Origin of the sequence: Microbacterium sp. CGR1 (genome assembly GCF_051062835.1) — a bacterium.
Classification (GTDB): domain Bacteria; phylum Actinomycetota; class Actinomycetes; order Actinomycetales; family Microbacteriaceae; genus Microbacterium.
The window spans coordinates 1-57,671 of record NZ_JAOTPG010000002.1 but is presented as its reverse complement, the minus strand read 5'-3'; the positions used below and the strand labels follow the sequence as shown (position 1 = coordinate 57,671).

The 57,671-nt window shown below is 67.9% G+C and carries 46 protein-coding genes and 1 riboswitch (1 of these 47 running past the window's edge); of the genes, 18 read left to right on the top strand and 28 right to left on the bottom strand.

Annotation, left to right across the window (positions count from 1 at the left end):
• From OD997_RS15240 to OD997_RS15210, 7 genes are all read left to right on the top strand, one after another.
• Positions 1-605, top strand: partial view of a thiamine pyrophosphate-dependent enzyme gene (locus tag OD997_RS15240; RefSeq protein ID WP_434332430.1) — the 3' end only. It extends 1,063 nt beyond the left edge of the window; only the last 605 of its 1,668 coding nucleotides appear in the window; its start codon lies off the left edge, out of view; the stop codon is at positions 603-605.
• 1 nt (position 606) lies between these two features.
• The gene (locus OD997_RS15235) at positions 607-2,046 is read left to right on the top strand and encodes an aldehyde dehydrogenase family protein (protein ID WP_434332429.1); all 1,440 of its coding nucleotides are present in this window, start codon (positions 607-609) and stop codon (positions 2,044-2,046) included.
• A 104-nt stretch (positions 2,047-2,150) separates the two neighbouring features.
• Entirely contained in the window at positions 2,151-3,725 is a 1,575-nt protein-coding gene (locus OD997_RS15230; RefSeq protein WP_210097355.1) for an ABC transporter substrate-binding protein, read from the top strand.
• A gap of 4 nt (positions 3,726-3,729) precedes the next feature.
• A complete protein-coding gene (locus OD997_RS15225) occupies positions 3,730-4,752 on the top strand; it encodes an ABC transporter permease (protein WP_434332428.1) in 1,023 nt (340 codons plus the stop codon).
• On the top strand, positions 4,749-6,680 hold the full coding sequence (locus tag OD997_RS15220) for a dipeptide/oligopeptide/nickel ABC transporter permease/ATP-binding protein (protein ID WP_434332427.1): 1,932 nt from the start codon (positions 4,749-4,751) through the stop codon (positions 6,678-6,680). Before OD997_RS15225 ends, OD997_RS15220 begins: the two co-directional genes overlap by 4 nt.
• Positions 6,677-7,480, top strand: coding sequence for an ABC transporter ATP-binding protein (locus OD997_RS15215; protein WP_210097358.1), 804 nt, complete (start codon positions 6,677-6,679; stop codon positions 7,478-7,480). Before OD997_RS15220 ends, OD997_RS15215 begins: the two co-directional genes overlap by 4 nt.
• Positions 7,481-8,665, top strand: a complete 1,185-nt coding sequence (locus tag OD997_RS15210; RefSeq protein ID WP_434332426.1) for a M20 metallopeptidase family protein — start codon at positions 7,481-7,483, stop codon at positions 8,663-8,665.
• Between the two features lie 232 nt (positions 8,666-8,897).
• Here OD997_RS15210 and OD997_RS15205 read toward each other — a convergent pair whose 3' ends face one another.
• Together OD997_RS15205 and OD997_RS15200 are read right to left on the bottom strand one after the other, a co-directional pair.
• Positions 8,898-9,473: a Swt1 family HEPN domain-containing protein gene (locus OD997_RS15205; protein WP_434332425.1), complete on the bottom strand. Its 576-nt coding sequence runs from the start codon at positions 9,471-9,473 to the stop codon at positions 8,898-8,900.
• 2 nt (positions 9,474-9,475) lie between these two features.
• Positions 9,476-10,114 carry a DUF5343 domain-containing protein gene (locus OD997_RS15200; protein WP_434332424.1) on the bottom strand — a complete coding sequence of 213 codons (639 nt, stop codon included), beginning with the start codon at positions 10,112-10,114 and terminating at the stop codon, positions 9,476-9,478.
• 183 nt (positions 10,115-10,297) lie between these two features.
• Between OD997_RS15200 and OD997_RS15195 the strand changes: the two genes are divergently transcribed.
• Positions 10,298-11,701: an FRG domain-containing protein gene (locus OD997_RS15195; protein ID WP_434332423.1), complete on the top strand. Its 1,404-nt coding sequence runs from the start codon at positions 10,298-10,300 to the stop codon at positions 11,699-11,701.
• Positions 11,702-11,778: 77 nt separating this feature from the next.
• On the opposite strand, the gene OD997_RS15190 is transcribed toward OD997_RS15195, so the two are convergent.
• The 5 genes from OD997_RS15190 to OD997_RS15170 all read right to left on the bottom strand — a co-directional run bounded on the left by OD997_RS15190 (position 11,779) and on the right by OD997_RS15170 (position 17,630).
• Positions 11,779-12,474 (bottom strand): DUF4145 domain-containing protein, encoded by a 696-nt coding sequence (locus OD997_RS15190; protein ID WP_434332422.1) that lies wholly within the window; start codon positions 12,472-12,474, stop codon positions 11,779-11,781.
• A 534-nt stretch (positions 12,475-13,008) separates the two neighbouring features.
• The gene (locus tag OD997_RS15185; protein ID WP_434332421.1) at positions 13,009-13,182 is read right to left on the bottom strand and encodes a hypothetical protein; all 174 of its coding nucleotides are present in this window, start codon (positions 13,180-13,182) and stop codon (positions 13,009-13,011) included.
• A gap of 113 nt (positions 13,183-13,295) precedes the next feature.
• Positions 13,296-14,654: a S10 family serine carboxypeptidase-like protein gene (locus tag OD997_RS15180; protein WP_434332420.1), complete on the bottom strand. Its 1,359-nt coding sequence runs from the start codon at positions 14,652-14,654 to the stop codon at positions 13,296-13,298.
• Between the two features lie 19 nt (positions 14,655-14,673).
• A complete protein-coding gene (locus OD997_RS15175; protein ID WP_434332419.1) occupies positions 14,674-16,137 on the bottom strand; it encodes a S10 family peptidase in 1,464 nt (487 codons plus the stop codon).
• Positions 16,138-16,187: 50 nt separating this feature from the next.
• Positions 16,188-17,630, bottom strand: coding sequence for a helix-turn-helix domain-containing protein (locus OD997_RS15170; protein ID WP_434332418.1), 1,443 nt, complete (start codon positions 17,628-17,630; stop codon positions 16,188-16,190).
• A 110-nt stretch (positions 17,631-17,740) separates the two neighbouring features.
• On the opposite strand from OD997_RS15170, the gene OD997_RS15165 reads away from it, so the two are divergent.
• Entirely contained in the window at positions 17,741-19,603 is a 1,863-nt protein-coding gene (locus OD997_RS15165; RefSeq protein WP_434332417.1) for a phosphoenolpyruvate carboxykinase (GTP), read from the top strand.
• Positions 19,604-19,760: 157 nt separating this feature from the next.
• Here OD997_RS15165 and OD997_RS15160 read toward each other — a convergent pair whose 3' ends face one another.
• A complete protein-coding gene (locus tag OD997_RS15160) occupies positions 19,761-21,644 on the bottom strand; it encodes an ABC transporter ATP-binding protein (protein WP_434332416.1) in 1,884 nt (627 codons plus the stop codon).
• 77 nt (positions 21,645-21,721) lie between these two features.
• Positions 21,722-21,928 carry an AsnC family protein gene (locus tag OD997_RS15155; RefSeq protein ID WP_434332415.1) on the bottom strand — a complete coding sequence of 69 codons (207 nt, stop codon included), beginning with the start codon at positions 21,926-21,928 and terminating at the stop codon, positions 21,722-21,724.
• 92 nt (positions 21,929-22,020) lie between these two features.
• On the opposite strand from OD997_RS15155, the gene OD997_RS15150 reads away from it, so the two are divergent.
• Positions 22,021-23,052: a S66 family peptidase gene (locus tag OD997_RS15150; protein WP_434332414.1), complete on the top strand. Its 1,032-nt coding sequence runs from the start codon at positions 22,021-22,023 to the stop codon at positions 23,050-23,052.
• A gap of 77 nt (positions 23,053-23,129) precedes the next feature.
• Here the strand turns inward: OD997_RS15150 and OD997_RS15145 are convergent, their stop codons facing one another.
• Positions 23,130-24,590 carry an MFS transporter gene (locus OD997_RS15145; protein WP_434332413.1) on the bottom strand — a complete coding sequence of 487 codons (1,461 nt, stop codon included), beginning with the start codon at positions 24,588-24,590 and terminating at the stop codon, positions 23,130-23,132.
• Positions 24,591-24,737: 147 nt separating this feature from the next.
• On the opposite strand from OD997_RS15145, the gene OD997_RS15140 reads away from it, so the two are divergent.
• A complete protein-coding gene (locus OD997_RS15140) occupies positions 24,738-25,235 on the top strand; it encodes a metallophosphoesterase family protein (RefSeq protein ID WP_434332412.1) in 498 nt (165 codons plus the stop codon).
• A gap of 24 nt (positions 25,236-25,259) precedes the next feature.
• Here the strand turns inward: OD997_RS15140 and OD997_RS15135 are convergent, their stop codons facing one another.
• From OD997_RS15135 to OD997_RS15115, 5 genes are all read right to left on the bottom strand, one after another.
• The gene (locus tag OD997_RS15135) at positions 25,260-25,625 is read right to left on the bottom strand and encodes an HNH endonuclease (RefSeq protein WP_434332411.1); all 366 of its coding nucleotides are present in this window, start codon (positions 25,623-25,625) and stop codon (positions 25,260-25,262) included.
• 55 nt (positions 25,626-25,680) lie between these two features.
• A complete protein-coding gene (locus OD997_RS15130) occupies positions 25,681-27,423 on the bottom strand; it encodes a glycoside hydrolase family 35 protein (protein ID WP_434332410.1) in 1,743 nt (580 codons plus the stop codon).
• A 65-nt stretch (positions 27,424-27,488) separates the two neighbouring features.
• The gene (locus tag OD997_RS15125) at positions 27,489-28,844 is read right to left on the bottom strand and encodes an ABC transporter substrate-binding protein (RefSeq protein ID WP_434332409.1); all 1,356 of its coding nucleotides are present in this window, start codon (positions 28,842-28,844) and stop codon (positions 27,489-27,491) included.
• A gap of 68 nt (positions 28,845-28,912) precedes the next feature.
• Complete coding sequence (locus OD997_RS15120) at positions 28,913-29,758, bottom strand: carbohydrate ABC transporter permease (RefSeq protein ID WP_434332939.1); 846 nt, start codon at positions 29,756-29,758, stop codon at positions 28,913-28,915.
• 46 nt (positions 29,759-29,804) lie between these two features.
• Positions 29,805-30,722, bottom strand: a complete 918-nt coding sequence (locus OD997_RS15115) for a carbohydrate ABC transporter permease (protein WP_434332408.1) — start codon at positions 30,720-30,722, stop codon at positions 29,805-29,807.
• A gap of 160 nt (positions 30,723-30,882) precedes the next feature.
• Here OD997_RS15115 and OD997_RS15110 point away from each other — a divergent pair, with 160 nt between their 5' ends.
• Positions 30,883-31,866, top strand: coding sequence for a LacI family DNA-binding transcriptional regulator (locus tag OD997_RS15110; RefSeq protein ID WP_434332938.1), 984 nt, complete (start codon positions 30,883-30,885; stop codon positions 31,864-31,866).
• Here OD997_RS15110 and OD997_RS15105 read toward each other — a convergent pair whose 3' ends face one another.
• From OD997_RS15105 to OD997_RS15095, 3 genes are read right to left on the bottom strand one after another with little or no spacing between them, the layout of a single operon-like run.
• A complete protein-coding gene (locus OD997_RS15105; protein WP_434332407.1) occupies positions 31,867-33,495 on the bottom strand; it encodes an MFS transporter in 1,629 nt (542 codons plus the stop codon).
• Complete coding sequence (locus OD997_RS15100; protein ID WP_434332406.1) at positions 33,492-34,220, bottom strand: ion channel; 729 nt, start codon at positions 34,218-34,220, stop codon at positions 33,492-33,494. Before OD997_RS15100 ends, OD997_RS15105 begins: the two co-directional genes overlap by 4 nt.
• A 2-nt stretch (positions 34,221-34,222) precedes the next feature.
• A complete protein-coding gene (locus tag OD997_RS15095; protein WP_434332405.1) occupies positions 34,223-35,659 on the bottom strand; it encodes a DUF2252 domain-containing protein in 1,437 nt (478 codons plus the stop codon).
• Positions 35,660-35,841: 182 nt separating this feature from the next.
• Here OD997_RS15095 and OD997_RS15090 point away from each other — a divergent pair, with 182 nt between their 5' ends.
• A complete protein-coding gene (locus tag OD997_RS15090) occupies positions 35,842-36,927 on the top strand; it encodes an ATP-binding protein (RefSeq protein WP_434332404.1) in 1,086 nt (361 codons plus the stop codon).
• Positions 36,928-36,943: 16 nt separating this feature from the next.
• Here the strand turns inward: OD997_RS15090 and OD997_RS15085 are convergent, their stop codons facing one another.
• From OD997_RS15085 to OD997_RS15055, 7 genes are all read right to left on the bottom strand, one after another.
• Positions 36,944-37,303 (bottom strand): Fe-S protein, encoded by a 360-nt coding sequence (locus OD997_RS15085; RefSeq protein ID WP_434332403.1) that lies wholly within the window; start codon positions 37,301-37,303, stop codon positions 36,944-36,946.
• Positions 37,304-37,358: 55 nt separating this feature from the next.
• A complete protein-coding gene (gene ribH / locus OD997_RS15080) occupies positions 37,359-37,832 on the bottom strand; it encodes a 6,7-dimethyl-8-ribityllumazine synthase (protein ID WP_210097384.1) in 474 nt (157 codons plus the stop codon).
• Complete coding sequence (gene ribA / locus OD997_RS15075; RefSeq protein WP_434332402.1) at positions 37,829-39,097, bottom strand: GTP cyclohydrolase II; 1,269 nt, start codon at positions 39,095-39,097, stop codon at positions 37,829-37,831. The genes ribH and ribA overlap by 4 nt, the downstream gene beginning before the upstream one ends.
• Entirely contained in the window at positions 39,094-39,723 is a 630-nt protein-coding gene (locus tag OD997_RS15070; protein WP_434332401.1) for a riboflavin synthase, read from the bottom strand. Before OD997_RS15070 ends, ribA begins: the two co-directional genes overlap by 4 nt.
• Positions 39,723-40,757, bottom strand: coding sequence for a bifunctional diaminohydroxyphosphoribosylaminopyrimidine deaminase/5-amino-6-(5-phosphoribosylamino)uracil reductase RibD (gene ribD / locus OD997_RS15065; RefSeq protein ID WP_434332400.1), 1,035 nt, complete (start codon positions 40,755-40,757; stop codon positions 39,723-39,725). The genes OD997_RS15070 and ribD overlap by 1 nt, the downstream gene beginning before the upstream one ends.
• Before the next feature lie 71 nt (positions 40,758-40,828).
• Positions 40,829-40,974: riboswitch (FMN riboswitch) on the bottom strand.
• A 54-nt stretch (positions 40,975-41,028) separates the two neighbouring features.
• Entirely contained in the window at positions 41,029-41,892 is an 864-nt protein-coding gene (locus tag OD997_RS15060) for an Fpg/Nei family DNA glycosylase (RefSeq protein ID WP_434332399.1), read from the bottom strand.
• Between the two features lie 4 nt (positions 41,893-41,896).
• Positions 41,897-42,502 carry a GNAT family N-acetyltransferase gene (locus tag OD997_RS15055; protein ID WP_434332398.1) on the bottom strand — a complete coding sequence of 202 codons (606 nt, stop codon included), beginning with the start codon at positions 42,500-42,502 and terminating at the stop codon, positions 41,897-41,899.
• Positions 42,503-42,580: 78 nt separating this feature from the next.
• Here OD997_RS15055 and mfd point away from each other — a divergent pair, with 78 nt between their 5' ends.
• Entirely contained in the window at positions 42,581-46,144 is a 3,564-nt protein-coding gene (mfd, locus tag OD997_RS15050; RefSeq protein WP_434332397.1) for a transcription-repair coupling factor, read from the top strand.
• Between the two features lie 25 nt (positions 46,145-46,169).
• On the opposite strand, the gene OD997_RS15045 is transcribed toward mfd, so the two are convergent.
• A complete protein-coding gene (locus OD997_RS15045; RefSeq protein WP_434332396.1) occupies positions 46,170-47,051 on the bottom strand; it encodes an SDR family oxidoreductase in 882 nt (293 codons plus the stop codon).
• 173 nt (positions 47,052-47,224) lie between these two features.
• Here OD997_RS15045 and OD997_RS15040 point away from each other — a divergent pair, with 173 nt between their 5' ends.
• From OD997_RS15040 to OD997_RS15030, 3 genes are all read left to right on the top strand, one after another.
• Positions 47,225-47,851, top strand: coding sequence for a gamma carbonic anhydrase family protein (locus OD997_RS15040; protein ID WP_434332395.1), 627 nt, complete (start codon positions 47,225-47,227; stop codon positions 47,849-47,851).
• Positions 47,848-50,952, top strand: coding sequence for an aminotransferase (locus OD997_RS15035; RefSeq protein WP_434332394.1), 3,105 nt, complete (start codon positions 47,848-47,850; stop codon positions 50,950-50,952). Before OD997_RS15040 ends, OD997_RS15035 begins: the two co-directional genes overlap by 4 nt.
• 156 nt (positions 50,953-51,108) lie before the next feature.
• The gene (locus OD997_RS15030) at positions 51,109-52,542 is read left to right on the top strand and encodes an APC family permease (protein WP_434332393.1); all 1,434 of its coding nucleotides are present in this window, start codon (positions 51,109-51,111) and stop codon (positions 52,540-52,542) included.
• Positions 52,543-52,633: 91 nt separating this feature from the next.
• Here the strand turns inward: OD997_RS15030 and gdhA are convergent, their stop codons facing one another.
• Entirely contained in the window at positions 52,634-54,004 is a 1,371-nt protein-coding gene (gene gdhA / locus OD997_RS15025; protein ID WP_434332392.1) for an NADP-specific glutamate dehydrogenase, read from the bottom strand.
• Positions 54,005-54,155: 151 nt separating this feature from the next.
• Positions 54,156-56,843, bottom strand: coding sequence for a phosphoenolpyruvate carboxylase (locus tag OD997_RS15020; protein WP_434332391.1), 2,688 nt, complete (start codon positions 56,841-56,843; stop codon positions 54,156-54,158).
• An 88-nt stretch (positions 56,844-56,931) separates the two neighbouring features.
• Here OD997_RS15020 and OD997_RS15015 point away from each other — a divergent pair.
• Positions 56,932-57,671 (top strand): Na+/H+ antiporter NhaA (locus OD997_RS15015; RefSeq protein ID WP_434332390.1); only part of this gene is annotated, 740 nt, incomplete at its 3' end.

Genomic DNA, 57,671 nt, shown 5'->3' with positions numbered 1-57,671 from the left:
GGGAGTACCTCTCGACGATCCGTGCCGCACTGCCCGACGACGGCGTCTTCGTCAGCGAGTTCACCCAGGTGGGCTACGCCGCCAGCGCCTGCTACCCGGCGTACCAGCCGCGCACCTACATCGGCCCGGGCTACCAGGGCACGCTGGGATACGGCTTCGCGACGGCTCTCGGCGTCAAGGCTGCAGACCCGTCGAGGGTGGTCGTCTCGGTGAACGGCGACGGCGGGTTCTCGTGGACGCTCCAGGAGCTCTCCACCGCCAAGCGCTACGGTCTCGGGCTCGTGACGATCGTCTTCCACGACGGTTTCTACGGCAACGTGCGTCGCATCCAGAAGAACCGCTACGGCGCACGCTACTTCGCGAGCGACCTGACGAACCCCGACTACGGCGTGCTGGCCGACGCGTTCGGCATCCGCTCCGCCCAGGCGTTCACCCCGCAGGAGCTCGCCGGCGTGCTCGCCGACGCGATCCCCGCGAACGAGCCGATCCTGATCAACGTCCCGGTGGGGGAGTTCCCCTCTCCGTGGCACCTGATCCATGAAGGGGTGCCGCGCCCGGCGCCGCTCGCGCCCGGATCGCACCTGATCGAGCGGGCAGGGGTCTGACATGATCATCGGCCACGACATCGCAGGCATCAGAGAGGATGCCGAAGGGCGCGCCTCGATCGATGTCATCGATCCGGCGGACGGCACCGTGATCGGTGCCGTCGTGGCCGGTGACGCCGCGGATGTCGACCGGGCGGTGGCTGCGGCCGTATCGGCCTTCGGCCCCTGGTCGACCACGCCGATGTCGGAGCGGATCGCCCATGTCGAGGCTCTCGCTGCGGGACTCGATCGTCACCGTGAACGACTCGCATCGACGCTCAGCGCCGAGATGGGCTCGCCGATCGCCTTCGCGAGAGCCGCGCAGGTCGGGGTCGCGATCGCCGATCTCGCGCAGCTCGTCGACGCGGCGCGCGCCCATGTCGAGCGCGAGTCCGTGTCGAACTCGCTCGTGATCGCCGAGCCCGTCGGGGTGGTCGCCGCGATCACGCCGTGGAACTTCCCGCTGCACCAGATCATGCTCAAGGTCGGGGCGGCGATCCTCGCCGGCTGCACCGTCGTACTCAAGCCGAGCGAGGTCGCACCTCTCAATGCGGCGATCGTGGGAGACATCCTCCGCGAGATCGAGCTGCCGGCTGGTGTCGTGAACATCGTCCACGGCGACGGGGCGGGGGTCGGCTCTCCGCTGGTCTCGCACCGCGGCGTCGACATGGTGACGTTCACGGGTTCTCGCGCGGTCGGCGAGAGTGTCGCCAGAGCGGCGGCCGCGACGATCAAGAAGGTCGCGCTTGAGCTGGGTGGCAAGTCGGCGGCCATCGTGCTCGATGACGCTCCGCTCGAGGAGTCGGTGCGGTCGGTGCTCGCCTCCTGCTTCGCCAACGCCGGTCAGACCTGCGCCGCACAGACTCGCGTCCTGGTTCCGGCTCCGCTCGTCGAGGCGTGGCAGGCTGCCGCCGTCGAGGCCGCTGCAGGCTGGGCTCCTGGTGACCCGAAGGACGAGGGCACGGCCACCGGGCCGGTCGCATCGGCGCTGCAGCGCGATCGCGTGCAGGGCCACATCGAGACAGCGATCATGCAGGGCGCACGCGTGTTGACCGGCGGCCTCGATATCGTCGAACCGACGGCAGGCGGCGCCTATGTGCAGCCCACGATCTTCACCGATGTGACACCCGAGATGCAGATCTTCCACGAGGAGGTCTTCGGACCGGTGCTCACGATCACCCCATACGCCACGATCGATGAGGCTGTCGATCTGGCGAATGACAGCGTGTACGGGCTGTCGGGCGGCGTCTGGTCGAGTGATCCTCGACGCGCCCTCGATGTCGCTCTGCGCATGCGAACGGGCACCGTCGGCATCAACGGCGCCGGACTCGACGTGGGTGCGCCCTTCGGGGGGTACAAGCAGTCGGGGATCGGCCGGGAGTGCGGCGTTCACGGCTTCGAGGAGTTTCTTGAGCTCAAGTCGGTGATGGGCGCCGCTGCCCTCATCGGCGACCATTCGTGATCAGTTACAAACCCGAAACACCGCTGACACGAACCTATAAAAAGCAATTCATAACATTCAATTGGGTTGAACCGCACCCCGCGGAACCCGTGAGAGAGGACACCATGAGACGCAGCATTGTCGCCGCGGCCGCCGTCGGCGTGACGGCCCTTGCCCTGTCCGGTTGTGCCGCAACGGCGCAGCCCGGGGGAGAGGGGCCGCAGACGATCAAGCTCGCCGTGCAGTCGGATCCAGGAACGCTGAACCCCATCACGAACGCGACGAACGCCAGCGAGTCCGTGTCCACGTTCGGATACGAGTCGCTGCTCTTCTACCCGACGGGAGCAGAGCCGAAGGGGCTGCTCGCGGACTCGTGGGAGGCCACCACCACCACCGTCCAGTTCACTCTGAAAGACGGCATCCTCTGCGTCGACGGCGAACCGCTCACCGCGACCGACGTGAAGTCGACATTCGAGTACGCCGCGGCCGATGAGACGGGCTCTCCGTACAAGGGCGTCTACTTCCCTGCGGAGGGGCTGACGATCGAGGCGGATGACGCCGCGAACACGGTGACGTTCACGAGTGCGAACGCCCAGAGCTTCCTCGCGGAGACCATCGGCGCGCTGCCGATCGTGTGCGCCTCCGGACTCGCCGACCCCTCGGTGCTCGACACCGAGCTGCACGGCACGGGTGCCTACTCGCTCGAGGACTCGTCTCCTGGACAGTCCTACACGTTCGCGCTGCGCGACGACTACGCGTGGGGCGTCGACGACACGACGAGCAAGACCGAGGGTCTTCCCGCCACTGTCGAGGTGTCGATCATCGAGAGCGACTCGACGGCGGCGAACCTGCTGCAGACCGGCGAGGCGAACATCGCCGAGGTCGGCGGCAGCGAGCGTGATCGTCTCGGATCGACCGACTTCGCGACAGAGCTCGAGGTGCCGCTGCGACCCGGTCTGATCTTCTTCAACCAGGCCGAGGGACGTGTCGGCCACGACCTCGCCGTGCGTGAGGCGCTCGCTCAGGCTGTCGACCGCGAGGCCGTCGGCCCCGTCGCGTCCGCAGGACGCGGAGAGCAGATCACGACACTCGTGTCGGAGTTCGGCGCCGCGTGCACGACCATGGACAGCTCGTCGGCGATCCCGTCGTACGACGTCGAGGCGGCCGCGGCCGCACTCGACGAGGCCGGCTGGGTCGAGGGTGCCGACGGCATCCGCGCGAAAGACGGCAAGCCGCTCTCCATCCTGATGCTCTACCCGGCGTCGGAGAGCCAGGGAGTCACCGCGGCGATCGAGCTGCTGCAGACCGAGTTCGCCAAGATCGGTGTCGACGCGAAGCCGACCCCCTCGGCCGCGTACACCGACGTCATCTTCTCGGGTGGCGACTGGGACATCGTCTGGGCGCCGATCTTCACGAGTCTGCCGAGCGACTGGGCGGGAATTCTCGGAGGCGACTTCCCGCCGAACGGCGGCAACTGGACCTACAACGCCAACCAGGAGTACTTCGACCTGGTGGGCGAGGCTCAGGCACTCGCCGGCGCCGACTCGTGCGACGCGTGGCAGGCGGCGCAGGACTCGCTCTTCAGCAACCTCGAGGTGCTGCCGGTCTACTCGTCGACGTCGACCTTCTACGGCGTGGGAGTGGAGTTCGGGATGTCGAAGAGCATCCTCGCTCCCACCACGATCCGCGTGACAGAGTGACCGTATGACGTCGCAGATCGTGACGCGGCCGAAGACCGTCGTGGTGGCCACCCCTCGGGGTGGTCGCCACGGCGGCGGGCGCTGGGTCCCCTTCCTCCTTCGGCGAGTAGGCCGGATGCTCATCGCGATGCTCGTGATCGTGACGGCGGCATTCGTCGTGCTGCGCGCTGCCGGCGGAGACCCGGTGCGGGCCGCGCTCGGCCCCACCGCGCCGGCATCCGTGGTGGCTGAGCGCCGCGCGCAGCTCGGGCTCGACGATCCGCTGATCGTGCAGTTCTGGGACTACCTGACGGGCATCGTGCTTCGGGGCGATCTCGGCGTCTCTCTCATCACCGGGCGATCGGTCAACGAGCTCGTCGAGTTCCGGCTCCCCGCGACGGTGCAGCTCGCGGGGATCGCGTTCATCGTGATCCTGCTCATCGCCATTCCGCTGGGGCTCGCGATCGCGATCCTGACCGTCGGCAACAGGCGCCGTCCGGTCGAGCTTGCCTTCACCTCGGTCACCGGCTTCTTCGCCGCCGTGCCCGAGTACCTGATCGGCGTCGTGCTGCTCATGGTGTTCGCGATCACGATCCCGCTGCTCCCCGTCGCCGGAATGAGCGGGCCGCAGTCCTTCATCCTTCCGGTCCTCGCCCTCGCTCTCGGCGCCTCGGCCTCTCTGTCGCGCATCGCCCGTGTCGAGGCGATGAACGTGCTCACCGACGACTACATCCGCACCGCGCGATCGAAGCGGCTGCCCGCCGCGATGATCTACTTCCGGCACGCGCTGCCGAACATGCTCACCGCGACACTGACTCTCGGCGGCGCACTGCTGGCGACGATGATCGCCGGAAGCGTGCTCGTCGAGCGGGTCTTCAACTGGCCGGGCATGGGCAGCGCCTTCGTGCAGGCCATCCTCACGAAGGACTACGGCATCGTGCAGGGCCTCGCCATCGTCTACGCGGCGATCATCCTCGTCGTGAACCTGCTGGTCGACGTCGTCCTCGCCGTCCTCGACCGTCGCACGACCATTCTGGAGACCGCATGACCTCCGCACACCGGCGTCGTTCCTGGCTGCTGCAGTCACCGATGGCGTTGATCTCCCTGACCTTCATCGCGATCTTCGCCCTTCTCGCCGTCATCGCTCCCATGCTCTGGGGAACGGAGGCCGAGACCCCGTCTCCGGCCGACCTGCTGCAGCCTCCGAGTGCGGAGCACCTGCTCGGCACCGATGCGCTCGGCCGCGATCTGCTGCTGCGCACGCTCGTGGCGACGCGCCTGTCACTCGTGATGGCGCTGGCGGCGACCGCGATGGGTGCTGTCGCAGGGCTCATCCTCGGCGCGCTGCCGGTGGTCGCGGGTGCCCGCGTGCAACGCCTCTTCGGGTCGGTGATCAACACCTGGCTCGCGTTCCCGGTGCTGCTCGTGGCCATGCTCACGGTGATCCTGCTCGGCACCGGATCCACGACCGCGGTGATCGCGCTGGCCCTGACGATGACCCCGTCGTTCGCCCGTCTGGCGCAGACCCTGTCGTCTCGCGTCGGCGGCTCGGAGTATCTCGCAGCGGCCCGCCTGCTCGGTGTGTCGAAGACGCGTCAGTTCACCCGGTACATCATTCCGAACATCGCCGAACCCGTGATCGTCAACGTGACGCTCTCGATCGGCGGCGGGCTGCTCGCGCTGTCGAGCCTGAGCTTCCTCGGGGTCGGTGTGCAGCCACCCGAGTACGACTGGGGCCGCCTGCTCAGCGAGGGCTTCGAGCAGGTCTACAGCCAACCGTCGGCGATCGTCGGCCCCGGCGTGATGGTGGTGGTCGCCGGCATCATGTTCGGCATGTTCGGTGAGGCGCTCGCCTCGCACATGCGCGGTCGAGGCCGGGCGCGCACGCTCTCGGCGCGCGAACTCGGCGATCCGACCCGCGTCGATGCGACGGGCGTCGCGGAGGAGCCCACCGACGACGTCGAGCCGCTCCTCGAAGTGGCAGGTCTCAGCGTCTCGTTCCCCGGCGAGCACGGCTGGGTTCGTCCGGTGCAGGACGTCTCGTTCCGCATCGCCCCCGGCGAGATCGTCGGCGTCGTCGGCGAATCGGGCAGCGGCAAGAGCGTGACGATGATGGCGATCGCGCAGCTCGCGCCGGCAGGTGCCGCGGTCAGTGCGCAGCGGCTCCGCTTCGCCGGTGAGGAGCTCGCGGGTCTCTCGGACGAACGTGCGGCGAAGAAGCTCGGTACCCGCGTCGGCGTCGTCTTCCAGGACTCTCTGACCGCGCTCAACCCCGCGCTCCGCGTGGGCACGCAGCTCGCCGAGGTTCCGCGGGTGCACCAGGGCGCATCGCGCAAGGATGCCGATGCCGCGGCGGTCGAGGCCCTCGCGGCCGTGTCGATCACCGATCCGAGCCGCCGTGCCAAGCAGTTCCCGCACGAGTTCTCCGGAGGCATGCGTCAGCGCGCACTGATCGCGATGTCGCAGATCGGCAAGCCGAGACTGATCATCGCCGACGAGCCGACGACGGCCCTCGACGTCACGGTGCAGCAGCGCGTGCTCGCTCTGCTGCGTCGAGAGTGCGAGGAGACGGGCGCTGCCGCGATCGTCGTGTCGCATGACATCGCGGTGCTCGCCGAGCTGTGCCAGCGGATCCTCGTGATGTACGGAGGCCGGATCGTCGAGGATGTCGACGTGCGTCATCTCGCCGAGCCCGAGCTCCTCGCGCACCCCTACACGCGGGCGCTCGCCGAGTCGCTCCCCGACCTCGACACCGATCGCACCGCTCCGCTCGCGACGATCCCCGGTGAGCCGCCGGATCTCTCGCTGCCGGTCGTGGGATGCGGATTCGCACCACGCTGCGCCTTCGCGACCGAGGTGTGCCGCACCGAGACGCCGCAGCTCGTGGCCCACGGCTCCGGACGTGTGGCGTGCTGGCATCCGCAGGATCAGGATGCGGGCGTCCACGAAGACTCCTTCGAGAAGGCGGGTGCATGATGGCTGATCTCGTCATCGAGAACCTCGTGGTCACGTTCGGTCGAGGCCACCACGCCGTGAACGCTGTCGACGACGTGTCGCTCACCGTGCCGCACGGCACGACGGTGGGGCTCGTCGGCGAGTCGGGTTCGGGAAAATCGACCGTCGCGCGCACCGTCGCCGGGCTGCAGAAGCCGACCTCGGGGCGCATCCTGCTCGACGGCACAGACCTCGCGGTCGGCCGCCGCGATCGCCGTGCACATGCCCGCGACGTACAGATGATCTTCCAGGATCCGTACTCCTCGCTCAATCCGCGCATGTCGGTCGGAGAGACCCTCGATGAGGCCCTCGCGACTCACGGAGCGGGCAACGCGCGCGCTCGCGCCGCCGGAGTCAAGGAGCTCCTCGAACTCGTCCGGCTCAAGCCCGGGGTCTCGGAGCTGCATCCGTCGAGCCTGTCCGGAGGCATGCGGCAACGCGTCGCCATCGCACGCTGCCTCGCCGTGAAACCGCGACTGATCATCGCCGACGAGATCACCTCGGCCCTCGACGCCTCGGTGCAGGGTGCGGTGCTCAACCTCATGCGCGAGCTGCAGCGCGAGCTCGAGCTCTCGGTGCTGTTCATCACGCACAACCTCGCCGCGGTCCGCTACATCGCCGACACGACGGCGGTCATGCGCAACGGCGAGATCGTCGAGTACGGTGACGCCGACGCGATCGTCTCGCACCCGGTGCATCCGTACACCCAGGCGCTCGTCGCCGCGATCCCGCGCATCCAGAACGCGGGAACCGACAGCCTCCTCCACTCGATCGGACACTGAATGACCCTGCTCGACGATGCTCGGGGCCTCCTTCCCGAACTCGTGGCCCTGCGCCGCGCGATCCACGCCGACCCCGAACTCGGACTCGCGTTGCCCAGAACTCAGCAGAGAGTGCTCGACGCCCTCGAACCGTGGGAGCTCGAGACACGGTGCGGCACCGGCCTGAGCTCCGTGGCCGCGGTCGTTCGCGGCGCGCACCCCGGCCCGACGGTGCTGCTGCGCGCCGACATGGATGCCCTGCCGCTCACCGAGGACACCGGACTCGACTACGCAGCCTCGGGAGAGCGGATGCACGCGTGCGGGCACGACCTGCACGTCGCCGGTCTCATCGGCGCCGCTCACCTGCTGGCCGCCCGTCGGGAGGAGCTTCACGGCGACGTGCTGCTGATGTTCCAGCCGGGTGAGGAGATCGGCGACGGTGCGAAGCGGATGATCGACGAGGGTCTGCTGGAGCTCACCGGGTCGACCCCTGTCGCGGCTTTCGGCATTCATGTGGTGCCGGGGGAGTACGGGATCTTCTCGACCCGCGTCGGTGCTCTCATGGCCGGAGCGATCGAGGTCGAGGTGACCATCACCGGTCAGGGCGGCCATGCCTCGGCGCCGCACCTCACCCGCGACCCCGTGCCGGCACTCGCTGAGCTGGTGACGGCTCTGCAGGCTTTCGTCACACGACGCTTCGACGTGTTCGACCCCGTCGTGCTCAGCGTCACCCAGGTGCACGCGGGCGGTCCCGCCCGCAACATCATCTCCGACACCGCGACCCTCGTCGCCTCGGTGCGGGTGCTCTCGCACGAGAGCAGCGCGCGGGTGCAGGAGGAGCTGCCGGTGCTCGCCCGCGAGATCGCCGCGGCTCACGGCTGCACCGCGGAGGTCGACACCACCGTGCTCTGCCCGCCGACCGTCAACGACGAGAGCGCTGTCGCCGCCGTGCGCTCGACGCTTGCCGGGCTGTTCGGCGAGGCGCGGGTGCGCGAGACCCCGAATCCGGTGATGGGGTCGGAGGACTTCTCGTACGTGCTCGAGCAGGTGCCTGGCGTCTTCCTCTTCCTTCGCGCGACGCCCGCGGAGGTCGATCTCGAGACGGCCGCACCGAACCACTCGCCGCACGTCGTGTTCGACGACTCGGTGCTGGCCGATCAGGCGGCCGCGCTCGCTGCCTTGGCGCTCGACCGGCTGAAAGGCTGAGGGCGCGGAGCCCGCTGTATGGCGCTGTCCGGCGAAGCGGATTCTGATTGAGCAGGGTGCAAGAGCGCGCCGGTCGGCGAACGCGGTTGCGAAGACCCAGAAGAACTTGGTTGCGCCTCGCTAGTCACTTATGTATAGCTGAGGAGCCCTACTCGGGACAGTTTGACGGTTGACATCAACCTGATCCGGCCGGCGACCGACCCATCGCTTCAGTTGACGGGGCAGCGTTCCGCTAAAGGCCGACCTGCTTGTTCCAGTCGCGCATCAGTATGCCAATCCGCTCTACGTCCGGCATCTCGAGATTTCCGCTGTGCATGATGACATTACGGGAGCGCTCGATGGTGCCGAAGATAGACGTTGCCCAGTCCAACCGCCGCACATACGGCTCGAACAGTTCCCAGTTCTGTTGCATGATGTTTGGCAGATGGCCCAGCTCGGTGTAGCTCAGGAGGTTTTCCCCTCGCACGCCGTGCCATTTCGTCTTCTCTTCGTCATTCTTGCGGCTCTCCGCAAACTCGCGAATCTTCTTGGAAACGCCCTCATCCCACCAATCCTCCGCGAACGCGTCAATCAGAACTCTGGAGACAAACTTGCGAACGGAGTGTTCGAACGCGGCTATGGCGGCATACAAAACGGACATCAGACGCGCGGCGTCGAGCATGTCTGGGTCGAAGAGTTCGAGACTGAGCGCCCTCTCGATGTCTGCCTCCGTGGCGCTGAAGACAGTGCGGCCGGGACGGCCTGCTGCGTCTAGAGCCTCCTCAGTGAGCATGCCGCGGTAGACGAAGTTATACAGCCGATCGTCCACGGTCAGCCCAGATGCTCTCTCAGAGACTTGAAAAGTGCATCGTAGACCGCGGGATCGCGCGACTCAGGCAGATGAATGTTGATGTTGTAGACCAAGTCGCCGATCGCCTGCCTACCGTTGCCGCCCCTGCCCGGAGCCCGGCGTTCCGGCGTGTCAAGTGCGACCTCATCCTCGGCGCTGTCGCCGACCAAACTTTGCTCCTCGTCCAGGCTCGTAGTGTTGAAATCCGCCATCTTCACCAGTGCGGCGAAGGTAGCTGCCATTTGGGTTAGCACGCGGTCTGTATACGCGCCTTCGGATAACGTCTTCATCTTGTTTCGGACGTCAGTCGACGTCATGGTGTTGGCGTTCTTGTTCACTTTGAATAGGTCACTGTACGCCTCTCGTATTGCCTGGGCCAGCACCACCTCGGAGCGAGTCTGGTCGAGATACTCGTGGTACCGCCGGGTCGGAATGCCCGACTCGTTGAGCATTCCCAGCGCTTTCAGTACGTTCACCATCGCGCGATCGTTGCTGCCCGCGTATCCAAGGCCTTCCAAGAATTTGATCGTGAACCGATCCGGTGCCTGCGCTGCTTGCATCGCGCGGAGGATGTCAGCAGTGTTCTTGGTGCTAGTCAGGTACGCCGTTGGCAGACTCATGGTCAGATCATAGCGACGTGGGCGCAGTGCGGAGATTCCCATTCAGGCTCACACTGCAAGCGGCGACGATGTCTGCGAAGGGCTCCGCGTCGACGGCGAGGATCGAGCCTTCAAGCACGTCGAAGACGAAGTCAGAGATCTTTATCACCGATATCGTGATGCCTCCACGCGCTAGCCTCAACTATGACCAAGAACGAACCCGAGGGTGACGACACGCCGGGCGATGAATCCACGCCGTCAGCGGCCGACCTCGGAGCGGAAGAGGTCAACGCTGACGACCTCGCGTCTGGACCCTCCACTCCGAGCGGGTTCACGACGGATCAGTATGGTGCTTTCATCAACTCGATACTCCTGGGGAGCGAAGCCGTTCGCGGAATGCGGGAGCAAATGGCGGCTACCCTCGCGCCCGCGATCAGGTCTATGCAAGAACAAGTGGCCAAGAGTGCCGGAACATTCGCCTTAGGCATCGAGGCCTACAACCGCGCGATGCTTCCCTCCGCTGAGGTAGTAACGGCACTCGCGCGTCAACTGAAAAACATGCCCGCGCTGACCCGTCCGGGGGACTTCGACGAGCCCAGTCCGCCCCAAGGCCCGTATTCGGATGTGATGGATTCGCCGCGCAGTTACTTCCAGGCGACAGAAGAGGTCATCGAGTCATTCGACGATCTGCATGCGGCTATCACCAAGCTCATATCTAAGACTCCTGAACTTCCGCTTGTGTGGCGCGGAGTCAGAAGCGCCGACTGGGGGCTACACAGTTACCTCTACAGACATCTGATGGAGGTGAATGGCGTCGTGCCGCCTGCGGAGCGACCGACGGAGCCGCAGCCCTATCCAGATGAGGATCAGATGGTCGCCGCTGAGCGCGAGGTTCTCCGGATCGCACGCAGTGACTGGAGATTCGACAACCTCTCAGCGCTAGAGACATTCGCTAGAGTGCAGCATTTCGGTGGACCGACGCGCCTAATTGATGTGACGAAGAATCCCTACATCGGCGCGTGGTTCGCTATCGAACTCGATGCGACGACCGAGAGCGATGACGCTCGTCTATTTGCGCTAGCCACCAAGCCGGTAAGCCGCGAGGGGAAGCAACAGCCGCCTGACTCGGCTCTTTCATTGGATGACCTTGGCGCGGCGCGCGACCCGTTCTGGCATTTGTTGGAGACGAACGCCGATCGGCAACTGTTCGAGTGGGGGACCGGTGCCCGACGTCGTGTCTGGGTGCCACCGGCATACGATCCGCGTATCTCTGCTCAGAACGCCGCGTTCATCCTTGACGGGGTACCTATCACGTCCTCGAAGCTTGCGCCGTACTTCAAGATCGAGGGAAGCACGTATTGGAGGCGGAACGATCTGCTCGCTTCTGCATCGATATACGCGAAGATGTTCCAGTCGACGGCCAAGCCTCGATACAACGCACGTAACTTCGCGCCGACGTTCAGCTTCCGCATCTCCGCCGAAGCGAAGCGCGAGATTCGCGAGGTTATGGAGAGCCGTTTCGGCTATCGGCGCTCGTACATCTATCCAGATATGTCCGGGCTAGCTAGCCACCTAAAATCCCTACCCCTCGACGGTAGCGCAGGTTGAAGGGGCCGATCAGGCAAATCTCACTCAGTCGCTTGATGAGAGCGTCCTGGCTCCCGCACTGCTAGGCGCAGAACGGGCTACCAGGCCCGGCCAATGATGCCCGCCTGTGGTGGGGTGTTGTCATCTGCCTTCTTTTGGCTTTCGTGCTCGGCAGCGGGCGACTCACGCCGTGCTCGAATGCGCGCAGTCCGAGCGGGTCCTTGGAACACTTCGTTCAAGACCTCATCCATGAGCGCTAGAACCTCAGCTGCGTCGTCCTTGGAAGGTGCAGCCTCGATGTCCCCGTGAGCCATGTCGTTCCCGAAGTGTCGAATCTCGTGCGCGGCATCCTTGGTGCTGCCGCGGATGAAGTCCTGCTCGGCGAGTGCGTCGATCTTTTGCACAAGGCGACCCGACGTGATGCCTTTCGCTTTCGCTGAGGCTTCGACAACAGTGCGTGCCATAAGTATCGCGGCCATGGGCGCTCCGACTGCGAAGGCAACGTGTGCCTCCTTCGCAGCTTGCTCTATGTGTTCGGGCACGTCGGAGAAGCTGGGGGTCTGAGCCTTGAGCGGGTGCCAGGTCAAGGCGGTCCGTCCGAAGATCTCCGGGGTGTTCGACGGGTGCACATCGTTCGGCAGTTCTCCGAAGGCCACTGACATTCGTGCGCAGTTGTCGCACAAGAACGCGCCTTGCGCGGTGTAGATCGTGCGTGCGGGGATCGTTCCGGCCATGTTCTTCAGATGAAACGGACCGATCGTGCGTTGGTGGATGTGGCTGACTTGCAGTGTCATGTGAGTGAGCCTGCCGCAGTATCCGCACGTCGTTGATGTCATGTCCACATTTTGGCAGTCGTCTGGCACGCCTCAGGCCAGATTCACACTGATCCTGAAGTTCGTCACGAGATTATCTCGGGGGCGCGCGGTCAGCGGTGGTGATCGCGTTCTGCACCACCAGTCAGATCACTCAGCGTGACGGAAGTGTGGGCGGCTCTTCTGGGAGCGCTCGTTGGTGGTCTTTTAGCTGCCGGAGCGGGTGCGTGGCAGACCGCCAAGGTGTTGAAAGCACGACCCCGCACTGACCACTACGCGCGACGCCACCCAGTAAGTAGTTCGGCGCAGCGCTCTGGGCTGGTGCGGCGCGCAGCGTCAGTTAATACGGCCTTGAGTCGCCCATGGGTTGCCCTCGTCAATACTGCAGGCCGCTTCGTCCCGAGCACGGTCTACTGTGTGCCTCCTATGAAGGGTCAGCCGGGCCGGGCCTCAGTGTTAGTGGCTTCAGGGTTGTCGTGGTCCAACCCGAGCCCGGCCCGGGGTGGGTGCGGCTCGTCATCTGAGTCCTCTGCAGATCGCACGCAGCGATTCACCATCGAGCACGCGCTGCACCGCAGCCCGGAGGGTCTTTGCCCTGGCATCGTGCAGCACCATCACGCCGGTGGCCGTGGCCGACCCGCCCTGAGTGGGCGCCCTGACAGCCCGCTGCACGTCGGCTGTGACCTGCATGTGGCCTTCTGCTCGCCCTCGTACTGACTCCATGCGGCCACCGTGCGCGCTCCGGCTCTCCGCTTCTCCCCGTCTACCCCACCCTCTCATCCAGCGGTGTCCTTGCTGTCGCATCAGCGCTGCAGGAACGCGCGGAGGTCGGCGTTGAGCCGGGCTGAGACATCGGCGTCGCTGTACATCATGTGCCCGGCCTCGTAGCGGTGGGCTTCTGTACGCTCGCGCGGCAGGTTCCAGTGGCGCAGCAGGTGGTCGGCCGCGCCGACGGTCGTGAGCGAGTCGTAGACCCCGGTTCCGATGAAGAGCCGCGACCGGGGCATCTGTGTCATCCACTGCGAGAGCCGTGCCGGGTACGGATAGGTGTGGAACGGCGACGGGCGGCCCATAGCGATGAACCGCGCGCTGCCCTCGTCTTCCCACGTCCAGTTCCTGCCGGCCTCGGGGTCGACGATCCGATACGGACGATCAGGGGAGTGGGGGAAAGCCGTGGCCAGCAGCTGTGCGAGTCCAGAGGCGTACCGCGGCGACAGCGCGACATCAGACGGGTCGATATCCCCCTCTCCCCGCGAACGATCCCCGGCCCGCGACCGGTAGCGACTGTCCGTGACTCCCAGCGAGCTGCCTGGCAGCAGCCGTGCGCGGAAGTCCTGCTTGCTGATCCAGAGTCGTGAATCGATCAGCTCCTGCGTCGGGATGCCGATCATGTCGGACAGCCTCGCCGCTGTCTCCGAAAGCGCGGATGCCGAGATCTCATCACCCTGCAGCATCGCAAGTGCCAGGTCGTTGCGCGCGAAGTCGAGCGCGGCGTCGATCGCATCGTCGACCGATGAGTGCTCGCGCGAGGCGACGCCGTGGAACCACGCGGTGGCCGCCTTGTAGGGCAGGTTGGCGAGCGCGCCGACGACGTTCCCGGGCCTGTCGAGGGTCTCCTGGATATTCACGGCCTGTCCGAGCAGCGCGATGCCGGCGAGGGGCGCGGTGTCCACACCGTGTGCGGTGGTCGCGAGAAAGGCCGCGCGCTGCGTGCCATAGCTCTCGCCGAGGAAGAACTTCGGAGAGTCCCACCGGCGGTGACGGTTCACCCACTCGGAGATCGCGACGGAGATCGCGTCGGCGTCGCCCTCGACGGAACGGAAGGCCGATGCATCCGCGCCCTCGGTGAACGAGCCGAAGCCGGTTCCCGGGGCATCGAGGAACACGAGGTCGGCGACATCGAGGATCGTCGATGGACTCGCCTCGATTCCGTAAGGCGGGGAGCCGTCGGCCACAGGGTCGAGAGGGATCCGCGCACGCCACGGGCCGATGCCGCTGAGATGCAGGTAGACCGACGACACCCCCGGGCCGCCGTTGGTGAGGAACAGCACGGGGCGAGTGGGCGTGCCGTCGACGACGTAGCTGAACGCCGAGACGGTGCCCTGCGCGCCGCCGTCGGAGCGGCGCAGTGGCAGCTCCTCGAGGCGCGCGGTGTACTCCACGGGACCCACGCGCCGCATATCAGCGGGCGGTGGCGTCGAGGTAGAACGCGTCGAGGTCGCTCTTCATCCGCTCGACCGCTCGCTCGTCGACGAACGTCATGTGACCGGATTCGTAGAACGTGAAGCGGATGTTCTCGCGTAGAGACGGCGCGAGGTAGAGGTGAGCGACGTCGAGCTCCGGACCGAAGAAGGGCGTCGCCAGGTCGTAGAAGCCGCCCATGACGTAGACCTTGAGGTTGGGATTGCGTCGAACCGCTGCCGAGAGATCGAGCGAGACATCGGGAACGAGCTGCGGAGCGTCGATCCCCGGCGCCTTGTGCTTCCAGTCCCAGGCCCGGGCGATCGGCATGTTGTGCAGGTGCCGGTAGTGCAGCTCGCTCGTGTAGCCGATGTCATCGACCAGATGGGTGCGGTACGTCGACAGGTGGGCGCTGTTCACCCCGGCTGTCGCGGCATCATCGGTCGCGGGGTCGTGCGAGCCGTTGCCCACGACGTACTGGTGCTCGGCCGTGAAACGGGTGTCGAAGCGTCCGATGACCTTGCCCTCATCGGCGAGCAGCGCATAGCGGTACTGCTCCATGCCGATGCGGAAGTGGTGCTGCTTCAGGTAGTCGGCGTCGAGCCCGATCAGGGCGCTCAGCTGTTGGGCCACCGCATCCTCCTGCACGTCGGGAAGCAGGTCGCCGCGCAGCAGAGCTTCGGCGAAGGGGCCCTGCGCGAACTCGCGGGCATCCGCGAGGAACGGATCGAGCGCCTTGTGCGTCGTGCGCGCCTTGCCGTGATACCAGGCGGTCGCCGCATACGAGGGCAGCAGGTTGATGTACTCGCGCGGTCCGCCCAGGTTGCTTTCGCCCCAGTTCAGCACGGTCGACAGCAGCACCACGCCGTTGAAGTCGAGTCCCTGGTTCTGCAGGCGGTGCACGAGCGCCGACGCCCTGGTCGTGCCGTACGACTCGCCGAACAGGAAGCGGGGGGCGTTCCAGCTGTTCGTGATCGTGAGCCAGCGGGTGATCGCCTTGGCGAAGGCGTCGACGTCCTGGTCGACGCCGAAGACCTCGGACTCCTTGGCGTCTCCGAGCAACCGCGAATAGCCGGTGCCGGGGGCGTCGATGAACACGAGATCCGACGCGCTGAGCAGCGTGTGCGGGTTGTCGCCCGAGAGGTAGGGCGCCGGAGGGGTTGCCTGCGGGGTGTTTGTGGGGGTGCGCTTCGGGCCGAAACCGCCGATGTTGAGCCATAGGCTCGCAGATCCGGGGCCGCCGTTGAAGAGGAACGTCACGGGGCGCACGGGGTCGCCGTCGACGCGGTCGGCGATGTACGAGGTATAGAACATGCTCGCGAGCAGTCGCTGCTCGTCGTCGCGGACGATTACCGTGCCGGCACCCGCGGAATATGCCAGCGTGCTCCCGCTCACCGAGATCTGGTGGCGACGCGACGTGAACGTCTCAGAGGTGGCGGTGTCGGCAGGCGTCGGCTCGGTCACGGTGCTCCCTGGATCAAAACGAATGAGTAAATTGAATATATCTTAATCAATCACTCGCTCGCGTGCCGCCCGAGGAAGTTGTAGACCTCGTTGTCGTCGACACCGGGGAACGCGCCGCGGGGGAGCGGCGAGAACATGTGCGTGTGCACGCGCGCGCTGGGCCAGGCCTTGCCGTTCCAGCGCTCGGTGAGGTCGGCTGAGGGGCGTCGGCAGCAGGCCTCGTCGGGGCACGTCGAGACGGCTCGGTCGGTCGTCTCGCGTCCGCGCCACCAGCGGGCATCGTCGAAGGGCACGCCGACCGTGATCGAGAACTCGCCGTCGGTCGAGGCGCCCGTCTGGGTGGAGCACCAGAAGGTGCCAGACGGTGTGTCCGTGTACTGGTGGTGCTCGTTGGTGCGGTTCTGCTGGGTGAACGCCGCCCGTGCCTGGAACTTGCGGCACACGCGCTGCCCCTCCACGGCGCCGGTGACGTCCATGGGCAGCGGGAGGTCGTCGTTCTCGTAGACCCGGGTGATGGCGCCCGTGGCATCGACGCGCAAGAAGTGCAGGGACATGCCGAGGTGCTGCGTGAGCAGGTTCGTCATGCGCATGCCTGCAGCCTCGTGTGTGACGCCGAACGCGTCGCGGAAGTCCTCCACCGCGAGGTTGCGATCCTTCTTCGCCTGCTGCAGGAAGGCCACGGATGCCGTCTCGGGCATCAGGCAGGACGCGGCGAAGTAGTTGATCTCGAGGCGCTGCTGCAGGAAGTCGGCGTAATCGGTGGGCGGGGTGTGTCCGAGCAGGCGATGCGCCATCGCCTGCAATGCCATCGACCGTAGACCGTGACCACCGGGGATCGACGCCGGCGGCAGGTAGATGCGGCCGTTCTCGAGATCGGTGACAGAGCGTGTCGAGTGCGGCAGGTCGTTGACGTAGATCAGCTCGAAACCGAGCTTGTCGGCCATGATGCTCACCGTGCGGTGCGTGAGAGCGCCCTGCACGTGGCCGGCCGAGCGGAGCTGCTTCTCTGCGAGCTTCTCGATGTCCCCGAGGTAGTTGTTCTGCGCGCGCATCCGCAGCCGCAGCTCGGTGTTCGCGCGTCGTGCCTCCTCCGGCGTGGCGATCGCCTCGCGCTCGCGTCGCTGCAGCTCGCGGTGCAGTCCGAGCATCGACTCGATCGTCTCGTCGCTCATGCCCTTGGTGACGCGCACCGGGGCGACGCCGAGCTGGCGGAACACCGGGCTCTCCTGCGCGCGTTCGAGCTCGATCTCCAGCGCGGCGCGGCGGTTCGGCGGCTCACCCGAGATGAGATCCGTCACCTGGGTGTCGGTGGCCTGGGCAATCGCCTGCAGAAGCGACAGCTTCGGTTCGCGTTTGCCGTTCTCGATCAGGCTCAGCTGCGAGCCGGCGACCCCGACGAGTGCGCCGAGCTCATCGAGTGTGAACCCCTTCTCGAGGCGGTGGTGCCTGATGCGGTGACCGAGAGTCGCGAGGTGGATGCCGGAAGGAGCCATTCCTTGATCTTAGCGAAAGAATAACGATTCTTATCGTCATGAATGACGGAAAGTCGTGTTCGGAGGGGGTGAGGATGGAAACAAACGCCCCTCACTTCAAAGGAGTAGTCATGGCGATCGCCGAAGTCTTCACCCCCCGAGCAGCATCCGTCGCACCGGTGCGCACCTTCGGGACGGCTCCGACGTATGACACTCCCGCCATGGCGGAGCTCGCCGCATGGGTCGACGAGATCGCCACGCTCACGCAGCCGGCCTCGATCCACTGGGTCGACGGTTCGCGTGCCGAGAACGACTGGCTGCTGCGCGGGCTGGTCGACGAGGGCAAGCTCATCAAGCTCAATCCCGAGTGGCGTCCCGGCTCGTACCTCGCCCGCTCGCACCCCAGCGACGTCGCCCGCACCGAGGGCCGCACCTTCATCTCGTCGGAGAGCGAAGAGGACGCCGGCCCTACGAACAACTGGGCGCCGCCCGCCGAGATGCGCGAGAAGATGACCGAGGTCTTCGAGGGATCGATGCGCGGTCGCACGATGTTCGTCGTCCCGTTCTCGATGGGTCCTGTCGGGGGCCCCCTCTCGCACATCGGCGTCCAGGTCACCGACAGCGCCTACGCCGTCGCATCCATCGGCATCATGACCCGCGTCGGCGATGCCGTCACGCGTCAGATCGCCGACGGAGCGCCGTGGGTCAAGACGGTCCACTCGGTCGGAGCCCCGCTCGCCGCGGGTGAGGCCGACGTCGAATGGCCGTGCAACGACGACAAGTACATCGTGCACTTCCCCGAGACGCTCGAGGTCTACTCGTTCGGCTCCGGCTACGGCGGCAACGCGATCCTCGCCAAGAAGTGCTTCGCGCTGCGCATCGCCTCGGTGATCGCCCGTGACGAGGGCTGGCTCGCCGAGCACATGCTGCTCATCCGCGTGATCGACCCCGCGGGCAAGGCATACCACGTCGCTGCGGCATTCCCCTCGGCCTGTGGCAAGACGAACCTCGCCATGCTTCGACCGACCATCCCCGGGTGGCGGGTCGAGACGCTCGGTGACGACATCGCGTGGATCCGCCCGGGTGAAGACGGTCGCCTGTGGGCGATCAACCCCGAGGCCGGCTTCTTCGGTGTCGCACCCGGCACCGGCGAGTCGACCAACGTGACGGCCGTCGAGACCTTGTGGGGCAACACGATCTTCACCAATGTCGCGCTGCGCCCCGACGGAGACGTGTGGTGGGAGGGCCTGACCGATCAGGCCCCCGCTCACCTCGTCGACTGGGAGGGCAACGACTGGACGCCGGACTCCGACCGCCCCGCCGCGCACCCGAACTCGCGCTTCACGGTCTCGGCCGCGCAGTGCCCGCAGATCTCCGAGGACTGGGAAGAGGCGGTGCCGCTCGACGTCATCCTCTTCGGCGGCCGCCGCGCGACCAACGTGCCGCTCGTGGTCGAGGCGACCGACTGGACGCACGGTGTGTTCCTCGGGTCGAACATCTCGTCCGAGCGCACGGCCGCGGCCGAAGGTACCGTCGGCGAGCTGCGCCGCGACCCGTTCGCGATGCTTCCGTTCTGCGGCTACAACATGGCCGACTACTTCGGCCACTGGCTGACGGTCGGCCGCGGACTGCGTTTCGACCGCGCTCCGCGCATCTTCCAGGTCAACTGGTTCCGCCGGGGCTCCGATGGTCGGTTCCTGTGGCCCGGATTCGGCGACAACTCGCGCGTCGTCGACTGGATCATCCGCCGCATCTCCGGCGAGGTGTCCACCGTCGACAGCCCGATCGGTCGCCTGCCCATCGTCTCGGACCTCAATCTCGACGGCATCGACGTGCCCGAGGCCGATCTCGACGAGCTGTTCTCGGTCGACGCCGAGGCGTGGAAGACCGAGGCCGACCTGACCGAGGAGTTCTACGACACCTTCGGCGACAAGGTCCCGGCTGCGCTCCGCGCCGAGCTGGCGTCGCTGCGCTACAGGCTCGACAAGGCCTGACACAGACCGGCGCCGGTTCGGGGGAGCCGGCGCCTCACCCTTTCCCAGACCCGCGAAGGCGGGACGTCAGAGACGAACCCATGGCTGAGTGGTCTCCGGCATCCCGCCTTCGCGTACTTCTTCGCCTGGAAGCAGCGTGATCAGCGGAGCAGCGTGATCAGGCAAGCAGCTGGTGACGCGCGAGGTCGCGGTACAGCGGGGTCGACTCGACCAGCTCGGCATGCGTGCCCTGACCCACGACGACGCCGTCCTGCAGCACGACGATGAGGTCGCTGTCGACCACGGTCGACAGCCGGTGCGCGATGACGATCAGCGTGCGGTCGGTCGACACGGCATCGATCGCTTCGCGCATGCGCTGCTCGTTCACGCCGTCGAGCGACGAGGTGGACTCGTCGAGCAGCAGGATCGGCGCATCGGTCAGCAGAGCGCGCGCGATGGCGAGGCGCTGGCGCTCACCGCCCGAGAGCATGACGCCGTCTTCGCCGACCGGTGCTTCGAGGCCCGACGGGTTGCGCTCGAGCACGTCGCCGAGGTTCACAGCGCGCAGCACCTGCTCGCACTCGGCATCCGAAGCGTCAGGGGAGGCGAGTCGAAGGTTGTCGGCGAGTGTGCCGGCGAGTGTCGGCGCATCCTGTTCGACGTATCCGAACTGCGCGCGCAGCTCGTCGCGGGGGTAGGTGCGGGCATCGTGTCCGTAGAGGCGGATCGAGCCGCCGGTGGGATCGTAGAACCGCTCGACCAGCGACAGGATCGTGCTCTTGCCGGCGCCGCTCGGGCCGACGAGCGCCACGCGAGCGCCCCGCGGCACCGCGAACGAGACCCCGCGCAGAACCTCGCGTTCGGGTGCTGCCGTCGCGTCGTCGGCGGATTCGAGGTGCGCATCGGCGAGCAGCGTCTGCGCCTCCTTCGCTGCGGCCTGGCGCGCGGCGACGACGTTCTCGGGGTACCGGAAGTGCACGTCCCGGAACTCGATGGCCGGTGCGTCAGGGGCGGGCGCGTCGCGCGTGATGGTCGCTGCGATCTCGTCGTCGTGCTGCGTCTCGGTCGGCAGGTTCAGCACCTCTTGGATGCGTCCGAGCGCTCCGAGAGCCTGGTTCACCGAGGTGATCGCGCCGAACGTGGTGGCGAGCGGCATCACCAGCATGAACAGGAACATGATGAACGTGATCAGCGAGGCGATCGTGATCGTGCCGGCGGCGACGCGGAATCCGCCGACGCCGAGCACGACGAGCAGGGACACCTGCAGCGCGACTCCCGCGATCGGCACGACGAGAGACGAGATCTTCGCGATCCGCACGCCGATGCCGTACGCCTCGGAGGCGAGCGTCGACACGGACTCGGTCTCGCGCTCGGTGGCGCCGGACGCCCGCACGGTGCGGATCGAGCCCACGGCCCGCTCGACTCCGGAGGCGAGCTCTCCGACCTTCTCCTGCTGCGCGGTTGACGCGGTGCGGATGCGGCCGCTGAGCGCGGTGACGACCACGACCGAGATCCCGATCACGATGACGATCAGCAGCAGCAGCACGGGATCGATCACGAGCATCGCGATCAGCGCGCCGAGGAACAGGATCGCGCTGCCGACGGCATCCGCCAGTCCCTGCGTAAGCACGGCGTACAGCAGCGTGGTGTCGGTGCCCACCCGCGAGACGAGGTCGCCGGTGCGGCGCGCGTCGAACTCACTGATCGGCAGATGCAGGATGCGGGAGATGAGCTTGCGCCTGCTGGAGTACACGACGGCGGTGCCGGTGCGCTGCAGAAGGTAGTGCTGGTAGCCCGAGATGATCGATGAGACCACCACGAGCCCGACGAGCACCCACACGAGGATGCCGAGGCCCTGATCGGACTGCACGGCTTCGATCACCTGTCCGACCAGCAGCGGCTGCGCGAGCGAGGTGGCAGCGCCGAAGACGCTGAGCACCGCGACGACGATGAGCGTGCGCTTGTGCTCGAAGAGGAAGGGGAGGAGCTGGCGGAAAGTGGCGCGCGGACCATCCTGCGGCGCGCCGCGTCCGCGTCGGCGTGACGTCGCCGTGCTGGACATGCGGAACCTCGTTCTGAAAGGGGTAGTTCGACCGTACTTCGTGCAGGGCCGAATTCTGTGGATGGGCTGTATGCGCCTCAGTGCTTGCCGAACCGGCGGTGCACCGCCTGCTTGGTCACGCCGAGTGCGCTCGCGATCGCCTGCCACGAGTATCCGAGGTTGCGCGCTCGGCGCACCTGCGCCTCCTCGGAGCGGGCGAGCTCGGTGCGGAGCGCCGCAAGGCGGTGGAGCTCGGAGAGCGGCTCGCCGCCGTCATCCTGTGCCAGTGCTGTCTCGATCGTCATGATGACCTCCGGCGTCAATCCTTGTTGACGCACGTCGGTTTGTCAATTCATGTTGACGAGCGCCCTCGGCTTCGCGGTGCGAGACTGGGCGGATGCTGGCTGCACCGAAACCCGTCCCCGGCGACAGGATCGCCGTCCTCTCACCCGCGTTCGCCGCGCCCGCGGTCGCGCCGGAGCTCCACGAGCAGGCGATGCGCAGACTGCAGGAGCTGACAGGGCTCGTCCCCGTCGAGTACGCGACGACGCGTCAGCTCGACGCGAGCCCGGAGGACCGCGCGGCCGATGTGAACGCCGCGTTCGCAGACCCCGGCATCCGGGCGATCCTTGCGACGATCGGCGGTGACGACCAGATCCTGGTGGTGCCGCATCTCGACGCCGCGCTCGCGCAGGCCGACCCCAAACCCTTCCTCGGCTACAGCGACAACACGAACGTCCTCAACTGGCTCTGGCAGCACGGCGTCACCGGGTACTACGGCGGGTCCACCGCGGTACACCTCGGCCCGGGGCCCGCGGTCGACGACGTGCACCTGCGGTCGTTGCGCGCGGCGCTGCTCGACGGCGGCACGGTCGAGATCACGGAGCCCGGCGAGTCGGAGGACAACGGACGGCGCTGGGAGGACCCCCGTGCACTCACCGAGTACGGCGACCGTACTCCGACCGGGGAGTGGGCCTGGGCGGGCCCGGCGTCGCGGGTCGAAGGGCGCACGTGGGGCGGTTGCCTCGAGTCCATCGACGGGCTCGCACTCGCCGACCGGCTGCCGACCGCGTATGACCTGCGCGGCGGCATCCTGCTGCTGGAGACGAGTGAGGAGCGGCCGTCCGCGAGCTGGGTCGGGCGGTGGATGCGCGGACTGGGGGAGCGCGGCATCCTCGCCTCCGTCGCGGGTGTCGTCGTCGCGCGTCCGCCCGTGAGCGACTTCGAGTTCCTGCCGTCACGCGATGAGGCCGATGCCCTTCGCGCGGCGCAGCGAGATGTCGTGATCGAGACGGTCTCCCGCTACAACCCCGACGCGGTGGTCTGCGTGGGGGTGCCCTTCGGCCATACCCGCCCTCAGTGGATCCTGCCCTACGGCGGGACGATGACTCTCGACGGAGCCTCGCGCACGGTCACGGCCTCCTACTGAGCCCGACGACCACCCCGAGCACCCGAAAGGGCGGCACCCCCCCGAGGAGGTGCCGCCCTTTCGCGTGAGGTGACGTGTCAGAGTTCGACGGCCGCCGCGACGCCGAGGTCTTCGTCGTAGTCGTTGTCCTTGGTCTCCTTCGACAGCAGCAGCGCGATGAACGTCAGCACGCCCATCGCCGACAGGTACAGGCCGACGAGCCAGGGAGCGCCGTCGCCGAGTTCCCAGAGCCAGAGCGCGATGAGCGGAGCCACGGCCGCCCCGAGGATCGACGACACGTTGTACGAGATCGCGGAGCCCGTGTAGCGGACGTTCGTCGGGAAGAGCTCCGGAAGCAGCGCACCCATGGGGCCGAACGTCGCACCCATGAGCATGAAGCCGAATACCAGGAAGGCCTGCGCCAGAGCGCCGGTGAACTTCGGGTCCATCGCGGGGAGCAGGAAGGCGTTGAACGTGAAGCCGAAGACGATGATGAGCCCCGTGACCCACAGCAGCAGCTTGCGGCGGCCGATCGCGTCGGCGATCGGTCCGGAGAGCAGGGTGAAGATGCCGAAGAAGACGACGCCGACGATCTGCATGAGCACGAAGTCGGTGTAGCCGAATCCGAGCCCCGGATAGAACTGCGCGGCGAACGCCGACGCGTCGAAGTCCTTGCCCGTCGCCTCCGCCGCGGCCTGCGCGGCGGCGGATGCCGTCTCGAGGGTGGCCGGCTTCGTGCCGTACGCGAGCGTGAAGTTCGTCATGAGGTAGAAGAGGACGTACGTCGCCAGCATGATGAACGTGCCGAGGATCAGCTGCTTCCAGTGGTGACGGAACACGGTCGCCAGCGGCAGCTTGCGGATCGCGCCCTTCTTCTCCGCCTTCTTGAACGTGTCGGACTCGACGAGCTTCAGACGCACCCAGAGGCCGATGATGACCATGACGGCCGAGAACAGGAACGGGATGCGCCAGCCCCACGACAGGAACGCCTCGGACTTGAGCGCCGGGTTCTCGGCGTGCGGGAGCAGCCAGTTGATCCCGAGGAACAGGAAGTTGGCGATGATGAAGCCGAGCGGTGCTCCGAGCTGCGGGAACGTACCGTACCAGGCGCGCTTACCGGCCGGTGCGTTCTCGGTGGCGACCAGAGCTGCACCCGACCACTCGCCACCGAGCGCGAAGCCCTGCGCGAGGCGGAGGATGAGCAGCAGCAGGGCGGCCCACCAGCCGATCTGCTGGAAGGTGGGGAGCAGGCCGATGATGAAGGTCGCGATGCCCATCGTGAGCAGCGACGCCACGAGGGTGGCCTTGCGGCCGAACTTGTCGCCGAAGTGGCCGAAGATGACCGCGCCGATCGGGCGAGCGACCATCGCGGCGCCGAAGACGGCGAACGAGGAGAGCAGCGACGTCGTGTCGTTTCCGGTGGGGAAGAACAGCACAGGGAAGACGAGAACGGCCGCGGTCGCGTACGCGTAGAAGTCGTAGAACTCGATCGTGGTTCCGACGAGGCTCGCCGTGATGACGCGCGAGCGCGGATTCGCGGGCGCTGTGGTCGTGCTCATGCTGCTCCTTAGATCTGCGGCCCGGTATACCAAGGCACCGACAGATCCTACGCCTTCCTGAGTGTTTGCTGGGTGCGTGTGACGTCATGGCGACGGTCCTGCGTAGAGTCGGAACCGACTCCGATGCCCGCCTGAGATGGGAAGACCGTGACGACGAGCCTGCTGCTGATCGCCGACACGCATGTGCCTGCGCGCGCCCGACGCCTGCCCGACTCGGTGCTCCGGGCCGTCGACGAGGCGGACATCGTCGTGCATGCCGGGGACTGGATCGATGTCGCGACCCTCGACGTGCTCGAGTCGAGGGCACGGACGCTGTACGCCGTGTACGGCAACAACGACGGCCACACGTTGCGCGATCGGCTGCCTGAGATCGCCCGGTTCGCCGTCGAGGAGGTCGACGTCGCGGTGGTGCACGAGACGGGGCAGAAGCAGCGGCGCGAGGAGCGGATGGACGAGGCCTTTCCCGGGGTGGACCTGCTCGTGTTCGGGCACTCCCACATCCCGTGGGACACCGTCGCCCCGTCCGGGATGCGGCTGCTGAATCCGGGGTCGCCCACCGACCGCCGTCGTCAGCCGGTGTGCACGATGATGACGGTCGTGATCGACGGCGCACGGATCGAGGCAACGCTGGTGCCGATCGCCTGAATCGCGTGGATCACCGAACCTGCGTCACCCGTCTTCGCGCAGGGCGACGAGGATCTCGCCGTATCGGCTGAGGAAGGCGCGCTCGTCGAGTCGCTTTCGTCTCAGCCACGACGTGACCTCGTCGTTGCGCTTGCTCGCGTTGCACGACCCGCACGCGGGCACCACATTCTCCACGGTGTAGCGCCCGCCTCGGGAGATCGGCATCACGCAGTCGCGTTGGAGCGCGACGTCGACCGCTCCGCAGTACGCGCATCCGCCCCACGTCTCCTGCAGCGAGGCCCACTGCTCGGCGGTGAGGTCGTTGTCCACCCTCGCCAGACGGCCCTGGCGTCGCTTCGCATAGCGGGCGCGCGCAGCGGGCGTGGGGGTGGAGAACCTTCGACGCGGCACAGACACACGGTACTGGGAGGAAGCGCGTGCCAGAGCGCCATTCCGCTGTGTCTCGCTATTCCTCCGTGTCGCCCAGGGCCAGCGCCGAGACGAAGTCGGCGGTCGGGGCGATCAGGTGCTCGAGCTCCAGCACGACGAGCCTGTTCGCTCCGGCGACGGTCGCAGGCGACGGGACGAAGAGCGTGCGCTGCGGGCCGTTGCGCCAATAACGCCCGAGGAAGAACCCGTTGACGAACGCGTAGCCCTTGCTCCACGACGCGGTGTCGAGGAAGAGATCTGCGGGGGAGTCGAGGTCGAAGTCGGCCACCCACGCGGACGGTGCGCTTCCCGCCTCACCCGACGGGTCCCCGGCACTGGAGGCGATCTCCATTGCGATCTCCGCGACGTCCAGCGGCGTCGAGCGCCAGCCCGTGAGGGCGACCCCGTCGAGGGTGGGCGTGCCGATGAGGCCCTTCTGCTCGCCGAGCCGGTGGTCGTAGTTCACGCGACCCTGCTCTTCGACGAGGATGCTGAGCACGCGCCCGGCGGGGATCCTCAGCGCGCGGTCGTGGCGTGTGCGCGAGAGGGTTCCGACGGCCTGGCCGTCGACGCTCACCCAGGCGAGGTCGCGCACCTCCTCGGTGACGAGGAGGCCGCCCTGGCCCTCGGGGAGTTCGACCTCGTACCGGACCAGAGCGCTCAGGTGCTCGAGCTCATCGAACGTCGCCGGGGCCTCAGCCTTGGCCGCATCGGTCGCGGCATCCGTCCACGTGCCCGCAGGGGCGAGCGATGCAGAGAACACGGGAGCGGGGGTCGCGGTGGCGGGACGCTCGTCGGGCACCGGTGCATACTTGGCGATCACATCACGGAAGGCGAAGAACTTCGCCGTCGGGTCGCCGGCTTCGTCGAGAGGGGCGTCGTAGTCGTACGAGGTGACGATCGGCAGGTAGCGGCCCTTGTGGTTCGCGCCGTTCGTGAGGCCGAAGTTGGTACCGCCGTGGAACATGTAGATGTTGACCGAGGCGCCGGCGGCGAGGAGCTCGTCGAGGTCGGCGGCCGCGGCATCCACGTCGGTGGTGTGGTGCACGCCACCCCACCAGTCGAACCAGCCGTCCCAGAACTCCGAGCACATCAGAGGGCCCGTGGGCTGGTGGGCGCGCAGCGTGGCGAGGCGCTCGGCGCTGCGCGAGCCGAAGGATCCGGTCTTGTGCAGCTCGGGGAGGCTGCCGTCGGCGAGCATCTGGTCGGTGGGCTGGTCGACGGTGGTGAGGGGGACCGTGATACCCGACTCACGGGTCACGGCGACGAGCGCCTCGAGGTAGGCCTTGTCGGAGCCGTACGCGCCGTACTCGTTCTCGATCTGCACGAGTACGACCGAGCCGCCGCGGTCGATCTGCCGCGGTGCGACGATCTCGTAGACGCGGCGCAGGTACTCGCTCACATCGGCGAGGAAGGTGGGTTCGGAGGAGCGGAGCTCGCGCTCGCCGGCGGTGAGCCAGTTCGGGAGCCCGCCGTTGTGCCATTCGGCGCAGATGTAGGGGCCGGGGCGGACGATCGCATCCATGCCCTCGGCCTGGATGAGGTCGAGGAAGCGTCCGAGATCGTTCCAGCCCGTGGCATGCCACTCGCCGCGCCGCGGCTCGTGCGCGTTCCAGGCGACGTAGGTCTCGATCGTGTTGAGCCCCATCAGACGGGCCTTGCGGATGCGGTCCTGCCACTGGTCCGGGTGGATGCGGAAGTAGTGGAGGGCTCCGGCGATCACCCGGTGGGGGTGCCCTGCGCGGAGGAAGTCTGTCTCGCCGATGGAGAAGGAGGTCACGATGAGGTGCTTTCGATGGGGAGGGCCGGACGGGGAGAGGATCCCCGTCCGGCCCGGACGTGCGATTACTTGTTGACGGCGAAGCCCTGCGAGTTGCCGTACTCGACCAGCGCGTCCTGCCAGGTCACGAGGCCCTCGTTCAGGTCGGTGCCGTTCTGGTACGACTGACCAACGGTGTCTCCGAAGATGCTGTTGCCGTATACCTGGTAGGGCAGGTAGTTCCAGCCCTCGACCACGTCGTCGGCCGCGGCCGCGAGGACCTCGTTGATCTTCTGGCCGCCGAAGTACTCGGGGGCGTCGGCGAGGAACTCGTCGCTCGAGAGCTCGGCGGTGGTGGAGGGGAATCCGCCGGACTCGAGGAACGTCGAGATGCTCTCCTCCGAGTTGTTCAGCCACCACAGGAAGCCGGCTGCGAGCTCCGGGTTCTTGCTCTGCGTGGTCACGGCCTGGCCGCCGCCGCCGTTCTCGGCCGTCGCCGGGGTGCCGTCGTAGGTCGGCATCGGCGCGACGCGCCAGTCGCCGGCTCCGTCGGGAGCTCCGGTGATCAGGTTGCCGGGCATCCAGGCGCCGATCACGAGGGTCGCGAGGCTTCCGTCGCCGAGGGCGCGGAACCACTCGTCGCTCCAGCTGCCGTACGGGGCGAGCAGGTCCTCCTCGACGAGGCGGTTCCAGTTCTCGGTCCACTTCTTGGACCCGTCGTCCTGCAGGTCGATCGTGACGTCGGTGCCGGAGGTGGCGAACGGCTTGCCGCCGGCCTGCCAGATCATCGAGGTCGCGAAGCCGGCGTCACCGGTGTCGTTGGTGATGTACGCGTCGGGGTTCGCGGCGTGGATCGCCTTCGCCGCCTCGTAGTACTCATCCCACGTGGTGGGCACGGCGACGCCTGCGGCGTCGAACACGGCCTTGTTGTAGAACAGGGCCATGGGGCCGGAGTCCTGCGGCAGGCCGTAGATGGCGTCACCGTCGGTGACGGAGTTCCATGTCGAGGCGGTGTAGTCGTCCTCGAAATCGGCGAAGCCGTACTGCGAGAGGTCGACGAACGCGTCGGTGAGCGCGAACTGCGGGAACGCGTAGTACTCGACCTGCACGACGTCGGGGGCGCCGGATCCGGCCTTGATGGCGTTCTGGAGCTTGGTGTACTCCTCGTTGTTGGTGCCCGCGTTGACCACGTTCACCTTGACGTTCGGGTACTCCTTCTCGAAAGCCTCGACCTGGGCCTCGGCAGAAGGGGTCCACGACCAGTACGTGATCTCGCCGCCCTTCTCGAGAGCCGCCTCCACGGAGTCGAACGAGCCGTCGCCGGAGGCCGAGCCTGAGCCTGCGTCGCCGGTGCTGCAACCGGCCAGCGCCAGCGCTGCCACGGTTCCGGCCGCGAGCACGGCGAGGGTGCGCCGTGCGGCCGGGGAGGGAAGGTGCTTCATTGCTGTGTCCTTTCGGGGGTGCGGTCCAGCGTCGGACCGACGTGTGCGGTGCAGAGGGATGCCGGGAGCTACTGCTTGACGCTTCCGGCGGTGAGACCTGACTGCCAGAAGCGCTGCAGCAGCAGGAAGGCGATGACGATCGGGATGATGGTGAGGAGCGACCCCATGATCACGAGGTTGTAGATCGGCTGGGATCCTGCGCCGATCGCCTGGGCGCTCCACTGGTTGAGGCCGACCGTGAGCGGGTACCACGCGGGGTCCGACAGCATGATCAACGGCAGGAAGTAGTTGTTCCAGGTCGCGACGACCGTGAACAGCGCGACGGTCACGATGCCGGGTGCGAGGAGCCTCATCGAGATCGTGAAGAAGGTGCGGAACTCTCCCGCGCCGTCGATGCGGGCAGCCTCCAGGAGCTCTGTCGGCACCGACTCGGAGGCGAACACCCAGATCAGGTAGAGCCCGAAGGGGCTGATCAGCGACGGGATGATCACTGCCCACGGCGTGTTCGTGAGACCGAGCTCGCTGAACAGCAGGAAGGTCGGCACGGCGAGAGCGGTGCCGGGGACGGCGACCGCGCCGAGGACGACGGCGAACACCGCACGGCGGCCGGGGAAGCGGTACTTCGCCAGGCCGTAGCCGGCCATGGTGGCCAGGAGCGTGGCGCCGCCGGCGCCCACCACGACGTAGAGCAGGGTGTTGCCGAGCCAGCGCAGGAAGATGCCGTCCTGGTACGAGAAGGTGGCGACGAGGTTGTCGAAGAACGCGAAGTCGTCGGAGAACCACAGACCGAACGAGCTGAAGAGTCCCGACTGCGTCTTGGTCGAGCTGAACAGCAGCCAGACGAGCGGCACGAGCGTGTACAGCGCATACGCGACCATCACGATCAGCAGGACCTTGGACTTGCGCGGGTTCATCAGGTCGTGGCGCTTCTTGGACGGGCGAGCGAGGGGGAGTGCCATGTCAGCGCACCTCAGACTTCGAGCCGCGCAGCTGCACGACGTAGGCGATCACCGCGGTGATGACGCCCATGATGATGGCGATCGTCGCGGCATAGTTGAACTGCTGTCCGGCGAACGAGAGGTTGTACGCGTACATGTTGGGTGTGAAGTACGTCGTGATCACGTTCGGGGCCAGGGGGCGCAGGATGTTGGGCTCGTTGAAGAGCTGGAAGCTGCCGATGATCGAGAAGATCGTGGCGATCACGAGTGCACCGCGGACGTTGGGGATCTTGATCGAGAAGATCGTCCGCCACGCGCCGGCGCCGTCGAGCGATGCCGCCTCGTACATGTCGGTCGGGATCGTCTTCAGCGAGGAGTAGAAGATCAGCATGTTGTAGCCGACGAACTGCCACGTCACGATGTTCCCGATCGAGACCAGGATCCATTCCCGGGCGAACGGGGTGATGAGGTCGCTGCCGAGGAAGTCGTTGAAGTTCGACGTCAGACCGAACTGGTCTCCGTAGATGTATCCCCACATCAGCACCGCGACGACCGCGGGCACGGCGTAAGGCAGGAAGATCAGGATGCGGAAGAAGGATGCTCCGCGCAGGCGTGCGCTGTCGAGGGCGAGAGCTGCGGCCAGTGCCAGGACGAGCATGATCGGCACCTGCACGACGAGGAACAGGACGACGCGCCCGAACGCCTCCCAGAACTGGGGGTCGGTGAGTGCGCGCACATAGTTGTCGACCCCCACGAACGCGGTGCCGCCGATCAGCTTCTCCTGGAAGAAGCTGAGGTACAGCGCGTAGGCGAGAGGTGTCAGGAACACCAGCGCGAAGACGACCATGAACGGGCCCACGAAGGCCCAGCCCTTCCAGTCGCGCTTCTCGCGCCGGCGGATGCCGTTGCCCGCAAGTACTGCGGAGTCTTGAGTCGTCATTGACGAGAACCTTCTTAGAGATCGAGCGCTCACCGCGCCGTGTGTCAACGTCAACATATGCGATGCGCTGGTAGTGTGTCAACGTCAACATATGAATGGATGGTTGATCGTGACCTCGGAGCAGTCGGCAGAGCCGCCGCAGCGGCGGAGAGACCCGTCGATGGAGGACGTCGCGCGTGAGGCCGGCGTCTCCGGGCAGACCGTCTCACGCGTCGTGAACGCCCGTGGCTACGTCGGGGCCGCGACCAGAGTGCGCGTCGAAGACGCCATGCAGCGACTCGGCTACCGGCCCAACAGCGCCGCTCGGGCCCTGCGATCGGGTCGTTTTCGCGCCATCGGCGTGATCATGTTCTCCTTCAGCTCCTACGGAAACCAGCGCACCCTCGACGCGATCGCCGTGCGCGCCTCGCAGATGGGATACGCGCTGACGCTGATCCCCGTGGAGTCGAGTGCGCGCGACACCGTGGCCGGAGCCTTCCGCCGACTCGAGGAGCACGCGGTCGACGGCATCATCATCGTGATCGAGGCTCACCAGCTCGACGAGGCCGAGGTCGAGATCCCCGACGGACTCCCGGTCGTGCTGGTCGACTCCAATCGCGGAGACGCGCATCCGTTCGTCGACACGGATCAGGCGCAGGGTGCGCGACTCGCCACCGAGCACCTGCTCGACCTCGGCCACCGGACGGTGTGGCACATCGCGGGGCCCGCGAAGTCCTACTCCGCAGAGCGTCGACGCGAGTCCTGGCGGCAGACGCTCGAGTCCCGCGGCGTCACCGCGCCCGATCCGCTGCAGGGCGATTGGTCAGCGGAGTCCGGCTATCGGGCGGGACTGCGACTCCGCGATGATGACACGGTCACGGCGGTGTTCGCGGCGAACGACCAGATGGCGATCGGCGTCGTGCGGGCGTTCCGTGAGGCGGGGCGCGACATCCCGGGAGACGTCAGCGTGGTGGGCTTCGACGGCCTGCCCGATGCCGCGCAGCTCTGGCCGCCGCTCACCACCGTGCAGCAGCACCCCGAGCGCGTCGGCGCGCTCGCCGTCGATGCGCTGCTCGCCGAGCTCGACGGTGGCGACCGGGCTCAGACGCCCCTCGTCGGCACCGAACTCGTGGTGCGCGAGAGCACGGCATCCCCTCGCCGCTGATCACGTCCTCTCCGGTGCACTCTCGTCGTCACCCGCGCGGCGGCGGATCATGGCCTCGGCAGGGATGCCGCGTGAGAACAGGATCGACAGCAGGCTGATGGCTATCAGCCCGACGAACGCCACTCGCAGCGATGAGAGCTGAGAGCTGCGATAGATCTCGGCCAGTTCGGTCGCTTCGTCCTCGGTGAGTCCGGCGGCCTCGCCGAGACCGACCACGTCGGCCGCCGGGATGACGGTGACTCCGCGGTCCGTCGCCGCGCTCACGGTCGCGCGCACCTCCGACGGAAGAGCGCTCGCGGCGACGCCGGACGCGAACGATGTGGACAGCGCCCCGATCAGGAGCGAGCCGATCAGCGCGGTACCCAGGGAGGATCCGAGGTTCTGGAATACGCCCTGCAGCCCGCCGGCCTCACTCGTGTCCTTCTCGCTCACGCTCGACATGTTCACGTTGCCGAGCTGCGAGGCGAGAAGCCCCAGCGCGCTCCCCGTGAAGAACATGCCGACCCCGAACAGCACACCGCGCAGATCCTCCGTCACGGAACCGAGCAGCAGTACCGCACTGAGGGCGAGCACCCATTGCCCGACGCGGACGATGCGCCGAGGCGACCAGCGCCGCGACAGGGTCGTGCCCACGATCGAGAACAGCACGAGGGCGATCGAGAGCGGGAAGATCTTCACGCCCGTCTCGAGCGCGTCCAGACCGAGTGTCATCTGCAGGTACACCGGCACCATGAAGAACAGCCCGGCTGTCACGGTGTACTGGGCGCCGAGGACCGAGAGCCCGCTGCGCAGAGTGGTGATGGAGAGCAGATCCGGCTGCATCAGGGGCGATCGCCCGTCACGCAGGAGTCGGCGCTGCCATCGGATGAACAGTGCGATCAACGCGGCCCCGAAGCCGATGCACCACGCGGTGAGGGAGACTCCGAGCGGCGCGAGAGGGACGCCGGCGATCTCGGGCGTGTGGAGCGGGACCACCCATCCCCAGGTCTTGCTCTGCAGCATCCCGAAGACGATCAGCACCAGACCCGCCGATGACAGAAGCACGCTGCCGATGTCGATGCGGATCATCTGTCGCGGGGTCGAATCGGTGATGATCCGCGCGCAGAACACGACGACGAGCATGATCACGACCTCGGCGACGAAGACGAAGCGCCAGCTCGAATACGTGGTCACCGCGCCGCCGATCAGCGGGCCCGCGGCGACGGCGGCGCCCGAGACGGCGCCGATGACGGCGAAGGCCGTGACGCGTTCGCTGCCCCGATAGTTGTCGGCGACGAGAGCGGCGATCGCGGGGATGACCAGGACCGCGCCCAGCCCCTCGATGATCGACCAACCCAGGAAGAGGAAACCCACCGACGGGCTCAGCGCGGTGATCAGGGACCCTGCCGCATACACGCACGACCCGACGACGAACGCACGGCGGCGACCCCACACATCGCCCAGCTTGGCGCCGAACAGCATGAACGCCGCCATCGTGAGCGTGTAGAAGGTGATCGCCGCCTGCATCGCCGCGACCGAGGTGTCGAGGTCGCTCACGACCGTCGAGATCGACACGTTCATCACGGTGCCGTCGAGCACCATCACGAACTGGGCGGCGCCGAGCACGATGACGACGTTCCACTTCCTCATGACTGCTCCTCGGCCCGGGGCACGGCTGCCGGTTCGTAGGCGGGACGTCGGGATCCGCGCATGATCCTCGCCACAGCGGTGATCAGGAACAGCTGTCCGGTGATCGCCTCCGCCACGGCGATCGCCTGCACGGCAGGGGCGGCAGGCACGATGTTCCCGTACCCGGTGGTGGTGAGCGTCGTGAACGAGAAGAAGAGCTGACTCGAGAGGGAGTCGACGACCTCAGTGCCGAACGTGGGGGAGATCGTGAGCAGAGCGACGAGGTTGTAGACGAGCGTGAAGAACATCCCCACCAGGATGTAAGCGGCGGTCGCGGCGAGCAGGGCCTCGATGTCGAGTCCTCGGCGCTGCACCTGATGCCGGATGATCGCCACGGGAGCGATGAAGAAGGCGACCATCGACGCCGCTGAGAGAGCGACGTCGAGCAGTTGCCCCTCGGTACCGAGCGCAGAGGTGATGATCGCGGCGATGCCGGCCACGGCGAGGATCGCCCATGCGATGCGCTGCACACGCCGATGCGCCCGGGTGACCCTGAGCACGACCGCGACGGTGATGAGTTGCACGAGGAACGCCGGCGGACTCGGATTGCTCGTGTCCTGGATCGCGCACAGCACATAGGTGACGACGAGAAGGGCCAGGACGAACCAGTATCCGCTGCGCCATCCGGAGGCACCGCCCGTGTCGGGCGATCGAGCCGGCGAGTGCAACGCGTTCTCCGGTTCCACGCTCAGACCTCACCCAGCCCGCGCGCCGCGGGCAATCGGCCGGACGAGAGCGCAGCCACGAGCGCGCGGTGGTCGCGGTCGTTCTGATCGGCGTAGGCCGAGGCGAAGTCTGCCATCGCCTCATCGAACGCCGTGCCGCGCCCGATGTAGCCGGCTATCACGACGCGATCTCCCGAGCGCGAGTGGGCCCGCGCGAGGGTCTCCCCGCAGATCCGCGCATAGAGGACAGCGCCGCGGACGCTCATCGTGTCCGGGTCGCTCCCGCCCTTGCCGTCCTGAAGCTGGCGGAGGTAGAAGTCCCGTTCCTGTCCGTCGAGACCGATGATCGACTGCCATCCGAGGAAGATGTCGCTCGACGCCTGCATCAGACGCTGCCCTCTGACGACGCGTTCCCCGTGTGTGGCGAACTCGCTCGGACCCAGAAAACGTTCGAGGACCGATTCCTGCGCCTCCTTCGCCTGCAGCAGAAGCGGGTCGCGATCATCGCGCCCGCTGAGCAGGATCACCCAGGCGCGAGTTCCCACGCTTCCGACCCCGACGACCTTGCGTGCCATATGGCGATAGCGGTACTCGGCGATCGGATGCCGATCGCCGACGAGGGTGGTCCGATACTCGTCCAGGACTCGCCGCATGGTCACGACGTCATCATCGAGGGCACCCGCGTCACGGAGGATATCCTCCACAGGCACGATCAGCGGAGGTGCGGCTGCGATGCGCAGCTCACCGTCGATCACGCGCACGAGCTTGCGGAACGCCTTCCTGTGCCCCCGCGTGCGTGCCTTCTCGATCACCGCGTCGAGGCGTTGCACCTCGTCATCGCCGGCGCGTTCGTCGCGGTGCTCCTGACGGATCCACCGCTGCGCGCGCTCTGCATCGAGTCGGTCGTACCAGGCGTCGAGCACGGTGGACCTCGCGGCTGCCCTGATCGCGGACCGGTAGCCGCGGGCGGCGGCGGCCACGCACTCGTGTTCGGCCTCGACGGTGAATCCTCGCTGTCGACAGGCCACGGCGAAGCTCGCCGTCAGCCGCTTGACATCCCATTCGAAGGGGCCGGGAAGCGTCTCGTCGAAGTCGTTGATGTCGAATGCGAGCGACCTCTCCGGAGTGCTGTAGAGACCGAAATTCGACAGATGGGCGTCTCCGCAGAGCTGCGTGATGATCCCGGTGTGGGGGTGGGCCGCGAGATCGGACGCCATGAGCAGAGCCGCACCGCGGTAGAACGCGAGCGGTGATGCCGACATCCGCGCATAGCGGAACGGTGTGAGTTCTCGGACGCGTGACTCTGCCTGCTCCTCCAGCAGCGCGATCGGGTCGGGGCGGTCTGCAGACGGCGACCAGGCACCGAGCCGCGCGCGTGGCATCCGTGCGCGTGCCTCGCGGCCCGCCTCGCGCCTCGCGCGGAACGGCCCGGCGTCGTCCGCGCGGCGGTCCTTGCTCATACGGTTCTCCGTTCTCACATGTCGGTCAGACGAGAATCCGGCGCAAGTCTCCCAGGGAGTGGCCGCAGCAACCACCACAGGATCATCCGCGCAGGGTGAGCCTCACCCTGCGCGATTCGCGGGTCACACTGTGAGGGTGAGGTCAGGGCGGAGCCGGCCGCGCGCAGCGCTACGGTGTCGGCATGACCGACCTGACCATCGGCTCTCTGACCGCCGAGCCCACGGAGTCCGTGCACCTGGACGCGCGCCGATTCAACCGTCATACGTTCTGGTGCGGCCAGAGCGGAAGCGGCAAGACCTATGCGCTCGGAGTCGTGCTGGAGCAGCTTCTGCTGCACACCGAGTTGCCGATGCTGATACTCGACCCGAACGCGGACTTCGTCAGGCTGGCGGAGACGAGGGCGGGTGCGTCGACCGAGCATGCGGTCGCCATCGCCCAGACGGACATCCGCGTATTCCGATCAGGTCACGGCGAGGGGGACAAGCTGCACGCCCGATACATCGACTTGTCTCCGGCCGCGAAAGCCGCGGTCCTTCAGATCGACCCCATCGCCGACGCCGAGGAGTACAACGTCCTGCTCCACTGGGCGAAGAGTGTCACGGTGTTCGACGCGGAGGAGATGCTGCGCGGCTTCCGGGCGTCCGGAGACCCCGCGCGCATCCGGCTCGCGAACCGCATGGAGAACCTGCAGGTGCTCGAGTGGGACCTCTGGTCCAGAGGAGCCGGATCCGTCGTCGACGTGATCGACGAGCGACCGCGGGCCACCGTGCTCGATCTCGGAGGATTCGACCATCCCGCCGAGCCGAAGGTCGCAGCTCTCGCGGTGCTCGAGGCTCTGTGGATGCAGCGCGAGAGTCGTCGGCCGCTTCTCATCGTGATCGACGAGGCGCACAACCTCTGCTCGCCCGAGCCGCGCACCGCCGTCGAGAAGGCTCTCACCGAGAGGCTCGTTCAGATCGCTGCGGAGGGACGCAAGTTCGGTCTCTGGCTCTTCCTGTCCACCCAGCGCCCGACCAAGATCCACCCCAACGTGCTCTCGCAGTGCGACAACCTCGGCCTGATGCGCGTCAATGCTCCGCGCGACATCGCCGAGCTGGCCGACGTGTTCGGCTTCGTCGGCGAGGACGACATCCGCCGGGCTCAGGGTTTCTCTCAGGGACAGGCGCTGTTCGCCGGAGGGTTCATCGCGCAGCCGACGTTCGCGCAGATGGGGGAGCGGCTGACCGAGGAGGCCGGAGCAGACGTGCGAGTGCCGTTGCGCTCGTGACCGAATGGTGGGCGGATCAGCGCCAGATCACGGCGATGGCCGCGTTGACCGCGGTCAGAATGCCGACCAGCCAGAACATCGCCGGCGGCACCGAGCCGGCCTTGCGCTGCTTCGCCATGCCGATGCCGAGAAGCGCGCCGATCACGAGCAACACGACGAGCTTCGTGCCGATCTTGGCGTAGTTCATCTCGACGCCGTCGGGCAGACCCCACGGAGCAGCGAGGGCGAGACCTGCGACCGCGGCGATCGTCATGCCGATGCTCATCAGCCGGGTGAACTCGCGCTTTCCGCCGAACGCCTGCACCGCCCAGGCCCCGAACAGCACGGCGAAGCCGATGAGGTGGACGAACAGAACGACGTGGCGCAGAGTCTCCATGCCCCCACGCTAGGAGCACGCGGTGTGCGCGCGCCAGCAAGGGCAGGCTGACCTCTCAGCCGCGCAGCTCGCGCACGAGGAGGGCGGTGCGCAGCGCGGCATCCGCTGCCTCGGCACCCTTGTCCTCCTTCGATCCTTCGAGCCCTGCGCGGTCGAGGCCCTGCTTCTCGTCGTCGAGCGTGAGAACGCCGAAGCCCACCGGCTTGCCTGCATCGAGCGAGACGCGGGTCAGTCCGTCGGTCGTCGCCGCCGAGACGTACTCGAAGTGCGGGGTGCCGCCTCGGATGATCACGCCGAGGGCCACCACGGCGTCGGCGCCGCCCGCGAAGGCCGCCTGCGCGGCGAGGGCGAGCTCGAACGAACCGGGCACGCGCACGAGTCGGTATGCGGCATCGGCGTCGTCGAGCACGCGCTGCGCGCCGGCGATCAGTCCGTCGGTGATGACGTCGTGCCAGGTGCCGGCGACGATCACGACCTTGAGGCCGCGTCCGTCGATCTTCTCGGTCTTGGGTGCTCCTGCGCCGCTCATGAGTGATCCTTCTTTCCGTCGGCGAGAGCCTCAGCGAGCTCCGCCTCACCGATGATGTGACCCATCCGGTCACGCTTGGTCTCGAGGTACTGGTGGTTGTTCGGGCCGACTCCGACGATCAGCGGAACCTGCTCCACGACATCGAGGCCGAGGCTGCGCAGCTGGTTCACCTTGTCGGTGTTGTTCGTCAACAGACGAACCTTCGACACTCCGAGGTCTGCGAGGATCCCGGCGGCGGCCGCGTAGTCACGGGCGTCGGCCGGCAGTCCGAGAGCGAGGTTGGCGTCGACCGTGTCGAGGCCCTCCTCCTGCAGGCTGTAGGCGCGGAGCTTGTTGATCAGGCCGATGCCGCGACCCTCGTGACCGCGCATGTAGATGACGACGCCGCCGTCCTGCTCGATCGCGTCCAGGGCCGCATCCAGCTGCGGACCGCACTCGCATTTGAGGGAGCCGAACGCCTCACCCGTGAGGCACTCCGAGTGCACCCGCACGAGAGCCGTCTCGCCGGGCTCTCCCGAGACCACCGCGATGTGGTCGGTCCCGGTGACCCGGTCCTTGTAGGCGAGGAAGCGGAAGGTCCCGTGCGTGGTGGGCACGGTCGCATCCGCGCGCAGGCTCACACGCCTGCTGGCGCGTTCCGGTGCCCAGCCGGTGGGATCGATCTCGTTGAGGTGAGCGATGAGCTGCTCGATCGTGATGACAGGCACCCCGTCGCGCGCGCCGAGCTCGATCAGACCCGGCAGGCGCATCATGCTGCCGTCTTCGGCGACGACCTCGGCGATCGCCCCGACCGGACGGAGTCCTGCGAGCTTCATCAGGTCGACGGCAGCCTCGGTGTGGCCGCTGCGCTCGCGCACGCCGCCGTCGACAGCCCGCAGAGGGAGGACGTGTCCGGGGCGGATGATGCTGGTCGCGGTCGATGCAGGGTTCGCCAGGACATTCAGCGTGTGCGCGCGGTCGTGCGCACTGATGCCGGTGGTGACGCCTTCCGCTGCGTCGACGCTCACCGTGTACGCGGTCGAGCGCGCGTCTTCGGAGGCAGCGACCATCGGCGGCAGGTTCAGATTGTCGGCGAGGTCGGTCGGCATCGGCGCGCAGATGAAGCCGGATGACCAACGGACGGTCCAGGCGACCCACTCGGGCGTCGCGAGCTCGGCCGAGAGGATGACGTCGCCTTCGTTCTCGCGGTTCTCGTCGTCCGCGACGAGCACGGGGCGCCCGGCACGAAGAGCCTCGAGGGCCTCGGGGATGGTGGAAAGGCTCATCGCGAGCCTCCTTCCGGTGCTGCCCTGAACGCCACCAGGCGTTCGACGTGACGGGCGAGGATGTCGGTCTCCAGGTTCACACGGTCGCCGACGGAGCGCGATCCGAGGGTGGTGGCGGCGAGGGTCTCGGGGATCAGCGAGATCTCGAACCAGTGGCTCGCGGCATCCGCCGCGCTCACGGCGCTCACGGTGAGCGATGTGCCGTCGACCGAGATCGAGCCCTTGTCGACCACGAGCGGGGCGAGGTCGTCGGGAAGGGCGATGCGCAGCACGCTCCACTGCTCGCCCGGCCGCACATCCACGACTCTGCCGACGCCGTCGACGTGTCCCTGCACGATGTGGCCGCCGAGGCGCGCGCCGACCGGCATCGCCTTCTCGATGTTCACGCGCGTTCCGACGGATGCTCCGCCGAGGGCTGCGACGTCGAGCGTCTGCTTCATCACGTCGGCGTCGAAGGTGTCGCGCGTCGACCCCACGACCGTCAGGCAGACTCCCGAGACGGCGATGGACTCGCCGTGGATCGCGTCGGAGGCGGCCTTCGGCGCGCGCACGGTCAGCCGCCACCCGTCTCCGGCGGGCGAGATCGCGGTGATCTCCCCGATCTCCTCGATGATTCCGGTGAACATCAGGCGGCTCCTTCGTCGAGGTCGAGCACAGGGGTGGCGATCGCGAGCAGGTCCTCGCCGAGCGGCAGCCACCCCTCGACCGTCAGACGGTGGGCGGCGCCGATCGTGGCGACGCCGATGTCGGTCACTGCGAGCCGGTCGCCGCCGAGCAGCACCGGCGCGATGTAGGCGAGCACCCGATCGACGAGGCCCTGCGCGATGAACGCGCTCGCGAGAGTGGGGCCGCCCTCGACGAACACGCTCTGGATGCCGCGCGCGTGCAGATCCGCGAGCACGGTGTGCAGATCGTGGGTGTCGTAGAAGAGCGGCGTGTGCGGATGCCGACGGATCGCGGCCGCGTCGGGGGTGGGCCGCGAGCCGATCACGACGGGGACCGGCTGCGTCTCGTGCAGGGCGTCACCGTCGCGCGCGGTCAGGGAGGGGTCGTCGGAGAGCACGGTGCCGGTGCCGACGGCGATCGCATCGGCCGCCGCGCGGCGTCGGTGCACGTCGGCGCGGGCCTCGGGACCGGTGATCCACTGGCTGGAGCCGTCGGATGCCGCGGCGCGGCCGTCGAGCGACTGCGCCCATTTCACGGTCACATGCGGTCGGCCCAGCCTCTGGGCGGTGAGCCAGCCGTCGATGATCCGGTGGGCGACGTCGGCCTGCTCGCCGGCGTCGACGCTCACTCCCGCGGCGCGGAGGCGATCGGCGCCGCCGCCCGATACCGCGCCGGGATCGTCGAGGGCGTAGACGACTCGGGCGACGCCCGCCTCGATGAGCGCGACCGCACACGGGCCGGTGCGCCCCGTGTGGTTGCAGGGCTCCAGGGTGACGATCGCGGTCGCGCCTCGTGCCGCCCCCGGCGCCAGCTTCGAGAGCGCATCGACCTCGGCGTGAGGGGTGCCGGCACCGTGGTGCCACCCTTCGGCGATGACGGTCCCGTCGGAGCCGAGGATGACCGCTCCGACCTGCGGGTTCACTCCGCGCGGGCCGAGGGCTGCGAGTTCGAGCGCACGGGTCATCGCCCGTCGTTCCGTCTCGTTCACTGCCATCCGTGGTCCTCTCTGAGGCTCCGGGGTTCTCCTCGAGGGGAGACGCAGGCAGAACGCGCGCGCGGCGGCGCACCGTGCTGCCTCCCTTCCGGACTAGCGAGGCTGGGCCTCGCACCACCGTCGGTCCCGGAATTCCACCGGATCGGCACCTCGGAGAACCGAGACGCTCGCGGACTGTCACCGCCGGTTCGGATTCTCACCGACCCCGGAGCACGTTGATGCTCTGAGTGTACTCAACGCGTCCGAGGACATTTCATTCCGCGTCGAATTGCTACTTCAGCAGCCGCGACAGGCGGCGGTCGGCGAGCGGCTTGCCGCCGGTCTGACAGGTCGGGCAGTACTCGAGAGAGCGGTCGGCGAAGAAGACGCTGCGCACGGTGTCTCCGCAGACGGGGCAGGCTTCGCCGCGGCGGGCGTGCACCTGCATGCCTCGGCGCTTCGCGTCCTTCAGATCGGCCGGCGGCTTGCCCGACGCCTCGGCGACGGCATCCGTCAGCGTCGTCTGCATCGCCGCGAACAGCCGGTCGACCTCGTCGTCGCCGAGCTTGTCGGCGATCGCGTAGGGAGACATGCGGGCCGCGTGCAGGATCTCGTCGGAGTAGGCGTTGCCGATGCCGGCGATGATGCTCTGATCGCGCAGCAGACCCTTGATCTGCGTGCGCCGCCCACTGAGCAGGCTGCCGAAGACCTCGCGCGTGAAGGTCGATTCGAGCGGATCGGGTCCGAGGCGAGCGATTCCCGGCGCTTCCTGGGGATCGCGCACCACGTAGACGGCCAGAGACTTCTTCGTACCGGCTTCGGTGAGGTCGAACCCGCTCTCGTCGTCGAGTGCGACCCGCAGCGCGATCGGCGACTTGCCCGGCTTGATCAGAGTCGTCGGCAGAGTCTCGTACCAACGCAGCCACCCGGCCTTGGCCAGATGGAAGACGAGATGCAGGTCGGCGCCACAGGAGAGCACGATGAATTTGCCCCGCCTCGACGCGGCCGTGATCTCGGCACCGTGCAACGCGGTGTTCGGCGGGTCGTACGTCTTCAGCGCGGCGATCGCGCCCACGGCCGTGCGGACGATCGTTCGCCCCACGGCGCGCTCCGTCAGGAATGTCGTCAGGCCCTGGACTTCCGGCATCTCAGGCATGCGCTCATCCTGCCACCGACGTCGGACACACGGCTAGGGAGGCTCCCTGGAGGATCGGCCAGTCCACCGGCGCACGGTCATCGGCCGCGAGGAGCCCGCCGAACCATCCGTCGTCGCGACCGCGGTCGCTGGTGAGCGCCTGGCGCCCCAGCCCCTCGTATCGGAAACCGAGCGCGCGAGCGGCACGGGCCGACGGGACGTTGCCGGCCACCGCGCGCCAGCCCAGTCGAGCGAGACCGAGCTCTTCGAACCCCCAGCCGACGACGGCGCGAGCCGCTTCGACGAGGTAGCCGTTGCCGCGTGCTGATTCGGTGACCCAGTATCCGATCTCCGCATGCCCGCCGGTGCGGTGCTCAGTGATGTGATGCAGCCCGATCGACGCGACCAGTTCGCCCTCGCGGTAGGCGCACCAGATCGCCTGGCTGCCGTCGGCCCACCATTCGCGGATCAGGCGCACGTAGCCTTCGCCGTGCTCACGTGTGTAGGGGCTCGGCACGGTGGTCCACCGGGGGATCTCGGGGTCCTGGCAGGCTGCGGTGATCGCGTCGACGTCGGACTCGTCCGGCACGTGCAGGACGAGGCGCTCGGTGGTGAGGGTGACCGGTTCCATCCGTGCATCCTATGGGCGACCGGGTCCCCGCCCGCAGCCCCGCGAGCCCGTGTCTGTGGCCGCGGCTAGGCTTGTCCGGTGACTGTGCCGGGGATTCTGCGCGCCTTGGAAGAGGCATCTCTTTTTCGTGACGCTCTGACGTGGGCCCAGACCGATGCCGATCTCGGCCTCGTCGACGGACTCGACGCTCCGGCACTCGCCGGTCTGCTCGACAAGCGGCGGGCGGCCGGGCATCCGCCGGCACTCCTCACCGTCGTGCCGACGGGGCGGCGTGCCGAGAGTCTCGCCGCGGCGCTCGGCGCCTACATCCCCGACGCCGAGATCGTCACCTTCCCGGCCTGGGAGACGCTTCCCCACGAACGTCTGAGCCCCAGCCCCGACACCGTCGGCCAGAGACTCCAGACCCTCCGCCGCATCGCCGAGTGGTCGGGCGACCACCCGCTCGTCGTCGTCGCGTCGGTGCGCGCCGCGCTGCAGCCGATCGCGGGCAACCTCGGTGAGATCGCGCCGCTGGAGCTGCGCGCGGGAACCCGTGGTCACGAACTCGACCACGTCGTCGAGCAGCTGGTCGAGCGCGCCTACTCGCGCGTCGACATGGTGTCGCGACGCGGCGAGTTCGCGGTGCGCGGCGGCATCCTCGACGTCTTTCCCGCGATCTCCGAGCATCCGTTCCGCGTCGAGTTCTTCGGCGACGAGGTCGATCAGATCCGCGCGTTCTCGGTCGCCGATCAGCGTTCCCTCCCCGGCGATGTCGACGGCGTCGACCTGCCGCCGAGCCGTGAACTGCTGCTGACCCCCGACGTCCGCGATCGCGCGAGGGCGCTGATCGGCGGGTTCCCCGCGATCGCGGGAATGCTCGAGAAGATGTCGGAGGGCATCCCCGTCGAGGGCATGGAGTCGCTTCTTCCGGCCGTCTCGGGTCCGCTCAAGTCGCTCGCCGAGTACCTTCCCGAGGGCAGCGCGACCGCCGTCGTCGACCCTGAGCGGTCGAGCGCCCGCGCGATCACGCTGGGCGAGACCAACCGCGAGTTCCTCGACGCGGCCTGGAGCGCGGCCACCTCCGGCGCTTCCGCGCCCATCGACCTCGGAGCAGGAGACTTCCTCACGATCGCCGAGCTGCGCGAGGTGGTGCGCGATCGCGGCGGCGTGTGGTGGCGGCTGAGCCCGTTCTCGATGGGCGGCGAGGATGCCGAGACCATCGACGCGTCCGTCATCCCCTCGTTCCATGGCAACGTCGACGGCGCGATCTCGTTCGTCGATGCGAAGGTCGCCGACGGATGGCGCGTCGTCGTCATCGCGGCGGGTGCCGGTCTCGTCGACCGCGCGCGTGACGTCCTCTCCGACCGGGGCATCGCCGCCCGCATCGTGGGCGAGCTCGTCGATGCGCCGGACACCGGCGTCGCGACCCTCGTCACCGGATCCGTCGAGGCCGGATTCCAGATCCCCGAGGCGAAGCTCGCCGTCCTCACCGACAACGAGTTCTACGGCCGCACGATCGGTGGCGACCAGCGCGTCGTCAAGAAGCTCGCCTCCCGCCGCAAGAACGTCGTCGACCCGCTGCAGCTCAAGCAGGGCGACTTCGTCGTGCACAACACGCACGGCATCGGCCGGTTCGTCGAGATGACGCAGCGCGAGGTCTCGACCGGGGGCCGCAACGCGACCAAGTCCGTGCGCGACTACCTCGTGCTCGAATACGCACCGTCGAAGCGCGGATACCCGGGTGACAAGCTCTTCGTGCCCACCGATCAGCTCGACCTGCTGTCGAAGTACGTCGGCGGCGAGGGTCCGACCCTCTCGAAGATGGGCGGCAGCGATTGGTCGCAGGCCAAGGGCAAGGCCCGCAAGGCCGTCCGCGACATCGCCGTCGAGCTGGTCAAGCTCTACTCGGCGCGCATGAGCGCGAAGGGGCACGCGTTCGGGCAGGACACCCCGTGGCAGCGCGAGCTCGAAGAGGCGTTCCCATTCGCCGAGACTCCCGACCAGCTCCAGACGATCGACGAGATCAAGGCCGACATGGAGCGTCCGATCCCGATGGACCGTCTGCTCTCGGGCGACGTCGGCTTCGGAAAGACCGAGGTCGCCGTGCGTGCGGCGTTCAAGGCGATCCAGGACGGCAAGCAGGTCGCGATGCTCGTGCCGACGACGCTGCTCGTGAAGCAGCACCTCGAGACCTTCACCGAGCGTTTCGCCGGGTTCCCCGTCAAGGTGCGCCCGCTGTCGCGCTTTCAGACCGACAAGGAGGCGCGTCTGACGCTCGACGGCCTGCTCGACGGCACGGTCGACATGGTGATCGGCACGCACCGCATCCTCACCGACCAGGTCATGTTCAAGGACCTCGGATTGATGATCATCGACGAGGAGCAGCGCTTCGGAGTCGAGCACAAGGACACCCTCAAGAAGATGAAGACCAACGTCGACATCCTCGCGATGAGCGCGACGCCCATCCCGCGCACGCTCGAGATGGCGGTCACCGGCATCCGCGAGATGTCGACGCTCGCGACACCGCCGGAAGACCGGCATCCGATCCTGTCGTTCGTCGGACCCCGCAGCGACAAGCAGATCACCGCGGCCATCCGGCGTGAGATCCTCCGTGAGGGCCAGGTGTTCTTCGTGCACAACCGCGTGCAGTCGATCCAGCGGGTCGCGGCGCAGCTCGCGGAGCTCGTGCCCGAGGCGCGCATCGCGGTGGCCCACGGTCAGATGGGCGAACACGCGCTCGAGCAGGTCGTCGACGACTTCTGGGAGCGCAAGTTCGATGTGCTCGTCTCGACCACGATCATCGAGACGGGCCTCGACATCTCGAACGCCAACACGATCATCATCGACCGTGCCGACAAGTACGGGCTCAGCCAGCTGCACCAGCTGCGTGGTCGTGTCGGGCGTGGTCGCGAGCGGGCGTACGCCTACTTCCTGTACGACGAGATGAAGCCGCTCAGCGAGACCGCGGCCGACCGTCTGCAGACGATCGCCGTGAACAACGACCTCGGTTCGGGCATGCAGGTCGCGCTCAAGGACCTCGAGCTCCGCGGCGCCGGCAACCTGCTCGGCGGCGAGCAGGCCGGCCACATCGCCGGCGTCGGCTTCGACCTGTACCTGCGGATGATCGGCGAGGCCGTCGCGACCTTCCGCGGCGAGGACGTCGAGTCCGGCCAGGAGCTGCGGCTCGAGCTCCCGCTGGATGCGCGCATCCCCGAGCACTACATCGACAGCGAGCGGCTGCGGCTCGAGGCCTATCAGAAGCTCTCCGCGGCGTCCGCCGCGACGGCGAAGGACGACGCGATCGATCTCGTGATCGACGAGCTGACCGACCGTTACGGCACTCCGCCCGACGAGGTCGAGGGGCTGATCGCGGTCGCCCGTCTGCGTCGCCGCGCCGCCAGGGCAGGACTCGCCGACGTCGTCGTGATGGGTTCGAACCTGCGCATCGCGCCCGCTCATCTCGAGGAATCGATCAAGGTGCGTCTGCAGCGTCTGTACCCGAAGGCCAAGCTGGTCGCGGGTGGCGACGCCCTCGTGGTGCCGATGCCGACGATCCCCGCGGCAGTGGGCGTCGGACTCGAGCCGCTGCCGAACGCGGAACTGCTCGAGTGGGTCGGCCAGCTGCTCACGGCGATCTTCCCCGAACCGGCGAAGGTCGAGTGAGGGCAGTTCTCCAGAGAGAGGATCTCTAGAGCGAGAAGCCGCCGTCCGTCGTCAGCACCTGGCCGACGACCCACGACCCCGCGTCGCTGCAGAGCCAGCCGATCAGTCGCGCCGGGTCGTCGGGGCGCCCCACCCGGCCGAACGGCGTGCCGGCGATCCACTCGTCGACGCCTGACAGGTCGCGATCGGTGGTGTCGGCGTCCAGGTATCCCGTGTTCACGGGGCCGGGGTTCACCGTGTTCAGCACGATCCCGACGTCGAGGAGCTCGGCAGCGGTCGAGCGGGTGATGCCCGCCAGAGCGGCCTTGCTCGTCGCGTACGAGATCTCGCCTCGCATCGCGCCGTGGCCCTGACCCGAGGTCATCCAGATCACGCGGGCCGTCGGCGTCTCGAAGGGACCCAGCGAGGGGATGCTGTCGCCGGGGCGCGCGGCGGGAGTCGCCGCCCCGCCGAGCTCTGCACGGATGCGGCGTGCCAACCCGGCTGTGAGCAGCAGCGACGCACGCGCGTTGGCCTGCCAGTGCGCGTCGAGTCGCTCGGCTGTCATGTCGAAGATCGTGCCGTCGCCGCCGCTCATCGCCTGGTTGCAGACGACGATGTCGAGTCGCCCCGACAGGGACCAGGCCGCGTCGAGCAGCGGTTCGATGCCGGCCGGGTCGCGCAGGTCTGCCTGAGCGTCGCCCATCACGGCCCCGGATGCGAGCGAGTCGCGGATGCCGTCTCGCACCGCGTCGAGATCGTCACCTCCCCACGGGTGGTCGAGATCGTGAGGACGGAAGTGATGGAAGAACACGTTCGCGCCGAGGGAGGCGAGGGTCGTGGCGGTCGCGAAGCCGATGCCCCGACGACGGGAGACACCGGTCACCAGGGCGGTACGGCCGAGGAGGGGGAGTGCGAGGGAGTTCATGACGGAGGCCTTTCGATCGTGGTGCCGGGGCGCGCAGACGTGCGGCCCAGCGGCAGGGTGGAGGATCGAGTCACCGGCATTGCATGGGCGACAGCGTAGCAGCGAGGACTCCGGCACGCTCCACGCCGGGAGCAGCCTTCTCGCCGTGCATCCGGCAGCACTACGCTGGCGTCATGTTGTACGAGCACCTCGGGGCTCGGCCCCGGATCCATGACACCGCCGTCGTCGCTCCCACCGCCGTGATCTCCGGCGATGTCGAGATCGGCGCCGGCTGCCAAGTGCTGCACGGCGCCGTGATCACGGCGGAGGGCGGGCCGATCACGCTCGGGGAGCACGTCATCGTGATGGAGAACGCGCTCATCCGTGCGACGGCGGCGAACGCCGTGCATATCGGCGCGCACACGCTCATCGGCACTCTCGCGAGCATCGCGGGCGCCACGGTCGGGGAAGAGGTCTTCTTCGCATCCGGTGCGCGGATCTTCAACGGGGCGCTGGTCGGTGACCGCTGCGAGGTGCGCGTCAACGCGATCGTGCATCGACGTGCGGTGCTGCCGGCCGGCACGGTCGTGCCGATCGGATGGGTCGCGGTCGGCGACCCCGTGCAGCTGCTCTCTCCCGACCGTGAGGCGGAGATATCGGCTGCGCAGCCAGAGCTCGACTTCCCCGGTCACGTCTTCGGCGTCGACCGCGACACCCCCGATCTGATGGTGCAGCTGACCGAGCGCTACGGCAGCTCGCTCGCACGTCACGCCCACGATGTGCGTCTCGACGTCGACGGCCGCGCGGCGGGCCGAGGGTGAGCGATGGCGCAGGGCTCGTCCGACCCGATGTGAGTGCGGCCGACGCGGCCGCGATAGCTCGGGAGTGCTACGGCGTCGAGGCGGTGGCGAGCGAACTCGGCAGCAATCAGGATCGCAACTTCGTGCTCGTCGAGGCCGACGGCTCGCGCAGCGTCCTGCGCGTCGACAACCCGGTGTTCTCTGACGATGCACGCGACGCGCAGCATCAGGCCCTCGACGCCTACCGCGCGGCGGGGGTGCCGGTTCCTGCCGTGCTGCCCGGCCTCGACGGCGCGCTCACGCAGCGGTGGCGCGGATTCGCCGTGCGACGCAGCGAGTTCGCCGATGGCGAGGCACTCGTCGATGCGGGGTACCTCGCACCGGTCGTGCTCGCTGAGTTCGGCGCGCTCGCGGCGGCATCCGTGAACGCGCTGGCCGGGCTCGAGCATCCGGGGCTCGACCGCGAGCAGATGTGGGACATGAGGGTCGCCTTCGAGCAGATCACGATGCTGGCGCCGTCGGTGACCGACGCGGAGCTGCGATCGCGCGTGCGCACGGCGTCGGACGTCGCGCAGAAGGCGGTGGCGGTCGTGGCCGAACGGCTGCCGGTGCAGCCGATCCATGGCGATCTCACCGACGACAACGTCACCGGTCGGCGGGGCGCCGACTCCCGACTCCATCCGCACGTCGTGCTCGATCTCGGCGACCTCGGCCTCGGCTGGCGCGTCGCCGAACTCGCGGTGTGCGTCTCATCGATGCTCCACCACGAACCCGAGCGCCCTCTGCGCGCGCTCGACACGATCGCCGCTTTCCACGCAGATGCGCCGCTCAGCCGCGACGAGGCGCTCGCCGTCTGGCCGCTGATCGTGCTGCGATCGGCGCTCCTCGTCGCGAGCGGCTGGAGGCAGCTCGAGATCGACGGCGACAACGAGTACGCGCGCGAGCGGATCGCGGGGGAGCAGGCCATCTTCGACGCCGCGACCGCCGTACCGCTCGCCGAGGCGACGGAGCTCGTGCTCGACAGATTGGGATTCGACGCCCCCGTCTTCGAGGCGCCGGTCGTCGAGGTTCCGGTCGTCGAGGTGCCAGGCGTCCCCGGGCCGGTCGTCACCGCGCCGGTGGTCACCGCGCCGGGAGCCGAAACACCGGAGGCGGACGGATCAGAGGAGAAGGCGCCCGAACGCGAGGCGCCGGAGGAGGACGCAGCGCCGCCCGACGGCGATCACCTGACCTCCCCACTCGCTCCGCTGCTCCCTGACCTCGACGGCCGCATCGTGGTGGTCGACCCTGGCGTGGAGTCCGACGCTCTGGAGGCCGGCCGCTGGACGGCTCATGATGCAGAGGCGGAGCTCATCGCCGGCGCCCATGCCCGGGGCGCGCGTGCCGCCGTGGTTCCCTACGGCGTGTACCGCCTCACGCGCACAGCCCTCGACACCCCGGATGCCGCGGCCACCTGGCCGGTCGAGACCGAGGTGCACGTCGCTCCCGGGCCGTCGTCGCGCATGATCGCCCCGGTCGAGGGCGACCTGAAGATCACCGACGGCAGTGTGCGCATCACGATCGACGGCGGGTGGGAACTCGACCTCCGCGGCACCGACTTCGAGCCGACGCGCAACGGCAGGGTCGAGAAGGGCGAGAGCATCGGCCGACTCGCGGCGTCGTTCGAGATCAGGACGCTGGTCGTCGGACTCCGCCGAGCGGATGCGCCGCCACTGCCCGCCGAAGCCGCTGCCGCGCACCGGGTCACGCCGGACCGGGTCGAGGCCTGGCGTCGTTTCACCGCCGATCCCGCGGCTCTGCTCGGCCTCGCGTCGCACGCGCAGCGCGACGGCGCTCACGACGAGCTGCGCCGCCGAGAGCGGATCTTCGCCGAGGCGCAGGAGCGCTACTACGAGCACCCTCCGCAGATCGAGCGCGGCTGGCGGCATCACCTCGTCGACACCACCGGCCGCAGCTACATCGACATGGTGAACAACGTTGCGGGGCTCGGCCACGGGCATCCGAAGGTGGCCGCCGCGGCGAACCGACAGCTGAAGACCCTCGCCACGAACTCGCGCTTCCTGTTCCGCGATCTCGCCGAGTACAGCGAGCGGCTGATCGCGCTGATGCCCGAGGGGAGCGGACTCGACACGGTGCTGCTGGTCAACAGCGGCTCGGAGGCCGTCGATCTCGGCATCCGTCTCGCGCAGGCGGCCACCGGGCGTCGTACCGTGGTCGCGCTCCGCGAGGCCTATCACGGCTGGACGATGGCGAGCGATGCTGTCACGACCAGCGCCTACGACAACCCTCACGCCCTCGAGACGAGACCCGACTGGGTGCACGTCGCCGATGTGCCGAACCGATTCCGTGGCACGTACCGTGGAGACGATACGGCCGATCGCTATCTCGCAGACCTCGCCGCAGACCTCGACGGTCTCGCCGCGGAGGGCCGTGACGTCTCGGCGTTCCTCTGCGAATCCGTTCTCGGCAACGCCGGCGGTGTGCTGCTGCCCGACGGATATCTGGCGGGCGCCTACGATCTGGTGCGCGCACGCGGCGGTCTCTGCATCGCCGACGAGGTGCAGGTGGGCTTCGGTCGCATGGGCTCGAGCTTCTGGGGGTTCGAGCAGTCGGGCGTCGTGCCCGACATCGTCACGATCGCGAAGCCGATGGGCAACGGGTTCCCGATCGGGGGAGTGATCACCTCCCGCCGGATCGCCGACGCGCTCAGCGATCAGGGGCAGTTCTTCTCCTCGGCTGGCGGCAGCACCCTCAGCTGCCGCGTCGGGCTGGCGGTGCTCGACGCCATGGTCGAGGACGACCTGCAGCGGAACGCTCTCGAGGTGGGCGCGCACTTGGCCGAGTCCCTCCGGGCGCTGGCGCATCGGCATCCGCTCGTCGGTCCCGTGCACGGCGAAGGTCTCTACCTCGGGGTCGAGCTCGTGCGCGACCGCGAGAGCATGGAGCCTGCGGACGCCGAGGCCGCCGCGATCTGCGAGCGGATGCGGGAGCTCGGCGTGATCGTGCTCACCACCTCCGAGCGTTCCAACGTGCTGAAGATCAAGCCGCCGCTCTGCCTGACGGTCGAGAGCGCGGATCACGTGGTCGCGATGCTCGACCGGGTGCTCTCCGAAGGCTGGTGATCCCGGATGTCTTCGAATCCCGCGTGGATTCGCCATGTTAAATGCGTATTTCGAATCAGATCCGCTCTTCCGCTGACGAATATCCCGGGTACATACTGAGCCTCAGCGTCGGACCGCCCGAAGTCTGACCCATGCGCTGTTCCCGAAGGAGTACTCATGGCCACGACCATCAAGACGAAGCCGCTCGCGCAGGGTGGGGGCACCCTCCGACGCAACCTCGGACTCTGGGCGATCGTCGGTCTCGGCCTCGGCTACATGACGCCGACCGTCGTGTTCGACACGTTCGGCATGGTGGCGCGCGACACCGACAACGTCGTTCCGGCCGCGTACCTCGTCGCGCTCGTGGTCATGGTCTTCACAGCCATCAGCTACGGCAAGATCTCCAGCGCCATTCCGAGCGCCGGCTCCGCGTACACCTACGTCCGCGAGTCGATCCACCCGAACCTCGGGTTCATGGTCGGCTGGACCTCGCTCATCGACTACGTGCTGCTCCCGATGGTGAACTGCCTCATCATCCGCAGCTACCTCGAAGCGCTGTTCCCCGACATCCCCGGCTGGATCTGGGTGGTGCTGTACTGCATCCTCGTGACGAGCATCATCTACATGACCATGCGCGGCACCTCGAACATGAACATGATCCTGCTCGTGTTCTCCATCGTCGTGATGATCGTGTTCGTCGTCATGGTCGTCGCCCAGCTCATGCGCGGCGAGGGTGCGGCCACGATCGCTTCGGCCGCCCCGTTCATCCACGACGGCGCGACCATCAGCGCGGTGCTCATGGGAGCCACGATCGTCTGCTTCTCGTTCATCGGCTTCGACGCCGTCACGATGTACGCCGAGGAGGCGAAGGACCCGAAGATCATGCCCAAGGCGATCCTCCTGACCGTGATGCTCGGTGGAGCGATCTTCCTGATCGCCGGGTACGTCACGCAGCTCCGCTTCCCCGACTGGAACGAGTTCGCCCCGGGCGGCGACATGCAGTACGTCGAGGACTCCACGCTGCCGATCATCGGAAACCTCGTGGGGGGCAACGTCCTGATGGCGGTGCTGACGGCGGCCGGATTCTGCGCCACCCTCGCCTCAGGCCTCGCGTCTCACGCTTCCGTGTCGCGCATGCTGCTGGTGATGGGGCGCAACAACGTCCTTCCGCAGAAGGCATTCGGCTACATCAATCCACGCACGCACACCCCGACGTTCAACATCGTGCTGGTCGGCGCGATCTCGCTGCTGGCGATCCCGTTCACCCTCGAGCTGATCGCGGCCTGGATCAACTTCGGCGCCCTGATCGCTTTCACTTTCGTCAACATCTCGGTGATCGCGTGGTTCGCGATCCGCAAGGGCCGGCGCCACACGCCGCGCGACATCTTCTCGTACATCGTGATGCCGGGCATCGGCATGCTGCTGACGGGACTCCTGTGGGTGAACCTCCACGCCGATGCTCTCACCGGAGGCCTCATCTGGACGGCCATCGGCCTGATCTACCTCGCCGTGATCACGAAGGGCTTCCGCAAGAAGGTGGTCGCGTTCGACGAGAACCAGGCAGTGACCGGTTTCAACAAGGTCGTGAAGGTGCCTGTCGACGAGAGCTGAGCCCTGCAGGCTCACACAACGAGAATGCAGAAGAGCCGCCCACCTGGGAGGGGGGCGGCTCTTCTGGCGTGTGCAGGCGGAGGCCGGCGGGTCAGATGACGCCCTGCGCGAGCATCGCGCCGGCGACGCGCTCGAAGCCGGCTATGTTCGCGCCCGCGACATAGTCACCCGCGACGTCGTAGCGCTCGGCAGCGTCGAATGCGGCGCTGTGGATGTCTGCCATGATCTCGCGCAGCTTGCTCTCGCTGGCGTCGAAGCTCCAGCGCTGACGGGACGCGTTCTGGCTCATCTCGAGGGCGGAGGTCGCGACACCACCGGCGTTCGCGGCCTTGCCCGGTGCGAACAGCACACCGGCGGCCTGGAAGGCGTCGACCGCTGCGGGTACGCAGGGCATGTTCGCACCCTCGGAGACCGCGCGCACGCCGTTCGCGATGAGAGCCTCGGCCGCGTCGAGGTCGAGCTCGTTCTGCGTCGCGGAGGGCACCGCGATGTCGACGGGCACCTCCCAGACGCTTCCGCCCTCGACGAATCGCGCACCGGGACGACGGTTGGCGTACTCGACGATACGAGCGCGCTCGACCTCCTTGATCTGGCGCAGCAGGTCGACGTCGATCCCGGCGTCGTCGACGACGTAGCCGGACGAGTCGGATGCGGTCACGGCGGTCGCGCCGAGCTGCGTGGCCTTCTGGATCGCGTAGATCGCGACGTTGCCCGAGCCCGAGACACCGACGCGCTTGCCCTCGAGTGAGTCGTTGTGCACGCCGAGCATCTCCTGCGCGAAGAACACCGCGCCGTAGCCCGTGGCCTCGGTGCGCACCTCGGCGCCGCCCCAGCCGGTGCCCTTGCCCGTGAACATGCCGGACTCGTGACGGTTGGTGATCTTGCGGTACTGGCCGAAGAGATAGCCGATCTCGCGGCCGCCCACTCCGATGTCACCCGCGGGGACGTCGGTGTGCTCGCCCAGGTGGCGGTAGAGCTCGTTCATGAACGACTGGCAGAAGCGCATGATCTCGCCGTCCGACCGGCCGTGCGGATCGAAGTCCGAGCCACCCTTGCCGCCGCCGATGCCCTGTCCGGTGAGAGCGTTCTTGAAGATCTGCTCGAAGCCGAGGAACTTGATGATCGACAGGTTGACCGACGGGTGGAAGCGGAGCCCGCCTTTGTACGGGCCGAGGACCGAGGAGAACTGGATGCGGTAGCCGCGGTTGACCTGCAGGCGACCCGCATCGTCGACCCACGGAACCCGGAACAGGATCTGACGCTCCGGCTCGACGAGACGCTCGAGGATGCCGCCGTCGACGAACTGCGGATTGCGCACGAGCACCGGGGCGATCGAGTTCAACACCTCGTGCACGGCCTGCTGGAACTCGGGCTCGTTCGGGCTGCGGTGAAGCACCGTGTCGAAGACGGGCTGCACCGAGTCGGCGAGCGGATGGAAGTCAGCGGAAGACGAAGAGGTCACGCGAAAGAGCTTTCTGAACGGGGGAAGAAGATGATGCGTGCGATCGTGTCGCGTGAGAGGTCGCCGGATCGGGCAGAAACCTCACTCTAGCGGGCACGCCGAAGTGAGGACTCTCGCACCGGAGTGCACGCGACGACGACGATGCGGCGGCTCAGCCGGTGTTCTGCAGGCCCGCGGCGACGCCGCTCACGGAGAGCAGCAGCAGTCGCTTCTGCTCGTCCTCCGCACCGGATCCGGTCGCTTCCGCGGGGTCGCGCAGCGCACGCAGAGCGCGCAGCTGCAGCAGCGAGAGTGCGTCGACGTAGGGGGTGCGCAGCTGCACCGCGCGCTGCAGGATCGGCTTGTTCTCGAGCAGTCCGACGCCGCCGGTGAGACGGATCACCCACTCGCGGGTGAGGGTCATCTCGTCGAGCACGAGCTGGGCGAGATCGTCGCGGTCGCCCAGTGCCAGATACTGGCGGGCGATGCGCTCGTCGGTCTTCGCGAGGCTCATCGCGACGTTGTCGATCATGGTGCGCAGCAGCGGCCAGTCGCGGTAGGCCTCGATGAGGCGAGCCTCGTCGCCCACCGCTGCCAGCGCGGTTCCGAGACCGAACCAGCCGGCGAGGTTGATGCGTGCCTGAGTCCACGCGAACACCCACGGGATGGCGCGGAGGTCTTCCAGGGACTCGACCGACAGGCCCCGTCGCGCGGGGCGCGAGCCGAGTGCGAGCAGACCGATCTCCTCCATCGGGGTGACCGTGGCGAACCAGGGCGCGAAGCCCTCGGCTTTCACGAGCGAGAAGAAGCGCTCGCGCGAGGAGCGGTCCATCACCGAGGCGATGTCCGCGAATCGCGCCGCGGCCTCGCTCGTGTGCTTCTCGACCGTCGGCGACGATGCGAGCAGGGTCGCCGCGGCGACCTGGTCGATGTGGCGCATCGCGATCGCGGGCTCGCCGTAGCGGGCGAAGATGACCTCACCCTGCTCGGTGAGCTTGAACCGGCCGTCGACCGAGTGCGGCGGCTGCGCGAGGATCGCCGAGTTGGCGGGTCCGCCACCACGGCCGAGGGCTCCGCCACGGCCGTGGAACAGGGTCAGCTCGATGTCCGACTCCTGCGCCCACAGCGCGATCTTCTCCTGCGCCTCATAGAGGGCGAGGTTGGCGGCGACGGGGCCGACGTCCTTCGACGAGTCGGAGTAGCCGAGCATGACCTCGAGGCGGTTGCCGGTGGCGGCCATCCGCTCCTGGAACTCCGGGAAGGTCACCGCCTCGGCGAGGATCTCGGGTGCCGCCTGCAGGTCGGCGAACGTCTCGAACAGCGGCACGACGTCGAGCACGGGGGCGTCGTCGCCGAGCGCGTGCCGCGCGAGTGCATACACGTTCGCGAGGTCGGAGGCCGCCTGCGTGAACGACACGACGTAGCGGCCGGCGGCTCGGAGGCCGCGGTCGCGCTGGATCTCGGCGATCGCACGGAAGACCTCGAGCACCTCTTCGGTCTGCGCGCTGATTGCCTCACCGCTCGCGAGCTCTGCCAGAGCCTTCGCGTGCACCTGCGAGTGCTGGCGGACCTCGAGCTCGGTGAGATGGAAACCGTACGTCTCCACCTGCCAGATCAGGTGCTGGACACCGCCGAAGGCGTGGCGCTTCGCTCCGGCATCCGACAGCGACGACTGCACCGCGCGAAGATCTGCGAGGAGCTCCTCGGGGCGGCTGTAGCGGAGCTCGTCGTCGCGGCGGGTGGCGGCGACGCGGTGGGCGAGCGCGAGCAGCACCCGGCGGTGCGGCTCGCCGGGGGAGCGGGCTCCGAGCTCTTCGGCGCCGCGCGGATCCGCGGCGGCGAAGTCGTCCCACAGGGCGGAGACGGCCGCGCTCGCGGGGGTGTCCTCGGCGTCGAGCGTGAGCGTGCGGCCGATGCGTTCGAGCGCGCGCTCGAGACCACGGAGCACGTGATCCGAGGCGATCTGCGAGGCCTCGCGCGTGACGGATGCCGTGACGAACGGGTTGCCGTCGCGGTCGCCGCCGACCCAGGAGCCGATACGCACGAAAGCAGGGACCACGGGCTCGGAGGCGCCGGAGTCGTCGCCGCGCAGTGCGTCGTCGATGCGGCGGTACACGTGGGGGACCGTCGTGAACAGCGTCTCGTCGAACACGCCCATGACCGTGCGGACCTCGTCGGTCGGAGACGGCTTCTCGGCGCGCAGCGGCGCGGTGCGCCAGAGGGTGTCGATCTCCTCCAGCATCCGACGACGGGCGCGGTGCTCCTCGGAGCCGCCCTCGCTCGCCGCATCGTGCTGCGTGAGCAGCTCGGACAGGCGGCGGATGCTCGACGACACGGCCCGGCGACGGGCTTCCGTCGGGTGGGCCGTGAAGACGGGGTGGAAGCGCAGACCCTTCAGGCGACGCAGCGCCTCGTCGTCGCCGACCTCGGTCTTCAGACGCGCGTAGGCCGTGGCGACCGTGTCAGCGGCATCCTCGCGGCCGGGCTGCCCGGCGCGCTCGCGGAGGACGCGCACGCGCTGGTGCTCCTCGGCGAGGTTGACCAGATGGAAGTAGCACGTGAACGCCCGCGCGACCTCGTCGGCGCGGTCGATGCTGAAGGACTCTGCGATCGCCGCTGCGCGCTCGAACGCGTCGGATGTCTCTTCGTCATAGGCCTGGATGGTGGCGAGGCGCAGCTTCTCGACGTCCTCGAAGAGATCGTCGCCGCCGGCTTCTCGCAGCACCTGGCCGAGAAGGGCGCCGAGCATCCTGACGTCGGAGCGCATCGCGTCCGGAATGCCACGGCCCGCTTCGAATCGGCCGATGATGCGGATGGCCGAGGTGTCGGTGGGCTCGGGGAAAGCGTGTTCGGGGGTCACCGTTCGAGAGTATCCCGGGTCGAGGTGGTGCTCTGAACGCATGACGATCCGAGACGGCCGCGACGACCGGCGAACTACCATGGAGGGGATGCGAATCTCCGCGAACCCCCTCCGCGGGCAGCAGTTCCCCGCTGTCCTCCTCCTCGTCGCCGCCGGCCTCGGTCTGCTGCTGGCGAATCTGCCCACGCATGACGCGCTCGCCGCAGTGCTCGACTTCCACATCGCCGTGCCGGGCACCGCGCTGGACCTCTCGATCGAGCACTGGGTGTCCGACGGGCTCCTCGCCGTGTTCTTCCTCGTGGTCGCGATCGAGCTGCGCCACGAACTCACGCACGGAGAGCTGGATTCGCCTCGCAAGGCCGTGCAGCCGGCGATCGCCGCCGCGGGTGGTGTGCTGGTGCCGATCGCGGTCTACCTGCTCATCGCCGGAGACTCGGCGACCGCCACCGGATGGCCGATCCCCACCGCGACCGACATCGCCTTCGCGCTCGGTGTGCTCGCGATGTTCGGCAAGGGCCTGCCGTCGACCGTGCGGGTGTTCCTGCTGGCGCTGGCGATCCTCGACGACATCATCGGCATCATCTTCATCGCCGTTCTCTTCGCGCACGACGTGCAGTGGCTGCTGCTCGTCCTCGCCGTGGTCGCGGTCGTGGCGTTCTGGCTCCTCAGCCGCGCGCTGCACGCCAAGGGGCACCCCGCGATCGCCGTCGCGATGGTCGTGGTCGGAATCGTGGCATGGGGACTCGTCGCCGCGTCAGGCATCCACGCCACCATCGCGGGCGTCATGCTCGGCCTCGTGATGTCGCCTGTTCCCGCCGCCCGCACCAG

Bases quoted from the DNA above. Each gene is read 5' to 3' on its own strand.
- OD997_RS15235 (WP_434332429.1), top strand. From the start codon at position 607: ATGATCATCGGCCACGACATCGCAGGCATCAGAGAGGATGCCGAAGGG.
- OD997_RS15230 (WP_210097355.1), top strand. From the start codon at position 2,151: ATGAGACGCAGCATTGTCGCCGCGGCCGCCGTCGGCGTGACGGCCCTT.
- OD997_RS15225 (WP_434332428.1), top strand. From the start codon at position 3,730: ATGACGTCGCAGATCGTGACGCGGCCGAAGACCGTCGTGGTGGCCACC.
- OD997_RS15220 (WP_434332427.1), top strand. From the start codon at position 4,749: ATGACCTCCGCACACCGGCGTCGTTCCTGGCTGCTGCAGTCACCGATG.
- OD997_RS15215 (WP_210097358.1), top strand. From the start codon at position 6,677: ATGATGGCTGATCTCGTCATCGAGAACCTCGTGGTCACGTTCGGTCGA.
- OD997_RS15210 (WP_434332426.1), top strand. From the start codon at position 7,481: ATGACCCTGCTCGACGATGCTCGGGGCCTCCTTCCCGAACTCGTGGCC.
- OD997_RS15200 (WP_434332424.1), bottom strand. From the start codon at position 10,114: ATGAGTCTGCCAACGGCGTACCTGACTAGCACCAAGAACACTGCTGAC.
- OD997_RS15195 (WP_434332423.1), top strand. From the start codon at position 10,298: ATGACCAAGAACGAACCCGAGGGTGACGACACGCCGGGCGATGAATCC.
- OD997_RS15190 (WP_434332422.1), bottom strand. From the start codon at position 12,474: ATGACACTGCAAGTCAGCCACATCCACCAACGCACGATCGGTCCGTTT.
- OD997_RS15185 (WP_434332421.1), bottom strand. From the start codon at position 13,182: ATGCAGGTCACAGCCGACGTGCAGCGGGCTGTCAGGGCGCCCACTCAG.
- OD997_RS15170 (WP_434332418.1), bottom strand. From the start codon at position 17,630: ATGGCTCCTTCCGGCATCCACCTCGCGACTCTCGGTCACCGCATCAGG.
- OD997_RS15165 (WP_434332417.1), top strand. From the start codon at position 17,741: ATGGCGATCGCCGAAGTCTTCACCCCCCGAGCAGCATCCGTCGCACCG.
- OD997_RS15160 (WP_434332416.1), bottom strand. From the start codon at position 21,644: ATGTCCAGCACGGCGACGTCACGCCGACGCGGACGCGGCGCGCCGCAG.
- OD997_RS15155 (WP_434332415.1), bottom strand. From the start codon at position 21,928: ATGACGATCGAGACAGCACTGGCACAGGATGACGGCGGCGAGCCGCTC.
- OD997_RS15150 (WP_434332414.1), top strand. From the start codon at position 22,021: ATGCTGGCTGCACCGAAACCCGTCCCCGGCGACAGGATCGCCGTCCTC.
- OD997_RS15145 (WP_434332413.1), bottom strand. From the start codon at position 24,590: ATGAGCACGACCACAGCGCCCGCGAATCCGCGCTCGCGCGTCATCACG.
- OD997_RS15125 (WP_434332409.1), bottom strand. From the start codon at position 28,844: ATGAAGCACCTTCCCTCCCCGGCCGCACGGCGCACCCTCGCCGTGCTC.
- OD997_RS15120 (WP_434332939.1), bottom strand. From the start codon at position 29,758: ATGAACCCGCGCAAGTCCAAGGTCCTGCTGATCGTGATGGTCGCGTAT.
- OD997_RS15115 (WP_434332408.1), bottom strand. From the start codon at position 30,722: ATGACGACTCAAGACTCCGCAGTACTTGCGGGCAACGGCATCCGCCGG.
- OD997_RS15110 (WP_434332938.1), top strand. From the start codon at position 30,883: ATGGAGGACGTCGCGCGTGAGGCCGGCGTCTCCGGGCAGACCGTCTCA.
- OD997_RS15105 (WP_434332407.1), bottom strand. From the start codon at position 33,495: ATGAGGAAGTGGAACGTCGTCATCGTGCTCGGCGCCGCCCAGTTCGTG.
- OD997_RS15095 (WP_434332405.1), bottom strand. From the start codon at position 35,659: ATGAGCAAGGACCGCCGCGCGGACGACGCCGGGCCGTTCCGCGCGAGG.
- OD997_RS15090 (WP_434332404.1), top strand. From the start codon at position 35,842: ATGACCGACCTGACCATCGGCTCTCTGACCGCCGAGCCCACGGAGTCC.
- OD997_RS15085 (WP_434332403.1), bottom strand. From the start codon at position 37,303: ATGGAGACTCTGCGCCACGTCGTTCTGTTCGTCCACCTCATCGGCTTC.
- ribH (WP_210097384.1), bottom strand. From the start codon at position 37,832: ATGAGCGGCGCAGGAGCACCCAAGACCGAGAAGATCGACGGACGCGGC.
- ribA (WP_434332402.1), bottom strand. From the start codon at position 39,097: ATGAGCCTTTCCACCATCCCCGAGGCCCTCGAGGCTCTTCGTGCCGGG.
- OD997_RS15070 (WP_434332401.1), bottom strand. From the start codon at position 39,723: ATGTTCACCGGAATCATCGAGGAGATCGGGGAGATCACCGCGATCTCG.
- ribD (WP_434332400.1), bottom strand. From the start codon at position 40,757: ATGGCAGTGAACGAGACGGAACGACGGGCGATGACCCGTGCGCTCGAA.
- OD997_RS15060 (WP_434332399.1), bottom strand. From the start codon at position 41,892: ATGCCTGAGATGCCGGAAGTCCAGGGCCTGACGACATTCCTGACGGAG.
- OD997_RS15055 (WP_434332398.1), bottom strand. From the start codon at position 42,502: ATGGAACCGGTCACCCTCACCACCGAGCGCCTCGTCCTGCACGTGCCG.
- OD997_RS15045 (WP_434332396.1), bottom strand. From the start codon at position 47,051: ATGAACTCCCTCGCACTCCCCCTCCTCGGCCGTACCGCCCTGGTGACC.
- OD997_RS15040 (WP_434332395.1), top strand. From the start codon at position 47,225: ATGTTGTACGAGCACCTCGGGGCTCGGCCCCGGATCCATGACACCGCC.
- OD997_RS15030 (WP_434332393.1), top strand. From the start codon at position 51,109: ATGGCCACGACCATCAAGACGAAGCCGCTCGCGCAGGGTGGGGGCACC.